This window comes from Pseudoflavonifractor phocaeensis (assembly GCF_021531375.1).
Taxonomy (GTDB): domain Bacteria; phylum Bacillota; class Clostridia; order Oscillospirales; family Oscillospiraceae; genus Lawsonibacter; species Lawsonibacter phocaeensis_B.
Genome location: NZ_JADYTU010000017.1, coordinates 1 through 43,821 on the forward strand (window position 1 = coordinate 1; position 43,821 = coordinate 43,821).

Genomic DNA, 43,821 nt, shown 5'->3' on the forward strand with positions numbered 1-43,821 from the left:
CCAAAAGGGGGAGGGATAAGCCCCCGCCCTACCAAGCCCTCGCCCTACATGAAACGATAAACTAAAATTTATCTCATAGGAAAGGAGGCGGGCCCATGGCTTTTCCGCTGACAGAGGAACAACGAAAGATCGTCGACGACCGGGGAGGAGAGCTGCTGGTGTCCGCCGCCGCCGGGTCGGGCAAGACCCGGGTGCTGGTGGAGCGTCTACTGGACCGGGTGACCAAGGAGGGGCTGGACATCGACCGTTTCCTGGTCATCACCTATACCAAGGCCGCCGCCGCCGAGCTGCGTACCCGCATCGCCCAGGAGCTGTCGGCCCGTCTGGCCCAGCGGCCCAATGACCGCCATCTGCGCCGGCAGTCCACTCTGGTCTATCAGGCCCAGATCTCTACCATCCATTCCTTCTGCTCCGCCCTCCTGCGGGAGAGCGGCCATCTGCTGGACCTGGACCCGGACTTCCGACTGTGTGACGAGGGGGATGCCCAGGTCCTCATGGCCCGCACGCTGGAGGAACTGCTGGATAAGCGGTACGAGGGCCTGGACCCGGACAGCCCCTTTGCCCAGCTGGCCGACACCCTGGCCGCAGGCCGGGACGACAGCCGGCTGGCTCAGATCGTGCTGGACGTCTTCGGCCGGGTCCAGAGCCACCCGGACCCGGAGCGCTGGCTGGAGGAGCAGAAAAGAGTCTGGGACCTGGAAGGAGTGACCGACCTGTCCCAGACCGCCTGGGGCGCTCTGCTGCTGGAAGAGGCCCGACGGACCGGGCGGAGCTGCCGGGACCGGCTGGCCCAGGCATTGGCCCTGACGGTGGGAGACGAGCTGTTGGAGATGAACTACGGTCCCTCGCTCTCTGCCTCTCTGGAGGGCGTGGAGGCCTTCTTGGAGGCGGACGGCTGGGACGAGGCGGCCGCCCGGCTGCCCATCCTCTTCCCGGCAGCGGGACGAAAGAAAAAACGCTCCCGTGAGGTCAGCCCCATGGAGGAACAGGCGGCCGCCCTGGCGGGGGAGCGGATGAAGGCCATCCGGACCCGCTGCAAAAAGGCGCTGGACAAGACGGCGGAGCAGATTGCCGGGACCAGCGCCCTGCTGCTGGAGGAACTGGCCCTGTCCCGGCCCGCCGTCCAGGCTCTGATGGACCTGGTGGTGGATTTCCAGAGGGCCTATGCCGCCGAGAAGCGCCGCCGGTCTCTGCTGGACTTCTCCGACCTGGAGCATTTCGCGGTCAAGCTCCTGGTGGACGGGGAGGGGCGGCCCACCACCCTGGCCCAGGCCTGGTCCGCCCGCTTTGAGGAGGTCCAGGTGGATGAGTACCAGGACACCAACCAGGTCCAGAACGCCATCTTTTCCGCCATCTCCGACGGAGGCAGAAAGCTGTTCCAGGTGGGGGACGTGAAGCAGTCCATCTACCGCTTCCGTCTGGCCGATCCCACCATCTTCCTGGACAAGTACCGACGCTTCGCCGACGGGGACCGGGCGGGGGAGGGGGAGCCCCGAAAGCGGGTGCTCTCCCGGAACTTCCGCTCCCGCCCACAGGTGTTGGAGGGGTGCAACGACCTGTTCCGGAACATCATGTCGGCTGAATTTGGAGAGCTGGACTATACCGAGGATCAGGCGCTGGTCCCCGGGGCTTCCTTCCCCGGGGGGGAGGACTATGCCTTGGAGCTGGACGCCCTGGACCTGTCCTTCCTGGGGGACCTGGAGGGAGAGAAGGACAGCAAAGACCTGCTGGAGGCCCGGTTTGCCGCCCGGCGGATCCGGGAGCTGCTGTCCAAGCCCCTGATGATCCGGGGGGAGGAGGGACTGCGTCCGCTGCGCCCCTCCGACGTCATGATCCTGCTCCGCAGCCCCGGCAGCGTCCTGCACCACTACCTGCGGGCCCTGGGGGAGGAAGGCATCCCATGGTCAGCCGACGGGGGCGGGGATTTCTTCGAGACCACCGAGGTCAACGTGGCCCTGGCCATGCTGCGGATCGTGGACAATCCCCGGCAGGACGTGCCCCTCATCGCCGTGCTGCGCTCCCCGGTGTTCGGGTTTTCCGGGGACAAGCTGGCCCTGCTCCGGGCGGACTGGGAGGGGGACTTCTATTCCGCACTGGTCCACGCGGGAGAACAGGGGGACCCGGAGTGCCGGGACTTCCTGGACCAGTTGGCCGAGCTGCGCTTCGGAGCCGGGGACCGGACCTGCCGCCAGCTGATCTGGCATATCTATGAAAAGACCAACCTGCTGGGCATCTTCGGAGCCATGGAGGGCGGAGGCGAGCGGCAGGACAACCTGCTGTCCCTCTATGCCCTGGCCGGGCAGCTGGAGGAGTCGGGCTGCCGGACCCTGTTCCAGTTCCTGCTGCGCCTGGACCGGATGCGGGAGACCGGGGCCAAACTGTCTACCGCCGGACCGGGCCGGGAGGGGGAGGGCGTGTCCATCCTGTCCATCCACCGCTCCAAGGGTTTGGAGAAGCCGGTGGTGCTGGTGTGCGGCCTGAGCCGGAGGCTGAACCGGGACGATCTGATGCGCCCGGTGCTGTTCCACCCCGTGCTGGGCGTGGGGCCCAAGGGCCTGGACCGGGAGCGGATGGTGGAGTACCCAACCTTGGCCCGGCAGGCGGTGGCCAGCCAGCTGGAGCGGGAGATGATGGCCGAGGAGCTGCGGCTGCTCTATGTGGCCATGACCCGGGCCCAGGAGAAGCTGATCCTGACGCTGGCCCTGCCTGAGGGAGTGCGAGCCCTGGAGCGGCTGGGGGAGGACCTGTCCGCCCCCGTGTCCCCCATGGCTCTGGAGAGCCAGCAGAACGTGGGAGCGTGGGTGCTGCTCCACGCCCTCACCCGGCCCGAGGCCGCCCCCCTGCGGGCCATGGCCGGCCTGGGGGATGTGGAATGCGGCCAGCTGGGCCCCGCCTGGGACATTCGCTGGGTGGAGGGCCTGCCGCTGAGCCAGGCGCAGGAGCGGCCCGGCCGTTTTGCCGATTTGCCGGCGGAGGAGCCGGAAGGGGAGACAGGGGACCTGGCCGCCCGGCTGTCCTGGCGCTATCCCTATCTGGCATGCGCCGACATCCCCTCCAAGCTCACCGCCACCCAGATCAAGGGCCGCCCCCTGGACCGGGAGGCGGCGGAGGAGGGCGCGCCGGTCCCGGAGCAGCGGGTGGAGCATCCACCCATCCACCGCCCGGATTTCCGGGGCGCGGAGAAGGAACTGAGTCCCTCCCAGCGGGGCACCGCCCTCCATCTGGCCATGCAGTACCTGCCGCTGACGGAGGATCACAGCCGGGAAGCCATCCGCAGGGAGCTGGAGCGCCTGGTGTCGGAAGGCTTCCTGACCCCGGCCCAGGGCAGCGCGGTGGAGCCGGAGCGGCTGGCCGCTTTCTTTGCCAGCCAGCTGGGGCGGGAGATGGCTGAGGCCAAGGAGTGCCGCCGGGAATTCAAATTTTCCCTCCTGGTGCCCGCCCGGGACTACTACCCGGAGGCGGAGGAGGGGGAGGAGGTCCTGCTCCAGGGCGTCATCGACGCCTGGTTCGAGGGGGAGGCGGGCGTCACCGTGGTGGACTTCAAAAGCGACCGGGTGCGTCCCGGCGGCGAAGGGGAGCGGGCGGAGGAATACCGCCCCCAGCTGGAAGCGTACAGCCGGGCGCTGTCCGCAATCCTGGGCCGTCCGGTCCGCAGAAAGGTGCTGTGGTTCTTCGCCACGGACCGGGCCTGGGAGCTGTGAGCCTATCCCTCGGGCAGGACCCCGGCGGGAGCTGCTTCCACCAGGATGATGTCGTCTCCGAACCGGCGCACCGAGTCCCAGGGAACGCGGCGGTCCGCCTCCCGGCCCAGCAGGCCGAAGAGTCTGCGCCGGCCGGGGATGATCAGCGTTGTGATCCGTCCGTCCGCAAGGTCCAGCTCCATATCCCCCACATAGCCCAGACGGCTGCCGTCTGAGACGCTGATGACCTCCTTGTAGCGAAGCTCCTCTACCCGTGTTTCCATACTTCACCCTCCCATGCTCAAACTGGTTTCAGCTTATGCGGGGAGGGGGACGTCCTATGCGGTCGGGAGAAAATTGAGAAAACAGAGCAGGGCCCGCCGGGTGATCCCGGCGGGTCCTGTTCGTATGTGTCAGTTGTCCAGTAGGCCCCGTTCCACCAGAAAGTCATGGGCGGTCTGTTCCACGGTCTGCCCCTCCACGTCCACGGCGTAGGTAAGGGCGACCATGGCCTCGTTGTCCACCTGGCCGGTGAGCAGCTCCAGCACGTCCTCCAGATTGGGGGCGGCCTCATAAAACCGCTCGAACAGGTCGTCCCGGATCAGGAAGGCGCCGTTGTACTCGGGGAAGAAGGAGCGGTCGTCCTCCAGAATGGTGAGGTTGGCCCGCTTGTTCAGACCGTCGGTGGCGTAGACCACCATGACCTCGAAGGCTCCCTCCTCCACGGCGTTGTACTTCAGCGCCGCGTCCAGGGGAATGCATTCCTTGAAGTTCAGTCCGTAGAAGTCCACGAAGGACTGGTACTTCATGCTGCCTTCGGCTGTGAAAAACTCATGCTCGCCGCCCAGACGCAGCTGGGGAGCGCAGGCGGCCAGATCGCTGATGGTCTTGACTGCGTATTGTTCCACAACCTCCTGGGTGACCCCCAGGGCGTAGGTGTTGTCCAGACCTACTTTGCCCATGAGGTGCAGTCCCTCCCGGGCGCTGACTTCCCGGTTCACAAAGTCGTACAGACTCTCACCCTCCGGCACGTCGGTGACATCCAGCTTCAAGAAGGTGGTCAGCACCGTGCCGTCATAGCTGAACATCAGGTCGCAGCTGGGGGAGTCCCCCCGCAGGGAATTGTAGTTGTTCACCTGGGTCATCTGGTCCCGGATCTCCACCGTCAGGTCCGTTTTGTCCTCTACCAGCTGTTTGACCATGCTGTGCATCAGCTTGACCTCGGAGTAGTCCCCGTCATAGAGGACCAGCTTGCCTTCGGTGCTTGCGGGGACCAGCATGGAGACGATGAGGGCCACCGAGGCGGCGGCCAGGGCCGCGCCACCGGTCCACTTGGCCCAGTCGGGGAGCTTTTTATGGGTCCGGCTGTTGAGCCGCCGCTCCGTCCAGCCCATAATCAGGTCCAGCACCAGGGCCATGACCATAAGGGCCAGGGTGCCCAACAGGATCAGCTCCATGTTCCGGCGGCGGATGCCGCTGTTGATGATGCTGCCGATGCCGCCCCCGCCCACTGAGGCGGCAAAGACGGCGGTGCCGATGGCGTTGACCACGGCGATTCGGATGCCGGTGAACAGCATGGGCATGGCCAGGGGCAGCTCCACATGGAGCAGGCGGTAGGCCTGGGTCATCCCCATGCCGGTGGCCGCCTCCTTTAGGTGGGGGGACACCTGAGACAGCCCCAGGCTGGTGTTACGGACGATGGGGAGAAGGGAGTAGAGGGCCAGACCAATCATGACAGTGGGCTTGCCCGGTCCCATGACTACCATGATGATGCCCAGCAGGGCCAGGGCGGGAGTGGTCTGGATCAGGTCCACCACCCGCAGGATGACCTTGCCCGCCCGGGGAAACAGGTAGGACAGCAGGCCCAGGGGAACGCCCACCCCAACGGCGATGACCAGGGAGGACAGCACCAGGAGCAGGTGCTCCCATACCATGGCAAAGGTCATCCCTCATCCCCCCTTTTCCGCAGGCCCCGGGGGACCACATGGCGCTGGAGAATATCCACCAGCGTGCCCAGAATGAAAGCCAGAAGGGCGGCGGGGATGGCCCCCTGGAGGATCAGGGCATTGTTGTTGGAGCTGACTCCTTTGTAGATAAAATCGCCCAGGCCGCCCAGACCGATCATGGCGGCCACCACGGCCCAGCTGACGGTGTAGACGGTGGCGATGCGCAGACCGCCGATGATGGTGGGCATGGCCAGGGGAAGCTCCACCAGCATCAGCCGCTGGAAGTGGTTCATGCCGCAGCCCCGGGCCGCCTCCTTATACTGGTCGTCTACCTCGTTCAGTCCAGTGAAGGTGTTTTTCAATACCGGGAACATGGCGTAGACAGACAGGGCGGTGAGTACGGTGGCGGGCTGCCGGCCCAGATAGAGAAACAGCACGCCGATAAAGACGATGCCGGGAATGGTGTTCAGCACCGACAGTACCGGCAGGATATATTTGGACAGCTTGGGCGTCCGGGTGAACAGAATGCCCAACGCCACACCCAGGACGAAGCCGATGGAGACAGAGAACAGGGTATAGCCCAGATGGATGAGTACCGCATGGAGAATGGCGGACAGGTCGATCTTCATCCCATCACCCCCACAAATGCTCCGCCATGGCGGAGGCCATGCTGGTTTTGGTGATGATGCCGGCCACCGTCTGGTCCTCGTTGAGCACCACCAGATAGGGGAAGCCGCTGGAGACCAGTTGGTCGAAGCAGTCCTTGGCGTTGTCGCTGGCCATCACGGTGGGGGTGGTGCAGCGGACCAGAGGGCCGATGGTCTTGACTACATGGCCGGTGAGGCGGATGTCGGCGATGGACACGGTGCCCTGGTACCGCTTCTGGTCGTCCACCACCAGCAGGGTGTCCACGTTGTGGTGCTGCATCCGGCTGACGCACTCGTGGATGCCCCGGTCCTGACCCACGGTGATGATGCCGGTGCGCATAAAGTCGGCGGCGGTCATGTCGGCGGGAGCGGAGGCGGGCAGATGCTTGCCCAAAAATTCCCGGACCTGCTCGGTGGCGGGGTGCTCCAGCATCTCCTCCGGGGGCGCCATCTGGACGATGCGGCCCTTGTCCATGAAGACGATGACGTCGGCCAGATCCAAAGCCTCCTCCATGTCGTGAGTGACGAAGATGATGGTCTTGTTCAGCCGCTGCTGGAGGTTTTTGACCTCCAGTTGGAGAGAACGCCGGGTCATGGGGTCCAGGGCGCTGAAGGGCTCATCCATCAGTACGATGGGCGGCGAGGCGGCCAGGGCCCGGAGGATGCCGATGCGCTGCTGCTGGCCGCCGGACAGCTCCGAGGGGTACTTGTGGGCGTACTTCTCATAGGGCATATCCACCATGGCAAGCATATCCCGTACGAGCTGTTCGTTTTTTTCCTTGGGGTACTTGAGCAGTTTGGGTACCACGCAGATGTTCTGGGCCACCGTCATGTTGGGGAACAGGCCGATCTGCTGGATCACATAGCCGATGTGGCGGCGCAGCTCATAGCGGTCCGTGGCCGCGATGTCCTGGCCGTTCAGGTAGATGTGGCCGCTGTCCGGCTGGATCAGCCGGTTGATCATCTTCAGCGTGGTGGTCTTGCCGCAGCCGGAGGGGCCGATAAAGACGGCGAACTGTCCCTCGTCAATCTCAAAATTCAGGTCGTGTAAAATGGTCTGGCTGCCGTAGGACATGGATACGTGCTCAAATCGAAGCAAAATGACCTCCTTTTCCTGTGGGCGCGGAGATATGACAGCGCCCGGGGTGAGCGGGGAACCCCGTCCGGACCGCACCCGGACGGGGGGATTTTACTCTCCGGAAAAAAGAGTAAAATATGGCCCGCGGCAAGTCCGGTCATCCAAAAAATGGATGAAGTTTCCTAACCACGGGTGTGATACATGGTATTATCTGTAAAAATAGTATACATTTTACCGGCAATAAAGTCAAATAAACAAAATGTGAATAAATGCCGAAGGGCGTCAGACGGGGAGGAACGGAGGGGGGCAAATTTAAAAATCTCTTCATGAAATCTTAATCGTTCTCCCGACTTGTCCTTAACAAAGCTCTGGTAGGATTGGGACAAGAACAGGAGGGATGACATATGGAATGGTTCTATTCCGCCGCCGCGGCGCTGTCCGCTCTGATCTGCCTGGGGATCACCCTGTGGGGCGGCTGCTATCTGGTCACGGGGGTGATGTCCTGGAAACGGCCGGAGGACTACGGCTGGCACCCCGCCCGGACCCGGTTCGCCGTCCTCATCGCCGCCCGGAACGAGGAACTGGTCATCGGGCCCCTCATCAACAGTCTGCTGACCCAGGACTACCCGGCGGAATTCTATGACATCTGGGTCATCCCCAACAACTGCACCGACAACACGGCCCTGGCCGCCGCCGGCTTCGGGGCGAAGGTGCTGGAGTGCACAGTGCCGGTAAAGACCAAGGGGGAGGTGCTGCGCTTCGCCTATCGCCGGCTCCGGGGCCGGGCCTACGACGCCTACTGTGTCTTTGACGCGGACAATCTGGCGGACCGGCGTTTTCTGGCCGAGATGAACAACGCTTTCCAGTCCGGGGCCCGGGTGGCCCAGGGCTACCGGGACAGCAAGAACCCCTACGATTCCCTGATTTCCGGCTGTTACTCCATCTATTACTGGATGATGGACCGGTTCCACAACGGCGGAAAGGCGGGGATGGGGCTGTCCGCCATGGTCAACGGCACCGGCTTCATGGTGTCCGGCGAGACTCTGGAGCGCCTGGGAGGGTGGAACACCGGGACCATCAGCGAGGATCTGGAGCTGACCGCCCAGTGCGTTCTGGCGGGGGAGCGGGTCCATTGGGTCCCTAAGGCTATAACCTATGACGAACAGCCCCTGGATTATGCCCAGTCCGTGGTCCAGCGCCGCCGCTGGTCCAGCGGTACGCTCCAGGTGGCGGAGAACTACTTGGGCCGGGTCGGCGGGGAACTGGGGACGCCCGGGCGGACCCTGGCGCTGACGGACCTGGGGACTACGCTACTCATCCCTGCTTACCAGGTGGCGGCCGCGGCGGGGCTGGCGGTCTCCCTTCTGGCGGCCTGCCTGGGCTGCCGGGCACTGGAGCAGGTCCCCGCCGCCCTCTGCGGGACGCTGCTGATGAACCTGGCGGCCACCGCCCTGGGTTCCACTCTGGCGGCGGCCCTGGTGCTGACGGCGGAGAGAAAATGGGACAGGCGGATGGTTGGCAGCCTGCTGGTGTACTGGCTGTTCCTGCTGTCCTGGCTGCCCATCACCCTGGGCAGCTTTTGGAAAAAGACCACGGTGTGGGAGGAGATCAGGCATACCCGCAACGTGGCTCCCGAGGGCTTTGCACGGGAACGGGCCGCCGCGCGGTAATTTAAGACACGAAAAAACAGGACCACCCGCTCTGCGGGTGGTCCTGTTTTTGTCATTCCTCCTGAAAGTGGCTGCGGTCCGCGCCGCACAGGGGACAGGCGTAGTCATCGGGCATGGGGCCCCGGACTTCCTCGTCATAGAGAAAGCCGCACAGGTCGCAGTAATACCGCTCCATGGCGTCCTCCTGAAACAGGCGGGATCAGGCCAGAGGCTCGAAGTCGCTGGCGGGCCGGCGGCAGATAGGGCAGACGAAGTCGTCGGGCAGGGTGTCGGACTCGTAAATAAAGCCGCAGATCTTGCAGACGAATCCCTTGGGCTTGTCCGCAACCTCCTCCTGCGGGGCGGCGGCCTCACCCCGGACGGAGGCGGCCAGAGTCTGGGCCAGGGCCTCCAGCTCCCCATCCTGGCCGGGAGCCAGGGCGGACTTCAGGGTGACGGGGGCCTCCAGTATCTCGGTGTTTTTGAGCTCGCCCAGAATCTGGGCCATAAGCTTGCCGCTGGCGGGGGCCCAGGAGCCGTTCTGGATCAGGGCGATGGTCCGGTTCTGCAGGTTATGGTGGACGACGTCGTGGAGCAGGTTTTCCATGGTGACAAAGACGCCGTTGTTGTAGGTGGTGGAGGCAAAGACAATGTGGCTGTACTTGAACGCTTCGGACAGCACATAGGAATAGTGGGTGATGGACACGTCGTACATCTCCACAGGCACGCCCAGCTCTGCCAGACGGCAGGCCAGGATGTTGGCTGCGGTCTCGGTGCCGCCGTAGACCGAGGCGAAGGGGATCAGCACGCCACGGACCTCGGGCTCGTAGGCGGCCCATTTGGCGTACTTGTCCATGATGTAGCCCAGGTCCTTCCGCCACACGGGGCCGTGGAGGGGGCAGATCATCTGAATGTCCAGGCCGGCGGCCTTGTTCAGCAGAGCGGTGACCTGGGGGCCGTACTTGCCCACGATGTTGGTGTAGTAGCGGCGGGCCTCATCCAGCCAATCCCGGTCAAAGTCCACTTCGTCGGCGAACAGGATGCCGTTCAGAGCGCCGAAGGTGCCGAAGGCGTCGGCGGAGAAGAGAATTTTGTCCGTGGAGTCGTAGCTGACCATGACCTCGGGCCAGTGGACCATGGGAGCGTTCACAAAGGTGAAGTGGTGCCGGCCCGTGTCAATGGCGTCCCCCTCCTTGACCAGAACGGCCCCCTTGGGGTCGGTGCAGTGGAACTGGCGGATCATGTTCACCGCCTTGCCGTTGCATACGATACGGGCCTCGGGATGGCGGAGCATCAGATCCCCCAGGGTGGCGGCGTGGTCGGGCTCCATGTGGTGGACAAAGATATAGTCCAGCTTCCGGCCTCCCAGGGCGTACTCCAGATTTTCAAAAAACTGGGTCTGGACCGCCCGGTCCACTGTGTCGAAGAGGACAGTCTTCTCGTCCAGCAGCAGATAGGAGTTGAAGGACATGCCCCGGGGTACGGGATGCGTGGCTTCAAACAGAGCGTGCTGACGGTCGTTGGCGCCGATCCAGATCAGATCGTCGGTCACCTTGCGTACACAATACATATTAAGACCTCGCTTTTTGCAGAATGGGATTTTTACAGCGAACAGCATATCATAGTTTCCGAGAAAAATAAAGTGGGTGGCGGCGGTTTTGCGGTGGAAAAGAACGGATTCCGGGGAACAGGCCGTTGAAAAAGCCGGGGAAATCCCGTATAATAAAGCAAATGCCGGATGGGCCGTTCTTGGGCCGGTCCGAGTGACGACAGAAAAGCAGGAGAGAACTTCCGATCATGTACCGTATTGACATTATGACCTTGTTCCCCGATGTGGTGGGCGATATGCTGTGCGAGTCCGTCCTGGGCCGCGGCCAGGAGCGGGGCTATATCCGCATCGAGTGCCACCAGATCCGGGATTATACCCTGAACAAGCAGAAGCAGGTGGACGACTACCCCTACGGCGGCGGCCGGGGCGCGGTAATGCAGGCGGATCCCCTGTACCAGTGCTGGAAGCACATCTGCGATGAGGCGGGGGAGCGGCTCCACACCATTTATATGTCTCCGGCGGGCAAGACCTTCTGCCAGGCGGACGCCCGGCGGCTGAAGGAGGACTATGACCGGCTGATCCTGGTCTGCGGACACTATGAGGGCATCGACGAGCGCTTTATTGAGGAGTGCGTGGATGAGGAGATCTCCATCGGGGACTTTGTCATGACCGGGGGCGAGATTCCCGCTATGGCGGTGGCCGATGCGGTTTGCCGGCTGGTGCCCGGGGTGCTGTCCGACCCCTCCTGCTACGAGAACGAGAGCCACTGGAACGGGATGCTGGAGGCCCCCCAGTACTCCCGGCCCGAGGTGTGGCATGACCGGGCGGTGCCTCCTATCCTTCTGTCCGGCCACCATGCCAACGTGGAGAAGTGGCGGCGGAAGCAGTCTATCCTGCGCACCCGGCAGCGCCGGCCCGACTTGTATGAGAAGCTGGACCTGTCCTCCAAGGCTGACAAGAAGCTGCTGAAAGAGCTGGAGCAGGAGACGGGGGAGAAATTTTAAGCCCATCGGACCAACAGACCGCCCGTTGCATTCCGTTTTCTCCAACATCAGGTCAAGGAGAATGGGCGGCTCCTCTTTACAGATAACAAAAAATGTGGTAAACTAATTGGCGCAATCTGATTTTCAAAACCATGTTCGGAGATGAAACATATGAGTTTTAAAATTGTCGTGGACAGCTGCTGCGACCTGACCGCGCAGATGCTGAAGGACCCCTGCTTTGTCCGGGTGCCTCTGACGATCCGATCCAATGGCAGTACCTTTGTGGATGACGAGAACTTTGACCAGGCCGATCTGCTGTGGTCCATGAAGCAGAGCGAGGACGCTCCCTCCACTTCCTGCCCCGCTCCCCAGAGCTACCTGGACGCCTACCGCTGCGGGGTGGACGACGTGTATGTGGTCACGCTGTCGGCTCTGCTCAGCGGCTCCCACAACTGCGCGGAGCAGGCCCGGCTGCTGATGGAGGAGGAAGAGCCCCACGTCAACGTCCATGTGTTCAACTCCTGCTCCGCCGCCTCTGGCGAGGTGCTCATCGCGCTGAAGATCCGGGAACTGGCCCAGACCGGGATGCCCTTCAAGCATGTGGTCCGGGAAATCGAGCAGTTCATCTATCAGATGCAGACCCTGTTTGTGTTGGAAAACCTGGAGAATCTGCGGAAAAATGGCCGGCTGACAAAGATGCAGGCTATTGTCACCGGTGCGCTGAAGATCAAACTTCTCTGCCATGCCACGCCGGAGGGGGAGATCGCCAAGCTGGGCCAAGCCCTGTCCGTCAAGCAGGCGCTGGGCAAGATGGTCGATAAGATCGCCGCCGATCCCGACCACGAGGGGCGGACCCTGGTCATCAGCCACTGCAACTGCCTGGAGCGGGCGTTCCAGGTCAAGGCCCAGGTGGAGGCCAAGTGCAGATTCGCCGAGGTCATCATTGTGGAGGCCAGAGGCATCACCACCGTCTACGCCAATGACGGCGGAATCGTAGTGTCCTATTGACAAACGGGAAAATATAGTCTAAAAAAGTAGGAGATAGCCGCTTGGCCCTGAGGGGCGGGGGACTGTCTCCTATTTTCCATGAAACGGGGAGGAAACGATGGTGTCTATGACCAGACAGCAGGCATGGGACCTGCTGACCAAGTATAATCAGGAGCCCTTCCATCTGCGCCACGCCATTACCGTGGAGCATGTGATGGGCTGGTACGCCCGGGAACTGGGCTATGGGGAAGAGGCGGATTTCTGGTCTGTGGTGGGTCTGCTCCACGACCTGGACTTTGAACGCTGGCCGGAGGAGCACTGCAAAAAGTCTCAGGAGCTGATGCGCCAGGAGGGGGTGGAGGAGTCCATCATCCGGGCCACCGCCTGCCACGGCTGGGGCATCTGCGTGGACATCAAGCCGGAGCATGAGATGGAGAAGGTCCTCTTTGCCGCCGACGAGCTCACCGGACTCATCGGCGCCGCCGCCCTTATGCGCCCGTCCAAAAGTGTGGCCGACATGGAGCTGAAGTCTCTGAAAAAGAAGTTCAAGGACAAGAAGTTCGCCGCCGGCTGCTCCCGGGAGGTCATTGCCGGCGGCGCGGAGCTGCTGGGCTGGGAGCTGGACAAGCTGCTGGACCTGACGCTGAAGGCCATGCAGGCGGAGGAGGCGGCCATCGAGACGGCGGTCGGAGCCATATGATGGGCCGATACGACGAAAAATACTCGAAAACCTTTTGATGATTCGATTGTTTTTCTAAAAGTGTTCAAATTTGGCAAAGATTGCCGCTGCCGTCTTGACAAATGTGGAACCACTGTGATAACATCCTCAATACAATGACAAAGGGGAGTAGTCAGCGCGCCTCCCCGGCGCGCGGCAGAGCCAACAAGCATGGCGGGTCTTATGAGCCTGTCCTGGTTTTGCCTTAATTGACCAGACCTGCGTTCCGGCCGGAACGCAGGTTTTTTTCGTCTGATCACGAAAAAACCTGTGTTCGGACAGATACTTAATATAGTTCAATGTAGAAGAAAGGAAGCTGGGAACAATGGAATTTTTGTGGGAAGGGCTTCTGTCCATCACCTGGCAGCAGCTGGTCATGTACGCAGTGGGCGGCCTGCTCATCTGGCTGGCCATTGAGAAGGACTTTGAGCCGGCTCTGCTCATGCCGATGGGCTTCGGCGCTATTTTGGTAAACCTGCCGCTGTCCGGCGTCATCAATCAGTTCAGCGAGGGCTTGGGCGAGACCCAGGGCATTATCCAGTGGCTCTTTGAAGTGGGGATCGAGGCCTCCGAGGCCATGCCAATCCTCCTGTTCATCGGCATCGGCGCTATGATCGACTTCGGCCCCCTGCTGGCCAACCCCAAGCTGTTCCTGTGCGGCGCGGCAGCTCAGGCGGGCATCTTCCTCACCATCCTCCTTGCCGCCGCCATGGGCTTTGACATGAGGGACGCCGCCTCCATCGGCATCATCGGCGCGGCGGACGGCCCCACCTCCATCCTGGTGTCCAAGACCCTGCACTCCCAATATGTGGGCGCCATCGCCGTGGCCGCTTACTCCTATATGGCTCTGGTGCCCATCATCCAGCCCTTCGCCATCAAGCTGGTCACCACCAAAAAGGACCGGGCCATGCGGATGCCTTACCGGGCCCGGGGCGTCTCCCGCCGGCTGCGGATCCTGTTCCCCATTATCGTCACTGTCATCGCCGGTCTGGTGGCCCCCTCCTCCGTGGCGCTGGTGGGCTTCCTCATGTTCGGCAACCTGATCCGGGAATGCGGCGTCCTCGCCACCCTGTCCCAGACCGCCCAGAACGAGCTGGCCAACCTCATCACCCTGCTGCTGGGCATCACCATCTCCTTCTCCATGAAGGCGGATCAGTTTGTCCGGAAGGAGACGCTGATGATCATGGGCCTGGGTCTGGTGGCCTTTGTGCTGGACTCCGTGGTGGGCGTTCTCTTCGTCAAGGTGCTGAACCTCTTCACCCCCAAGAACAAGATCAATCCTATGGTGGGCGCCGCCGGGATCTCCGCCTTCCCCATGTCCTCCCGGGTCATTGAGAAGCTGGGCCAGGAGGCCGACCCCCAGAACCATCTGCTGATGCACGCGGTGGCCGCCAACGTGTCTGGCCAGATCGCGTCCGTAGTTGCCGGCGGCGTGGTGCTCCAGTACTGCGCCACCCACCTGATTGGCTGATAAGGAGGATTTGTGATGAATATGGCAAATGTGGCTCAGGCTCTGGAAATGATGGCCCAGGGCATGGCCGGTATCTTCGTGGTGCTGGGCGCTATCGCGCTGATGGTGGCTTTGATGCAGAAGATCGACAACCGGAAAAAGTGATCTCAGCGGATGCTGGGAGTTCCGGGCGCCGGGCTGTTTTCAGCCCGGCGCTTTTTGCTGCTCACAGCCAGTCGGCCACCACGTCGGCCAGACCGGCGGGCCCCACCTGGTGTTCCACCAGCATGGTCATCAGCTCGTCGATCCGCATGGCGCTGGTGGTGATGGAGGGGACAGCGGCGCTCTCCCCCCGGTCCTCGGTGATCCGGACCCCGTAGTCCTCGCAGCAGAAACGGTCCGTCTCCACCAGATCCACCGTCAGATAGTAGTGGAACCGCCGGGCACGGCCCCGGGCGTCCTCACACTGTCGGGTGGCGATCTTGATCTCCATGATATTGTGCCCTCTTTCCTGTGAAAATGATTTGGGCACATTATATAGTATCCCAAAGTGAGTGGAAAGAGAAATATATCGCAGGGAAAGACGGTGTTCGACCCGGTTCGGGCGCCGGCGTGGGGGAACGGGGAGAGAGCGGTCGAAGGGAAGGGAAAGGTGGGGAACGGTTCTCCGTCTTGGAAGCATAAAACCGGCTCCGTCCTATGGACGGAGCCGGCGTCGTGTGTTCAGATCCCGCGGTTGAGAGTTTTTCTCAGACGGATCTTGCCCGCCAGAGCCTGGTCGATGAGAGAGAGGAACTTCTCCCGGTCCTCGGGCAGGCCGCCCTTAAGGGGCAGGTAATTGGAGGCGTGGTTGCTGGTGAAGTGGAGGGGGTCCACGTCCAGGTGTTCAATGAGCATCCGGCACTCCTCCAGGATGTGGTCGGGGGAGCAGACGGTAAACCGCCCGGCCAAAACGTCGTCTCCCAGGGGGGTGCCCTTGGCGGGGGCGAAGGTCATGGCGGAGAGGTGCCGGGGCTTCATCTCGTTGATGATCCGAGCGGTGGACAGAATGTGCTCCTGCCAGTCGCCGCCCTCGCCGTTGGCGCCGGTGATGCCCAGAATGATGGTGACCCAGAGGTCGATGCCCGCCTCCACCAGCCGCTGGCCCGCCAGCAGCATCTGGTCCGCGTCCACGCCCTTGTGGATGAACCGCAGCACCTGGTCGCTGCCGCTCTCCACCCCCAAATAGGCCCGGGAGAGGCCAGCTTCATGGAGGATCTTCAGCTCCTCCGGGGACTTGCTCAGGGTGCTGCGGGGGCCGGCGTAGAGCGTTACCTTCTCCAGATGGGGGAAGGTGTCGTACAGCTTTCGGAGGATCTTCAGCAGGTCCTCGGTCTTGATGATGATGGCGTCCCCGTCCATGAGAAAGACCCGCTGAAGGCCGGGGCCGTAATAGGCCCGGGCCATGTCGATGTCCTCCAGGATCTCCTCGGTGGGCCGGATGCGGAAGGTCTTTTCCTTGTACATGCCGCAGAAGGTACATTTGTTGTTGGAGCACCCGATGGTGCACTGGAGCAGATAGCTCTTCCACTCGCCTGGGGGACGGTACAAAAGATCGCTGTCGTATCGCATAGCAGGATTCCTTTCTTCCAAACAGTTCCGTGTGTTATACCTCTACGGCCGCTCCGTCCCGGAACACCTTGCGGATGTTCTTCTCCGCCTTGCTCCGGGGCAGCATGACCTCGTGGCCGCAGCCTTGGCAGCGCAGCTTGAAATCCATCCCTACCCGGAGGACCAGCCACTCCTGGCTGCCGCAGGGGTGGGCTTTTTTCATCTTTAAAACGTCATTCAAATGGATGTCCATAGCGGGCCTCCTTCTTTACAGCCGGTTCCAGTTTATGATTTGCAATCGGTTTCATTATAGATTTTCGGCGGAGGATTGTCAACTTCGCGGCCCGGGACCGGAACAGAACGTCAAAGCGGCGGATTGCGGCCAAACCGGCGCGCTGGGGAAAAGGGGATTTCAACCTTGTGTTTTACCCCTCGAACTGATATAATATCTTGAACGAATGCGGGAAAAATCGGGGAGGTGAGCCCTTGGAGGCACCCATTTACCACCTGGAAGGGGTGGTGAAGGCGAAAGAGGAGAACATGGAGGACTTCGTGGGACCCCTGGACCTGATCCTCCATCTGCTGAGCAAGAACAAAATGGAGATCAAGGACATCCAGATCTCCCTGATCCTGGACCAGTACCTGGAGTGGATGAACAAGCGGAAGGAACTGGATCTGGAGGTGGCCAGTGAATTCATCACCATGGCCTCCCACCTCATTTATATCAAGACCAGGATGCTGCTGTCCATCCACGACGAGGAGGCCCTCAGCGAGATGGAGCAGCTTATCGCCACCCTGGAGGCCCACCAGCGCAACGAAAACTATCTGAAGATCAAGGCGGTGGTCCCCGCCCTGGACGACCGGTACCGCTACGGCCGGGACTATCTGACCAAGGTACCCGAGGCCATCCAGCCCGACAGGACCTACCGCTATGTCCACCAAAAGGAGGACCTGCTCAAGGCCATGACCGCGGTGCTCAGCCGGACGGACAACAAGCTGCCGCCCCCGGTGGCCGCCTTCCAGGGCATCGTGGGCCGGGAGCCCTATCCCGTGGCCGACAAGGCGGGGGAGATCCTCCACCGTCTGGTCCAATTTGGCGTCACCCGGTTCCGGTCCCTGTTCCGGGGCAACCGCAGCCGGTCGGAGGTGGTGGCCACCTTCCTGGCGGTGCTGGAGCTGTGTAAGGCGCGCCGGGTCCGTCTGGCGGGCACCGAGGAGGACTGTACCGTTACCTGCACCCGGGAGGAGGGCGCGGATGCGGTGGAATTTACCGCTGACAGCTACTGAGAGGAGGGGGACACAATCGAGATCAAGGAATTGGAATCGGCGCTGGAGGGGGTGCTCTTCGCCTCCGGGGAGCCGGTGCCCGTGGAGCGGCTGTGCCTGGGTCTGGAGGTGGACCGGCCCACTCTGGACGCGGTGGCCCAGCGGCTGATGGACAAGTACAGCTATGAGCGCCGGGGCATCCGTCTGGTGCGGCTGGACACCAGCTATCAGCTGTGCTCCGCCCCGGAGTTCGCCCCCTATATCCGAAAGACCCTGGAGAGCCGGAAGCCCGCCCGCCTGTCCCAGCCCGCCCTGGAGGTACTGGCCATCATCGCCTACTACCAGCCGGTGACCCGGGCCTATGTGGACCAGGTCCGGGGGGTGGACAGCGCCTACACCGTGGGTCTGCTGCTGGAGCGGGAGCTTATTGAGGAGGCGGGCCGTCTGGCGGTGCCCGGCCGTCCCACCCTGTTCCGCACCACCAAGAATTTCCTGCGCTCCTTCGGTCTGACCAATCTGGAGGAGCTGCCTGAGCTGCCCGACGCCTCCAAAGAGGGGGAACAGCTGACTCTGGAGCTGGAGGCGGCGGTGGAAAAGCTGAAGACCCGGGAGGAGGAACAGCGGGCCGACAGTCCCGAGGAGCCCTCCCAGCCCCAGCCGGAGCCCCCGGCGGGTGAGGAATGAAAGTCTTTTTGATCGTACTGGTCGTGCTGTTTTTCATCGGCCAGATCCGGGTGGGAGGCCTGGCGGAATACAGCGCCCAGGGCTTTCGGGCCTGGGTCCGGGCGGGGGCGTTGAAGATCCGGGTGTTCCCCCTGAACAAGAAGGACAAGCCCGCCCGAAAGAAGGAGAAAAAGGCCAAGCCCCCCAAGAAGAAGGAAGAGGCGCCTCCGTCCCCCAAGCCCTTGGCGGAGAAAGCGGGGGGGGCGCTGGACTATGCCCGTGCCCTGCTGCCCGTGGCTCTGGACGCGGTGGGGACCATGTACGGCAAGCTCCGGATGGACACCCTGGAGCTGGAGCTGACGGTGGGAGCCGCCGACCCGGCGGACGCGGCCATGCGCTACGGGCAGGCCTCGGCGGCCCTGGGCGCCCTGTGGGAGCCGCTGACCCGGGCCTTCCATGTGAAGGACGGCCGCGCCAGGGTGCGGGTGGACTTCGAGGCCGGGGAGATGACCGTGTACGGTCTGGCCTCCCTGTCCATCAAGATCGGCCAGATCCTCTGGCTGGGCGTTTATTTCGGATGTAAGGCCCTGCGGGGCTTCCTGGCCGTCCGTGGGCGGCAAAAACAAAAACAACAGCAGAGAAAGGCGGCCTGACATTATGGAAAAGAACAATTCCCTCAGTGAGCTGATCAGCACCACCATGGAGCACGTCCGCACCATGGCCGACGCCAATACCATCATCGGCACCCCCATCCAGGCGGAGGGCGTAACGCTGATCCCGGTGTCCCGGATGTCCTTCGGCGTGGCCGGGGGCGGCACCGAGTTCTCCACCAAGAAGCAGACCGGACCGGACGGAAGCTTCGGCGGCGGCAGCGGCGCCAGCGCCAAGCTGGAGCCAGTGGCCTTCCTGGTGGTCCGGGAGGGCAGTGTCAAGCTGCTGCCCGTGGCTCCGCCGCCCGCCACCACCGTGGACCGGGTCATCGACACCGTACCCGAGGTGGTGGACAAGGTCACCAGCTTCATCGAGAGCCAGCAGGCCAAGAAGGAGCAGAAGGCTGCCCAGGCCGCCGAGAGCGATTTTGCCGAATAATGGCATAACTGCAAAAAGTTCCCCGCCATAACGGGGAAAATTCCGCTTCATACTAAGGCCACGTTCCATCTTCAAGGAAGGTGACAGATATGAAGCGCCTATTTGGGGCGTTCCTCGCCCTGACCATCTGGATGATCTCTCTGCCCGCCGCCTGTGCGGTGGGCACCTCCGCGTCCGCCGCCGTTTTGATGGACGCCGGCAGCGGCCGGGTGCTGTACGAGCAAAACGCCCGCCAGCCCCGGCTTATCGCAAGCACGACCAAGCTGATGACGGCCCTGGTGGCCCTGGAATCGGGCCATGACCTCAATGAGGAGGTGACGGTCCGGCGGGAGTGGGCGGGAGCGGAGGGTTCCTCCATCTACCTCCAGCCCGGAGAGAAGGTGACGCTGGAGGCCCTGCTCTACGGGATGCTGCTGCGCTCGGGCAACGACGCGGCCCTGGCGGTGGCCGGCCACTGCGGCGGCACGGTGGAAGAGTTTGTGGTCCGAATGAATGACAAGGCACGGGAACTGGGCATGGAGAACAGCTCCTTTGCCAACCCCAACGGCCTGGACGCCGAGGGCCACTACTCCAGCGCCTATGATATGGCCCTGCTGGCCCGGGCCTGTCTGGGGAACGAGACCCTGGCCCAGATGGTATCCACCAGGACCATCACCCTGGGCACCCGCACCTTCACCAACCACAATAAGCTGCTGTGGCGGTACGCGGGCTGTATCGGCCTAAAAACCGGCTTTACCGAGAAGGCGGGCCGCACCCTGGTGTCGGCGGCGGAGCGGGAGGGGCTGACCCTGATCTGCGTCACGCTGAACGATCCCAATGATTGGGCGGACCACGCCGCCCTGTTTGACTACGGGTTTTCCGCCTACCGGGCGGAGCCCGCGGCAGAGGAGGGGGAGGTGCTGTGCCGGGTGCCCACGGCGGGCAGTCTGACTCCGTTCTGCCCCGTGGCGGCAGGGGAGGGTCTCTCCCTGTGTCTGGCCTCCGGGGAGGAGGCCGAAAGGGAACTGCGCCTGGACCGGGAGACCCTGGAAGGCCCCCTGCCCGCGGGGACGCAGATCGGGGAAGCGGTGTATTATTTGCAGGACAAGGAGCTGGGCCGGGTCCCTCTGGTGACCGCACGGCCGGTCTCCGGGGACCGGACAGAGAGCCGGGACCTGCTCAGCCGGCTGCGGGACCGGCTGGACGAGCTGTCAGGCTGACAGAACAAGAGAGAAAGGGGGACGACCCCACGGAAGAACGGCTGCAAAAACTAATCTCATCCTGCGGTCTGGCCTCCCGCCGGACGGCGGAGGAGTGGATCGCCGCCGGACGGGTGACGGTGAACGGTCAAAGGGCCCGCCTGGGTGACCGGGCCGACCCGGACCGGGACCGGGTGCTGGTGGACGGGAAGCCCCTGGACCCCGGCGGAGGAAGGACCTATCTGATGCTGAACAAGCCCCGGGGCTATGTGACCACCCTATCAGACGAGAAGGGCCGCCGGACGGTGGCCGATCTGGTGTCCGGCTGCGGGAGCCGGGTGTGGCCCGTGGGGCGGCTGGACATGGACTCGGAGGGGCTGCTGATCCTCACGGACGACGGAGAGCTGACCCACAGGCTCCTTCACCCCAGCCACGAGATCGAGAAGGAGTACCTGGTCTGGGTCACCGGGGACGTGAAGCGCGCCCTGCCTATCCTGTCCGCACCCATGGAACTGGATGGGGACCGGCTGGCTCCGGCCGGGGTGCGCCGGGGGAAGACCAGCGGCGGCGTGTCTCAGCTGTCTATCGTCATCCACCAGGGAAAGAACCGCCAGGTCCGCCGGATGTGCGCCCAGGCGGGACTGACGGTGCTACGGCTGAAGCGGGTCCGGGAGGGCCACCTCTCTCTGGACCGGACCCTGAAGCCGGGGAGCTGGCGGGAACTGACCGGACAGGAGATCCTGCTGCTGACAAACGAGGGGAACGGAGAACCGCTCTGAGCGCTTTTTGCAAGAGAAAATGAATTTCTTGCAAAAAGCGCTTGCATTTTTTGGGAGAACAGAGTAAGATATACCCGTGTTGGACCAGATAAGCGCTGAAAAAAGCGGGAGATGAGTGAACGATGAATCATGATATTCTTACATTGATTCAAGAAAATATCCATACCTTTTCCAAGGGGCAAAAGCGGATCGCCAACTTTATTTTGGATTCTTACGACAAGGCCGCTTTCATGACGGCCAGCCGTCTGGGCAAGAGGGTGGGAGTCAGCGAATCCACCGTGGTCCGTTTTGCCGCCGAGTTGGGCTATGACGGATACCCCGATATGCAAAAGTCCTTGCAGAAGATGATCCGGAACCGGCTGACCTCGGTCCAGCGCATCGAGGTGACCAACGACCGGATCGGGGACCAGGACCTGCTGTCCATGGTCCTCCAGTCGGATATCGAAAAGATTCGGATGACGCTGGAGGAGCTGGACCGGGACAGCTTTGAACACGCGGTGGACGCCATCGTGTCCGCCCGGAAGATCTATATCATCGGCGTGCGGTCCTCCGCTTCCATCGCTACCTTCCTTACTTTCTATTTCAATCTGATCTTCGACAACGTGGTGGAGGTGTCCGCCAACACCGCCAGCGAGGTCTTCGAGCGCCTGCTGCGGGTGGGCGAGGAGGACGTGGTCATCGGCGTCAGCTTCCCCCGGTACTCCAGCCGCACCGTTCAGGCCATGAGCTTCGCCCGGGACCGGGGCGCCACCACCGTCGCCATTACCGACAGCGAGGCCTCCCCGCTGGCGCCCATCTGTACCTATACGCTGAAAGCCCGCAGCGACATGGCCTCCTTCGTGGACTCCCTGGTAGCCCCCCTGTCTCTGGTCAACGCCCTGCTGGTGGCGGTGAGCCGGAAGAAGAACGACGACCTGGCCCATACCTTCCAGACCCTGGAGGGCATTTGGGACGAGTACGGCGTGTACGAGAAGGTGCAGGAGTGAGCGGGGCCGTCTATGATCTGGTGGTGGTAGGCGGCGGAGCCGCCGGCATGATGGCTGCCATCACCGCGGCCCGTCTGGGCGTCCAGGTCTGTCTGGTGGAGCGCAACCCCAAGGTGGGCCGGAAGCTGTATATCACCGGGAAGGGCCGGTGCAACGTGACCAACCACTGCTCTCCGGAGGAGGTGCTGGCCGCTGTTCCCCGGAACGGCCGCTTTTTGTACAGCGCCATGAGCCGCACCACTCCCGCCGATGTGGAGCAGTTCTTCACGGATCTTGGGGTGGAGCTGAAGGTGGAGCGCGGCAACCGGGTGTTTCCCAAATCGGACAAATCCGCCGACATTATCGACGCCCTTTTCCTGGAGCTGAAGCGGCTGCGGGTGCCCGTACTTCAGGAACGGGTCTCAGAGATCTGCGTCCGGGACGGGGCGGTACAGGCCGTGGAGATGGGAGAAGGCAAAGCAAGGACCGGGCTGAACTGTAAAGCGGTGATCCTTGCCACCGGAGGAGCTTCCTATCCCGCCACCGGGTCCACCGGAGACGGCTACCGTCTGGCGGAGGAGCTGGGCCATACCATCGTGGAGCCCAGGCCGTCCCTGGTGCCGCTGGAGTCTCCGGACGCCTTCTGCGGGGAGATGCAGGGGCTGGCCCTGAAAAACGTAGTCTTGACGGTGCGGAACCGGAAGGGTAAAATCCTATATCGGGAACAGGGTGAGCTGTTGTTCACCCACTTTGGCCTGTCCGGGCCGTTGGTCCTGTCGGCCAGCGCCCATATGCGCAATTACGACAAGGAGCAGTACACCTGCTCCATCGACTTAAAGCCCGCTCTGGACGAGCAGACGCTGGACGCCCGCCTGGTGCGGGAGCTTGGGGAGAACGCCAACAAGGACATGGCCAATCTGATGGGGGCTCTGGTCCCCCGGCTGATGATCCCGGTGCTGCTGGCGCGGGCGGAGATCCCCGGAGAGAAGAAGGCCCACGACGTGACCAAGGGGGAGCGCCGCCGCCTGCTGGAGCTGCTGAAAGCGTTCACCGTGGCGGTGTCCGGTCCCCGGCCCATCAGCGAGGCAATTATCACCTCCGGCGGCGTGAAGGTCTCGGAGGTGGACCCCAAGACCATGGCCTCCAAAAAGGTGGAGGGGCTGTACTTTGCCGGGGAGCTGCTGGACGTGGACGCCTACACCGGCGGCTTCAACCTCCAGATTGCCTGGGCCACCGGCCGGGCGGCGGGGGAGAGTTCCACGGAGTATATACGCGATGCAGAATAACGGGCCGGCCCCGTTCATTAATATCACCATTGGAGCGATTATTTCATGAGAAGTGTTGCCATCGACGGCCCCGCCGGGGCCGGAAAAAGCACTCTGGCCCGGCAGGCGGCCAGGGAGCTGGGATTTTTATATGTGGACACCGGGGCCATCTACCGCACGGTGGCCCTGAAGACGGTTCGGGCGGGGGCGGACCCCTCCGACCCGGCCCAGGTGGTCCCCCTGCTGGAGGGGCTGGACATTCGGATGGACTACGGCCCCGACGGAGCGCAGCGGATGTTCCTGGAGGGGGAGGACGTGTCCTCCGCCATTCGGGAGCACCAAATTTCCGGCCTGGCCTCCAAGGTGTCGGCCATCCCGGAGGTGCGAGCCTTTCTGCTGGACTTCCAGCGGAAGCTGGCCCGGGAGCACGACGTGCTCATGGACGGCCGGGACATCGGCACCGTGGTGCTGCCCGACGCCGACGTGAAAATTTTCCTTACCGCCGCGCCTGAGTCCCGGGCCCGCCGCCGTCTGCTGGAATTGGAGCAGAAGGGGCAGAAAACCGACTTTGAGACCATCCTCCGGGACATCATCCTTCGGGATGAGGAGGACCGGAACCGGCCCATCGCCCCCCTGCGCCAGGCGGAGGACGCGGTACTGCTGGATACCACCCAGCTGAATCTGGAACAGAGCCTCCAGGCTCTGCTGTCCATCATAAAGGAGAAGATCAATCTGTGAGCACCGAACTTGCTGCCCAGGAGGAGAGCCGCCGGGAGGACCGGCGGCGGGACGCCTGGTTCCATTTCCTCTACGCCGTCATCTGGCCCTTTTTTAACCTGTTCCGCCCCCTGCGGGTGGTGGGACGGGAGAACATTCCCGACGGAGCGGCGGTCCTCTGCCCCAACCACACCACCTTGGGCGACCCCTTCTATGTGGTTTTCGCCTTCGGCCGGAAGTACCCCATGCGGGCCATGGCCAAGATCCAGATCATGCGGGTGCCTGTGATCGGCTGGATTTTGGGCAAGGCCGGGGTCTTTGGAGTGGACCGGGGCCGCGCGGATATGAAGGCGGTAAAGACCGCTCTGAAATTCCTGAAAGACGGCAACAAGCTGCTCATGTTCCCCGAGGGCACCCGGGTCCATGAGGGGGAGGACGTGGCGGCCAAGACCGGCGCGGCCATGTTCGCCACCCGGACGGGAGCCCCCCTGCTGCCCATCTACATCCAGCGGAAGAAGAAGCTCTTTGCCCGGAACGTGGTGGTCATCGGCCAGCCCTATCACCCCGAGTACGCCGGCAGAAAACCCACCCCGGACGAGCTGGACGCCATCGCCGGCGATCTGATGGACCGGGTCCGGAAGCTGGGGGAGGGACAGGAATGAAGCTGATCCTGGCCCAATCCGCCGGCTTCTGCTACGGCGTGCGCCGGGCGGTGGAGCTGGCGGAGGAGACCGCCGCCCAGGGTACGCCCTGCGTGATGCTGGGCTCCATCATCCACAACCGGGATGTGATCGACCACCTGGCAAGCCAGGGCCTGGTGTCGGTGGACCGGCCGGAGCAGGTGCCCGACGGCTCGGCGGTCATCATCCGCTCCCACGGGGAGAGCCGGGCGGTCCATGAGGGGCTGAAGGCCCGGGGCGTCCGCATCCTGGACGCCACCTGCCCCAACGTCACCCGCATCCATCAAATTGTAGCCCAGGCCGAGGAGCGGGGGAGACAGCCCGTCATCATCGGCACCCCCGACCACCCGGAGGTGACGGCTATCGCCGGTTGGTGCCGCCATCCGGTGGTGCTGGCGGGGGAGGAAGAACTGGATATTTGGCTGTCCCAGGCCCCGGAACGCCGGGAATTTCCCCTCACATTTGTGTCCCAAACCACCTCCACCAGGAAAATTTGGGATGGCTGCGTGAAAAAAGCAAAAAAAGAGTGTACAAACGCAGAATTTTTTGATACAATATGTGGAGCGACGTCCAAACGTCAAGGGGAGGCCCGTCAGCTGGCTGAAAAATGCGGCATGATGGTGGTCATCGGAGACCGGAAAAGCTCCAATACCAAGCGGCTTGCGGAGCTGTGCAGGGAGGTCTGTCCCGACGTCCGGCTCATCGAGCGGGCGGAGGATCTTGACCTGACCCATATCCCCCAGACGGAAACGATCGGCATCACGGCGGGCGCGTCCACGCCCGCGTGGATAATAAAGGAGGTCTATAACAAAATGAGCGATGAAATCATGGAGATCGAAAAATCCTTCGCGGAGCTGCTGGAGGAGTCGATCAAGCCTATCAATAATGGAGATAAGGTCACCGGCACCGTAGTGGCAATCACGCCCACCGAGATCCAGGTTGAGCTGGGCATCAAGTATCCCGGCTACATCCCCCTGTCCGAGCTGAGCGACGATCCCAACGTCAAGCCCGAGGACGTGGTCAAGGTCGGCGACGAGATCGAGAGCTATGTCATGCTGGTCAGCGACCGCGACTGCCTGGTCAAGCTGTCCAAGAAGCGTCTGGACATGGTCAAGGGCTGGGAGGAGATCGAGGCCGCCAAGGAGAACGAGACCGTGGTGGAAGGCTTCGTCACCGAGGACAACAAGGGCGGCGTGGTCGTGTCCGTCAAGGGCATCCGCGTCTTCGTTCCCGCTTCCCAGACCGGCCTGCCCCGCGAGACTCCCATGAGCGAGCTGCTGAAGAAGAAGGTCCGCCTGGTCATCACCGAGGTCAACCGTGCCCGCCGCCGCGTGGTGGGCTCCATCAGCAAGGTCACCCGTGCCGAGCGGGCCGCCGCCGCTGAGAAGGTCTGGGCCGAGATCGAGGAAGGCAAGCGCTACACCGGCACCGTGAAGTCCCTGACTTCCTACGGCGCTTTCGTGGACATCGGCGGCGTGGACGGCATGGTCCACATCTCCGAGCTGTCCTGGAGCCGCATCAAGCACCCCTCTGAGGTGGTCAAGGTGGGCGACACCGTTGAGGTGTACGTCATCTCCGCCGACAAGGAGAAGAAGAAGATCTCCCTGGGCATGAAGGACCACAGCCAGGAGCCCTGGACTGTGTTCACCAGCACCTACCAGGTGGGCGACGTGGCCAACGTCCGCATCGTCAAGCTGATGACCTTCGGCGCCTTTGCCGAGGTGGTTCCCGGTGTGGACGGCCTGATCCACATCTCCCAGATCGCCGACCACCGCATCGAGAAGCCCGGCGACGTGCTGGCCGAGGGCGATAAGGTGGACGTGAAGATCACCGACATCGACATGGAGAACAAGAAGATCTCCCTGTCCATCCGCGCTCTGCTGGAGGCCCCCGCCGCTGAGGAGGAGCCCGAGTCCGAGCCCCAGGAGTAAGTTCATACCCCATCACGGTCCGGCTGTTCCAACAGCCGGACCGTTTTATGTAGGCCACGCTGAGCAGCCAAGGCCATTGCGCCGGTCCAGGGGCGGACCCCGGCCTGTACCGCCCCAAAGGCTGGAAAATTTCATCAAATTTTCATTTTGCGTTCCCTCTTTCGTGTTGCCAATCCAGTCGGAATATCGTATAATATTATCTAATGGATAAAGCGCCAAAGGGGCGATCCCTGCGGCCTTCTGCCGCGCAGCGCGGTCAAAGCGGCTGTCCCGGCCCGGAACTGCCGGACCGGACGCCGGCTGAAGCTTCCGATGAAAGAGGTGGCCTCCATGATGGAAACGGTCCAGATGTTTATGCAATACAATCTGCCCATGGTCCGACTGCGCCTGTGGGACGTCCTGGATATCGCCATCCTCTCCTTTGTGATCTATAAGCTGCTGTGGATGCTGCGTAAAACAAGCTCCGGCCGGGTCCTGCGTGGTATCCTGATGCTCATGCTGGCCATGGGATTCTCCTCGGCTACCAAGCTGACCGCCACCAGCTTTTTGCTGAACAAGGTGGTGGAGTGGGGGATCCTGGTGCTGGTGATCCTGTTCCAGCCGGAGCTGCGCCGCTTCCTGGAGCGGGTGGGCAGCAGCCGCCTGGGTCTGGTGTTCACCTCCAGCAAGGCCTCTCCCAGGGATCTGGAGGCCGCCATTACCGAGACCACCGCCGCCTACACCGATATGTCCCGGGACAAGGTGGGGGCTCTGATGGTCTTTGAGCGGCAGAACCTGCTGGACGATGTGATCAAGACCGGGACCGCCCTGGACTGCGCCGTGTCCAGCGAGCTTTTGAAAAACATTTTCTGGAACAAGGCTCCCCTCCACGACGGCGCCGTGATCGTCCGGGACGGCCGGATCGTGGGCGCGGGCTGTATGCTGCCCCTGTCCGGCAACGTGAATCTGAGCCGGGACCTGGGGATGCGCCACCGGGCGGGCATCGGCATGAGCGAGCATTCTGACGCCGTGGTGGTCATCGTCTCGGAGGAGACGGGCTCCATCTCCGCCGCCGTGGGCGGCATGCTCAAGCGGCATCTGGCCCCCGAGACCCTGGAGCGGCTGCTTCGCAACGAACTGCTCAGCGACAGCCAGGAGGAGAAGAAGCCGGGGCAGAACCAGCTGGTCAATCTGATCCTGGGCTGGAACAGGAAGGACGGTGACCGGACATGATGGAACGGCTGAAAGAGAGCAAATGGGTCTATGTGCTGATTTCCGTAGTGCTGGCCCTGACCTTCTGGCTGTACGTCAGAACGGTGCAGGATCCCCAGGACTCCAGCTGGATTTACAATGTTCCCGTCCAGGTGACGGGGAGCACGGTGCTGACCCGCCAGGGCCTGACGGTGGCCGAACTGTCCGCCGAGACGGTGAACCTCCGGGTGGAGGGACCCACCAGCACGCTGGACGATCTGCTGAAGTACCGGAAGGAAATTTATGTGTCGGTGGACGTGTCCAAGTGCGCCGAGGGGGAGAACCGGCTGGCCTATGTGCCGGTCTACCCCGCCAATGTAAACAAAGATAAACTGATCACCACCGAGCGGAATCCGGATGCGATTGCTGTCACGGTGGAGAAGCTGTATACCAAGACCTTTGAGGTGGAGTTCCAGCTTAAGGGCAAGGTAGCCAAGGGGTACCAGGCCGGTACCCCCGCCGTCAATCCCGAGACCGTGGTGGTCAGCGGAGCGGTGGAGCAGGTGAGCCGCGTGGCCAAGGTGGCGGCTATCCTGGAGAACGAAAATCTGAACGAGCGGTTTGCCGGCGACCTGCCTCTGACCCTGCTGGACGCCTCCGGTGAGGTGTTGGAGGATTTGGAGGTCACTCTGGACACCGAGTCGGTCTATGTGGTCCTGCCGGTGGTGGTTGTTAAGGAGATCCCCTTAACGGTGAATTTCCTGGCCGGCGGCGGCGCCACAGAGGATGATATCCGGTATAAGATCGAGCCCAAGACCATCACCGTCTCCGGAGCGGAAGAGGATCTGCGGGATCTGACCGAGCTGTCTCTGGGCAGCGTGGATCTGGCCAAGGTGGTGGGGACCAACAGTATAACCCGGCCCATCGACCTGGACCCCCGGCTGGAAAATGTCAGCGGCATTACCCAGGCCACTGTCGAAGTGACAGTCAGCGGGCTGTCCACCCGCAGCTTTGATGTGGACAACATCGTCCTGTCCAACACACCGGAGGGGTATACGGTGACCTCCGCCACCCAGGTGCGGACCGTGGTGGTCCGGGGCCGGGAGGAGGATCTGGACGCCATCGACGCCAGCCAGCTGCGCATTGTGGCTGATATGTCGGAGATCTCCACCGTGGGCACCTACTCGATCCCCGTGAAGGTCTATCTGGACGCCAGCAGCAAGGTGGGCGTCATCGGAGAATATTCCATCGTGGTCAATATCAGCAGGTAGTCCGGCTGCCCGGCGCCTGGATGGAGGAAAACGTTTACTATGGTTCAAAACGCGATCGTAAAGAAGCTGGTGGGGGAAGGGGTGGCCCAGGTCTCCCTTCTGCGCCAGATGGAATGCGGGCTCCACTGCGACGGGGCCTGCGCCGGCTGCGGCCAGAAGCCCAAGGAGGAGATCCTGGCGCTGGCCAGCAACGACGTGGGCGCCGTTCCCGGCAGCGTGGTGGAGGTGGAGCCGGTGGACGGCCACAATATCAGCACCTCCGTGGTCGTCTTTCTGCTGCCCTGTATCGGTCTGGGCCTGGGCTATGTCCTTGGGCAGAGCCTGCTGGGCCTGGGGGAGCTGGCGGCCATGGGTACGGCGGCGGTGGGACTGGCGGTGGGCTTTATCCCCGCCTTCCTGGTCAACCGGGCCATCACCCGGAGCAAGGCCCCGGAGTTCCGCATTTTGAAGCTGCTGGGCTGAGGACGGCTCTGTGTTCGGTTATGTACGCCCCCTGCGGCAGGAGCTGAAGTGCCGGGACTTTGACCTGTACCGGGCCACCTACTGCGGCCTGTGCCGGTGCCTGCGCCGGCGGTACGGAGCCCTTGCCCCCATGTTTCTGAACTTTGATTTTACCTTTCTGGCCCTGCTGCTGTGGCAGCCGGAGCCGGATTTCTCCCTCTGCCGCGGCCGGTGCCACGCCAACCCCCTGGTGAAAAAGCCTATGTGCCCCGACAGCCCCGCCCTGGAGCTGGCGGCGGACGAGAGCATCATCCTGGCCTGGTGGAAGCTGAAGGACTCGGTCCAGGACGAGTCGTTGCTGGAGGGGATGCCTGCCCGTTCCCTGTCGGTCCTGCTCTACCCCGCCTACCGGAAGGCGGCGGGCCTGAGGCCGGAGTTTGACCGGGCTGTGCGGAGCAGTCTGGAGGAGCTGGCGGCGCTGGAGGAAGAGCGGTGCCCTTCTCTGGACCGGACGGCGGACACCTTTGCCCGTCTGCTCCGGTCTGCGGCCCCGGAGGAGGAATCCCGGAGCCGGGTGCTGGCCCAGCTGCTCTACCACTTGGGCCGGTGGATCTACCTCATCGACGCCAGGGACGACCTGGCGGAGGACCGGGAGGCGGGTCGGTACAACCCGGTGGCCGCCCGGTACGGACCGGAGGGGGACGACGAAGCCCTGAAGCTGACCCTGGACCACTCCCTGGGACTGATGGGGGCGGCGTTTCAACTGGGGGATTTCGGCTGCCGGGCGCCTATTTTGGAGAATATCCTGTACCTGGGTCTCCCGCTGGTGCAGCGGGCTGTCTTTGACGGCAGCTGGTCCCAGATCAAAAAACAAAAGATATGGAGTAACCGCCAATGAAAGATCCTTACAGCGTCCTGGGCGTAAGCCCGAGCGCCAGCGACGAGGAAGTGAAGAAGGCCTATCGTGAGCTGGCCCGGAAGTACCATCCGGACAACTACCAGAACAATCCCCTGGCCGATCTGGCCGAGGAGAAGATGAAGGAGATCAACGAGGCCTACGACACCGTCACCAAGCAGCGGGCCGGGGGCGGCGGCTATAGCCAGCAGCCCTCCGGGAGCTACGGCGGCTACAGCCAGCAGCGAAGCTATGCCTCATCCAACCCCACCTACGCCCGGGTGCGGAACCTTATCAACGCCGGGGACCTGGGAACGGCGGAGCGGCTGCTTTACGAGGTGGGACAGAAGGATGGGGAGTGGTACTTCCTGTCCGGCAGCATCGCCTACCGGAAGGGCTGGCTGGACGAGGCCATGCAGAACTACACCATGGCCGTCCGAATGGAGCCGAACAACATGGAGTACCGTCAGGCCCTGGCCATGATGCAGCAGCGGGGCGGCTACCGGCCCGCGGGCAGCTATGACAGTTCCGCCCAGTGCGACCCCTGTTCGGCCTATCTTTGCTGCAGCTGTCTGACCCCCTGGGGCGGGATGTGCTGCTAAGCCCACAGGTTCTATGATTGATGACAAAGGAGAGTGACCGCATTGGTCAAGAGTATGACAGGCTACGGTCGGGCGGAGGAGACCGTCAATGGCTGTACCATCACCGTGGAGCTGCGCTCCGTCAACAACCGCTATCTGGACTGTAACGTCCGTATCCCCAGATTGTACCTCTTTGCTGAGGACGCCATCAAGGCCCGGGTCCAGAACACCATTTCCCGGGGAAAGGTGGACGTGTTCGTTACCCTGGACAACGCCGGGGCGGACAAGGTCCAGGTCTCGGTGAACAAGCCGGTGGCCGACGGCTATTACGCCGCCCTGAAGAGTCTGGCGGAGGAGTACCGCCTGTCTGACGACATTTCCGTCTCCCTGCTGTCCCGGTTCCCCGAGGTGCTGCTGGCCGAGAAGGCAGAGGAGGACGTGGAGCAGATGGCCAAGGACATCTGCTCCGTTCTGGACCGGGCCCTGTCCGACTTCGACCAGATGCGGACCCGGGAGGGAGAGCGGCTGAGGGACGACATCCTGTCCCGGGCTGAAACCATCGCGGCCAAGGTGGCCCTGGTGGAGGAGCGGTCCCCCCAGACCGTGTCCGAGTACCGGGCCCGTCTGGAGGCCAAGATGAACGAGGTGCTGGCCAATACCCAGCTGGACCCCGCCCGCATCCTCACCGAGGCGGCCATCTTTGCCGACAAGATCGCCGTGGACGAGGAGACCGTCCGCCTCCGCAGCCACATCGGCCAGCTCCGGGAGATGCTGGCCAAGGGGGGCGCCATCGGCCGGAAGCTGGATTTCCTGATCCAGGAATTCAACCGGGAGGCCAACACCATCGGCTCCAAGTGCAGCGACATTGAGATCGCCCGCCATGTGGTGGACGTGAAGGCTGAGATCGAGAAGATCCGGGAACAGGTCCAGAACATTGAGTAAGGGGGCGCGCCCATGAAGCTCATTAACATTGGGTTTGGAAATCTGGTCTCTCCCCAGCGGCTGATCGCCGTGGTCAGCCCGGATTCCGCCCCCATCAAGCGTATGGTCCAGGAGGCCCGGGACCGGGGCACCCTCATCGACGCCACTTACGGGCGGCGCACCCGCGCCGTGCTGGTCATGGACAACGACCATCTGGTGCTGTCCGCCCTGCAGCCGGAGACGGTGTCCAACCGTCTGTCCGGGGAGCCGGCGGATGGAGAGGAGGAAGAAGAATGGCAGTAAAAAAAGAAAAAGGTCAGCTGATCGTCCTCTCCGGGCCCTCCGGCGTGGGGAAGAGCACCGTTATCGCCGAGCTCATGAGCCAGCGGCGCAACCTGTATTTCTCCGTCTCCTACACCACACGGAAGCCCCGGGTGGGGGAGCAGGACGGAGTCAACTACAACTTTGTGGACCGGCAGGAATTTGAGCGGATGATCGCCGACAACGAGCTACTGGAGTACGCAGAGTATGTGGAAAACTATTACGGCACCTCCCTGAAGGCCATCCAGGACCGTCTGGACGCGGGCTGCGACGTGCTGCTGGACATCGAGGTTCAGGGGGCGGCCAAGGTGAAGGCCCGGTGTCCCGAGGCCCTGTTCATCTTTATCATCCCGCCCTCTTTCGAGGAACTGTCCCGCCGCCTCCACGGCCGGAATACAGACAGCGAGGACGTGATCACAGGCCGTCTGGAGAAGGCCAGGGTGGAGTTCCGACAGATCCCCAACTACGACTATCTGGTCATCAACGACAAGGTGTCCAACGCCGTCCAGGAGATCGAGGCCATCCTCACCGCCGCGGAGTGCAGGGTGGAGAACCGGCGGCATATTCTGTCCCAGTTCACCTGAACCGGGGACGTTCCATAGATCTATCCCATATTTCGTATCAAAAAAGGAGTTTTGCGTTATGATGCTCTATCCCGCCATGAAAGATCTGCTGAAGAAGGTGCCCAGCCGCTATGAGCTGGTAAACGTGGTGGCCTGCCGGGCCCGCCAGATCGCCACTGAGGCCGAGGCCGCCGGCGAGCCCCTGGATGACAAGCCCGTCAGCATCGCCATCCGCGAGGTGGCCGAAGGCAAGCTGGACGAAGAGGCGTAATAAAGTACAAGGCAAGCGAAGGGAGCACCCGGGAGCAAAGGGAAGTCCCTGCGCTTGTTTTGGTTTTCGGAACATGAGGGGTGATTGGAAAATTGGGGCGGAAGGTGGCGAAAGTCGCGGTATCCAAGGCAATCTACGCCATTGACAAACCATATGATTACCAGATCCCCCGGGAGCTGGAGGACAGCCTCCAGCCCGGGATGCGGGTGCTGGTCCCCTTCGGCTCGGGCAACCGGGGCTCCGACGGCATCGTCCTCTCCGTTCGGGAGGAACCCAGCGCCGGCACGGCGCTGAAGGAGATCCGGGCCCAGCTGGACCAGACCCCGGTGCTGGACCACAGAGCCATCCAGCTGGCCCTTTGGATGCGGGAGCGCTATTTCTGCACCCTCTACGACTGCGTGAAGGCCATGCTGCCTGCCGGGCTGTATTTCTCCCTGCGGGACTGCGTCTGTCTGGTCCGCCCCCAGGATCGGGAGGGAAACTACGCCGCCGCCGACGGGGTCTCCGGCGGGAGCGGGCTTCTGGACCTGCTGTACAGCTGGGGCGGCCGGGGGGATATGGAGCAGATCCGTCTGGCCTTCGGCACCCGGGACCCCAACCCCATGATCCGCAAGCTGACGGACCGGGGCGTTCTGACGCTGGAGACCAGCACCCAGCGGGGGGTGGGGGACAAGACGGAGAAGGTGGCTGTGCTGGCCATCCCTGCGGAGGATGCCATGGCAATGGTGACGCCCCGGCGGAAGTCCGCCCCCCTGCGCTACGCCGTGACCGAGCTGCTGTGTACCCTGGGGGCCGCCTCCGTCAAGGAGCTGTGCTACTTTACCGGGGCATCCATGCCTACTGTCAAGTCGCTGGAGAAAAGCGGGATTCTGACGCTGGAAAAGCAGGAGGTTTTTCGCCGCCTTTCCGAAGAGACAGTGGAGACCGCCCCTCCGCCGGTGCTGAACCGGGAGCAGCAGGAGGCCTTTGAGGGGCTTGCGGCCCTGACCCGGACCGGGAAGCCCGCCGCCGCCCTGCTCTACGGCGTCACCGGAAGCGGCAAGACCCAGGTCTACATCCGTCTGATCCAGGAGGTGCTGGCTCAGGGGCGAAAGACCCTGGTGCTGGTACCGGAGATCGTTCTGACGCCGCAGCTGTTAAGGATATTTACTTCCCACTTTGGAGACCGGATCGCCGTCCTCCACAGCTCCCTCCGGGCGGGGGAGCGGTACGACGAGTGGAAGCGGGCCCGGAGCGGCGCCGCCCCGGTGGTCATCGGCACCCGGTCGGCGGTTTTTGCCCCCCTGGACGATCTGGGACTCATCATTCTGGACGAGGAGCAGGAGAGCAGCTACAAGTCGGAGAACGTCCCCCGCTACCACGCCCGGGACGTGGCCAAGTACCGCTGCGTGCAGCACAACGCCCTGCTGGTGTTGGGGTCGGCCACCCCCTCGGTGGAGACCATGTACCAGGCCGGGCAGGGGACGTTCCACCTGTTCCAGCTGAAGCACCGGTACAACCAGAAGGCGTTGCCCCAGGTCTTGATCGCCGACATGAAGGAGGAACTGCGCCGGGGGAACGACACCTCCATCAGTTCCTGCCTTCGGGAGGAACTGGAGGCCAACCTGGACCGGGGGGAGCAGTCCATCCTGTTCCTCAACCGCCGGGGAGCCAGCCGCATGGTGTCCTGCGGGGAGTGCGGCTCTGTGCCCGAGTGCCCCCGGTGCTCCGTCAAGCTGACCTATCACTCGGCCAACGGGCGGCTCATGTGCCACCACTGCGGCCACTCCCAGCCCCTGCCCCGCGCCTGTCCCGTCTGCGGAGGGCTGCTGAACTTCATCGGCGTGGGCACCCAGCGGGTCCAGGAGGAGCTGGAGGCGCTCTTTCCCGGGGTGGAGGTGCTGCGGATGGACACGGACACCGTCTCCGCCGCCCATCCCCATGAGCAGCTGCTGGACCACTTCCGGAAGGACCGGGTGCCCATTCTGGTGGGGACCCAGATGGTGGCCAAGGGGCTGGACTTTGAAAATGTGACGCTGGTGGGGGTCATCGCCCCCGACCTGTCTTTGTATGTGGACGACTTCCGGGCCGGAGAGCGGACGTTCTCCCTGCTCACCCAGGTGGTGGGACGGGCGGGCCGGGGAGAGAAGCAGGGGAGGGCGGTCATCCAGACCTACACCCCGGATAACGACGTCATCCGGTTTGCCGCCCGCCAGGATTACGGCCGGTTTTACGAGACGGAGATCCAGCTCCGGCGGCTGCGGGGCTATCCGCCCTTTGCCGACGTGGTGGTGGTCACCGCCTCGGGCCCGGAGGAGGGGGCGGTGCTCCGGTGCTGCGTCCGCCTGCGGCAGGCCCTGGACGCCGGTTTGGGCCGGCGGGGGGACTGGAGCATCCTGGGTCCCGCCCCGGCGGCGGTGGCCCGGGTGAACAACCGCTACCGCTACCGGCTGACCCTCAGCGGGAAAAACGACCGGGAGGCCCGGGCCGTGATCGCCCATCTGCTCCGGGCGGCCCATCAGGATAAGGAAAATCGGGGCGTGTCCGTCTACGCGGACCTGGACCCCTATCAAAGCTGAATTTTACCACATGAAGGAGAATGATTATGGCGATTCGTACGATTATTACCGGGGACGACCCGGTGCTGAGTAAGGTGTGTCACCCGGTCACCAAGTTTGACGGCAAGCTGTCCGACCTGCTGGACGACATGCGGGAAACTCTGACCCAGGCCAACGGCGTGGGTCTGGCTGCCCCCCAGGTGGGCATTCTCCGCCGGGTCGTGCTGGTGGTCAACGACGCGGGGGAAATGCTGGAGCTGGTCAACCCCGAGATCCTGGCCCAGAGTGGAGAGCAGGAGGGCCTGGAGGGCTGCCTCTCCGTCCCCGGCATGTGGGGCTATGTGAAGCGTCCCGACTGGGTGCGGGTGAAGGCCCAGGACCGGAACGGGAACTGGTTTGAGACGGAAGGCACCGGCCTCACCGCCCGCTGCTTCTGCCATGAGCTGGCCCATCTGGACGGCCACCTGTACACCGAGCTGTGCGAAAAGCTCTACACCAGCGACGAGTTGGACCAGATGCTGGAGGAGCAGGAGGACGGCCAATGAGGATCGTCTTCATGGGGACGCCCGACTTTGCCGTCCCCTCTCTGGAGGCGCTGATCGCCGCCGGGCATGAGGTCTGCGGGGTGTTCAGCCAGCCGGACAAGCCCGTGGGCCGGCACCAGAACAAGCTGAAGCCCACTCCGGTGAAGGAGTGCGCCCTGGCCCATGACATTCCCGTGTTCCAGCCCGCCGGCCTGCGGGACGGGGAGGCCCTGGCTCAGCTGAAGGAACTGGCGCCCGAGCTGATCGTGGTGGCGGCCTACGGCCGCCTTCTTCCCGACGAAATTTTGGCTCTGCCCCCCAAGGGCTGCATCAACGTCCACTCGTCCCTGCTGCCCAAGTACCGGGGCTCCGCCCCCATCCACTGGGCGGTGGTCAACGGGGACAAGGAGACGGGCGTGACCATCATGGATGTGGTGGCTGAACTGGACGGCGGCGACATCTTGGCTCAGGTCAGCACCCCCATCGACCCCGACGAGACGGTGGAGACCGTCCATGACCGTCTGGCCGCCCTGGGCGGAGAGCTGCTGGTAAAGACCGTGGCCCAGATCGGAGACGGGACCGTCAAGCGCGTTCCCCAGGACCCGGTCCAGGTCACTTACGCTCCCATGCTGTCCCGGGCCTTGTCTCCCATCGACTGGACCCAGAGCGCCCGGGCCATCCATAACAAGGTCCGGGGACTGAACCCCTGGCCCGCCACCTCCACCGACGTGATCTCCGGGGACACGGTGAAGATCTACCGCTCCGCCGTGTTGGACAAGACCGTCTCCGCCCAGCCCGGGACCATCGTGGCCGCCGGCAAGGAGGGCATCGACATCGCCTGCGGAGACGGACAGGTCCTTCGGGTTCTGGAGCTCCAGGCCCCTGGCAGCCGCCGCATGGCCGCCGCCGACTACCTCCGTGGCCACCCGCTTTCTTGAACGAACGCGGGGCAAAGAACTTTGTGCGAAGCTGCGTTTCGCCTCTGGTCGTGGATGGAGGGAGGATTCTTTCTGCAGGGCATAGGAACACGACTTGTTGTGTTGGGGTTCCCAGTGCAAGTCGGGCTTTTCAGCAGGTAGGGCGGGGGCTTGCCCCCGCCGCATAGGGCAGTACTTTTTGATTCCCCGGTTAGCGGCCCGGTAAGGGCGTCGTGCCCTGCGTGTGTATAGATTTGGAAGTGGGGCGCAGGGGCGCATCACGATGTGCCCAAAGGACGGCCTTCTCCACAGGACACGGTTCGTTGTGTCCGCAGGTCGATCCAACGGTGGAGCAAAACGAAGTTTTGCGCCCAATTCTTTTTGATTCTTTTTCTTTTTAAGAAAAAGAATCCACAACAATCACAAGGAGGCAGAAGGTATGGACGCGCGGGAAGTGGCGATGCTGACGCTGAACGCCTGCCAGCGGCAGGGAGGATGGTCCGACGGGGTGCTGAAAAAGCAGCTGGCCGCCGCGGGACTGGACAGCCGGGACGCGGCCCTGGCCACCCAGCTGTGCTTCGGCGTGCTCCAAAACCAGCTGCTGCTGGACTTCTACCTGTCCAAATTCTCCAATATCCCCTTGAAGCGCATGGAGGGAAAGGTGATCCAGGTCCTGCGCCTGGGGGCTTACCAGATGCTGTTTCTGGATAAAATTCCTCACAGCGCCGCGGTAAACAGCGCTGTGGCCATGACAAAGGCCAACTGCAAGAATCCGCGGGCGGCGGGGATGGTCAACGGCATCCTCCGCAGTTTGGAGCGGAGTCTGAAGGACCTGCCCGTAATCCCTCAGAAGGACCCCATCTCCTACCTGTCCACCCTGTACTCCCATCCGGAGTGGCTTGTAAAGGAATTTTCCCTTGCGATCGGGACGGGGGAGACGGCCTCCCTGCTGGCCGCGGACAACAGCCAGCCCCCCACCGCCGTTATGGTGAACACCACCCGGACCACCGGGGCGGAGCTGACGGCCCGGCTGGCGGAGGAAAAGGTGGAAGTCACGCCCCACCCCTGGTTGGAGGACTGTCTCTATCTGGGCCGCACCGGAGACCTGGAGCGGCTGGCCGCCTTCCAGGAGGGCCTGTTCTACGTCCAGGACCCGGCCTCCCGCCTGGCTATCCGGGCGGCGGACCCCAAACCGGGGATGCGGGTGCTGGACTGCTGCGCCGCCCCCGGGGGCAAATCCTTTGCCGCCGCCATCGCCATGGAAAACAGGGGAGAGGTAATCTCCTGTGACCTCCACCCCCATAAGAAAAAACTCATCCGGGCCGGGGCCGACCGGCTGGGTCTGGATATCATTACTCCCATGACCGCCGACGGAAAGGTGTTCCGCCCGGAGTGGGAGAATTCCTTCGACCTGGTGCTGGTGGACGCTCCCTGCTCCGGTCTGGGGGTCATCCGGAAGAAGCCGGACATCCGCTATAAGGACCCGGAACCCCTGGCAGAGCTGCCCGCCATCCAGTCGGCCATCCTGGCCAACGCCGCCCGGTACGTCCGGCCCGGCGGAGCGCTGCTCTACTCCACCTGCACCCTCCTGCGCCGGGAGAACGAGGCGGTGGTCCAGGACTTCCTACGGGAACATAATGATTACAAGCCAGAAGCCTTTACACTTCCTGGGGACATAGGCGCTGTGCCCTCTGGAATGGTGACCCTGTGGCCCCACCGCCACGGGACGGACGGCTTCTTTATCTGCAAAATGAGAAAAGGGGAGGGAACCCTTTGACCGATATCAAATCCATGACTCTGGAGGAGTTGACCGCCTGGTTCAAGGACCAGGGCGAGCCCGCCTTCCGTGCCAAACAGGTCTTCCGCTGGCTGTACCGCGGCGTTACCTCCTTCGAGGAGATGAGCGACCTGTCCAAGGCCCTGCGCCAAAAGCTGAGCGAGAACTGCTTCATCACCGCCCCCCAGGTGGCCCGGAAGCAGGTGTCCCGGCTGGACGGGACCATCAAGTACCTGTGGCAGCTGGCCGACGGCAACTGCATCGAGACGGTGCTCATGCGCTATAAGCACGGGAACACGGTGTGCATCTCCAGCCAGGTGGGCTGCCGCATGGGCTGCGCTTTCTGTGCCTCTACCCTGGCGGGAAAGGTCCGGAACCTGACCCCGGCCGAGATGATCGACCAGGTTCTCTTTACCCAGGCGGACAGCGGAGAGACCGTCTCCAACATTGTCCTTATGGGCATCGGGGAGCCGCTGGACAACTTCGACACGGTGATGAAGTTTCTCACGCTGGTGAACCACCCCGACGGCTTGAACATCGGGATGCGTCATATTTCCCTGTCCACCTGCGGTCTGGTGGACCAAATTGACAAACTGGCCCAGCGTGGGTTACAATTAACGTTGTCCGTCTCCCTCCATGCCCCCGATGACGAGACTCGGTCCAAGATCATGCCGGTGAACCGCGCGGTGGGAGTGGAGAAGCTGATGGATACCTGCCGCCGGTATTTCCAGACCACCGGCCGGCGGATCTCTTATGAGTACGCCATGATCGACGGGGTCAATGACTCGGATTGGCAGGCGGACCTGCTGGCCGGCCTGCTGAAGGGGACTCCCGGTCATGTGAATTTGATCCCCCTGAACGATGTGGAGGAGAGCCCGTTGAAGCCCAGCCGCCGGGTGGCGGCCTTCCAGAAGCGGCTGGAGGGCCATGGGGTCACTGTTACCGTCCGGCGGAAGCTGGGGGGCGACATCGACGCCTCCTGCGGCCAGCTGCGCCGAAAGGCCATGCAGAGCCGGCAGGAGGAGCGCTGAATCTCAAATTCCAGTCTCGCCGGTATTCCGGCAGAAAAGAGGAAGATGTTTCATGGAGATATGGGGTGTCACCCATCGCGGTGCGGTCCGACAGCAAAATCAGGATTCCTTCGCTTCCCAGCGTCTGGAGGATGGGCGGATCATCGCCCTGGTCTGCGACGGCATGGGGGGTGCCCGGGCGGGCAACGTAGCCAGCACCATGGCAGTGGACCTGTTCATGCGCCGGTTCCTGGAGCAGGACGGCGAGTCCAACGACCAGGAGCGGATGCAGGTCTCGGCGGCCATGGCCAACCAGGAGGTATTCCAGCGGGCGGCCACCGATCCCGACTGCGCCGGCATGGGGACCACGCTGGTGGCGGCTCTGGCCGGACCGGGGGAGGCGGTCATCCTTAACGAGGGGGACAGCCGCGCCTATCATGTCAATCAGGAGGGGATCGTCCTGGTCACCCGGGACCACTCCCTGGTGGAGGACATGGTGGAGCGGGGAGAGCTGACCCGGGAACAGGCCCGCACCCACCCGCACAAGAACCTCATCACCCGGGCCCTTGGGGCGGAGCCGGTGCTGTTGGCCGACTGCTTCCGCCAGTCCATGGCCCCCGGGGACTATCTGCTGCTGTGCAGTGACGGACTGAGCAACGTGGTCACCGAACAGGAGATGCTCTATGAGGTCATCCACGGCGGCGAGGACGAGAGCTGCTGCCAGCGGCTGTTGGACATTGCCCTGCACCGGGGCGCGCCCGACAACGTGACGGCGGTGCTCATCCGCCGCTGAGGGCGGAACGACCCTGAGAAAGAAGGAGGATATTTACCATGGATCAATACATCGGTAAATTACTCGACAACCGATATGAGATTTTGGAGGTCATCGGCACCGGCGGCATGGCCCGGGTCTATAAGGCCCGCTGCCACCGGCTGAACCGGCTGGTGGCCGTCAAGATCCTGCGGGAGGACCTGGCCCAGGACGCCGAGTTCCGCCGCCGCTTCCACGACGAGTCCCAGGCCGTTGCCATGCTGTCCCACCCCAATATCGTGGCGGTGTACGACGTGAGCCGGTCCTCGGAGCTGGAGTATATCGTCATGGAGCTGATTGACGGCATCACCCTGAAGCAGTACATGCAGAAGAAGGGGAACAAGCTCAACTGGCGGGAGGCCCTCCATTTTATCACCCAGATCGTCAAGGCCCTGGGCCACGCCCACAGCCGGGGCATTATCCACCGGGACATCAAACCCCACAATGTGATGGTCCTCCGGGACGGCAGCGTGAAGGTGGCCGACTTCGGCATTGCCCGGGTGGCCTCCGGCGGCCACAGTACCCTGACCCAGGAGGCCCTGGGCTCCGTCCACTATATTTCCCCGGAGCAGGCCCGGGGCAGCCATATCGACGCCCGGTCCGACCTGTACTCCGCCGGTGTGGTCCTCTATGAGATGATCACCGGCCGCCTGCCCTTTGAGGGGGACACCCCTGTGTCCGTGGCCATCCAGCACATCAACTCCATTCCCCTGTCTCCCCGGGAAATCGACCCATCCATTCCCGAGGCGCTGGAGGAGATCACCATGCGGGCCATGGCCCCCAACCCGGACAACCGGTACTCCTCCGCCGACGAGATGCTGGCTGATCTGGAGGAGTTCCGCAAGAACCCCAACATCAACTTTGACTATGACCTCAACGAGTTCCTGCCCGAGGAGGAGCCCGATGAGGATAAGACCCGCATCCGCCCGGCGGCGCATATCCACGCTGCCGGCGAGACCCCGGACCGGTCCCGGGGCGCCCGTCCCAGCGCCGGCAGACATGTCCAGCGCTATGAGCCGGAGGAAGAGGAGGAGCGACGGGGCGGTTCTCCCTGGGTCATCGTGGCCTGTGTGGCGGCGGTGCTGCTCTTTGTGGTCGGGGTGTTCTATTTCCTGTTCCACACCTTCTTCTCCGGTATCTTCGCTCCGATGGAGACCTATCCCGTGCCGGACCTGTTGGGCAAGAGCTATGAGCAGGTCCAACAGGATACAGACCTGCTGGGCCGGTTTACCTTGGTGTTGGGAGAGACGGTGGAGGACGACGCTGAGGCGGGCACCATCCTGAAGCAGGACCCGGCCGGAGGCAGCAATGTGGGCGGCTCCGTCACCAAGATCACCGTCACCGTCAGCGGCGGACCCAATGTGGTCCATATGCCTGACCTGTACAACAAGGAATACCGCGACGCCTTCATCACCCTGGACAAGCTGAAGCTGAAATATTCCACATCCTATGAGAACCATGAGGAGATCGCCGCCAACCACGTCATCTCCTTCACCCCCCTGGCGGACACCCCCGTGGCCCCGGGCACCGAGGTGCAGCTGGTCATCAGCCTGGGTCCGGAGAAGAAGACCTTCCCCATGCCCAGTCTGTTGAATCAGACCTTGGAGAAGGCCTTGAGCGACATTCGGACTCTGAACCTGGAGCAGGGCGCTGTGGACGAGGTCTATGACGACACGGTGGAGGCCGGCAAGGTGGTGGGCCAGTATCCCGTTCCCACCACCGAGGTGGAGGAGGGCACCAAGGTCAACCTCCAGGTCAGCAAGGGGCCCGATCCCTCCAGCCAGCAGCCCCAGAATGTCACCAAGATCGTGGATATCGCCTTGCCCGACTCGGGCGGCCCGGTCAATGTCCAGGTCATGATGGACGGCCAGGTCGTCTACGCCAAGGACGTGGACACCGCCATGGAGCTGTACGTCTCCGTCACGGTCACCGCTCCGGCGGGGGAGACCAAGACTCTGTCCGTCTATTTTGACGGCGTCCTGGCCAGCAGCCCCACCGTGGAGTTTACGCCATGAGCAGGGAAGGGACCATCATGAAAGCCCTCAGCGGCTTCTACTATGTGGACGACGGCCAGAGCATGACGGCCTGCCGGGGCCGGGGCAAGCTGCGCCATGAGAAGGTCACCCCTCTGGTGGGCGACCGGGTGCGCTTCACCCCCCAAGGGGACGGCAGCGGCAGCCTGGACGAGATCCTGCCCCGGAAGAACCAGTTTTTCCGGCCGGCGGTGGCCAACATCGACCAGCTGGTCATCATCGCCTCTGAGGCCATCCCTGTCACCGACCCGTTCCTCATTGACCGGGTGGCGGCCATCGCTGAGAGCCGCGGCTGTGACTGCATCATCTGCGTCAACAAGTGCGACCTGGCCGACGGGGAGTCTCTGGCCGCCATCTACCGGGCGGCGGGCTTTCGCACCCTGCGGGTCAGCGCCGAGACCGGGGAGGGTATCGACAGCCTGCGGGAACTGATATCCGAAAAGGTATCCGCCTTTACGGGGAACTCCGGCGTAGGGAAATCCAGCATTTTGAATGCCCTGGACCCCCGGTTTTCCCTGGCTACCGGAGACGTGAGCCAGAAGCTGGGCCGGGGCCGGCACACCACCCGCCATGTGGAGCTGCTTCGGCTGTCCTGCGGGGCCCTGGTGGCCGACACCCCCGGTTTTTCCTCCTTCGATGTGGACCGGATGGAGCTGGCCCGGGCAGAGGAACTGCAGCATGCCTTCCGGGAGTTTGGACCCTATCTGGATCAATGCCGTTTTCAGGACTGCGCCCATGTGAAGGAGAAGGGCTGCGCCGTGCTGGAGGCTCTGGCCCAGGGAAAAATCCAGCCCACCCGGCACCAGAGCTATGTCCGCCTGTATGAGCAGGCCAAGGCCATTCCCGACTGGGAGCGGCGGAAAGGTCAATAAAAGCACCCCAAATTCCCGAACCGTGAACAGCCCCAGATTGTGCGGACAGCACAAAAAGATCCCCTGGTAGGAAAAGATTAAGTTTTAAGCGGAGAG

At 63.2% G+C, this 43,821-nt stretch carries 44 protein-coding genes; 35 read left to right on the plus strand and 9 right to left on the minus strand.

The window, feature by feature from the left end:
* Window positions 1-95 precede the first annotated feature (95 nt).
* Window positions 96-3,701 (plus strand): helicase-exonuclease AddAB subunit AddA, encoded by a 3,606-nt coding sequence (gene addA / locus I6E39_RS07040; RefSeq protein WP_235380900.1) that lies wholly within the window; start codon window positions 96-98, stop codon window positions 3,699-3,701.
* A gap of 2 nt (window positions 3,702-3,703) precedes the next feature.
* Here the strand turns inward: addA and I6E39_RS07045 are convergent, their stop codons facing one another.
* From I6E39_RS07045 to I6E39_RS07060, 4 genes are all read right to left on the minus strand, one after another.
* Window positions 3,704-3,964 carry a YlmC/YmxH family sporulation protein gene (locus tag I6E39_RS07045; RefSeq protein WP_235380901.1) on the minus strand — a complete coding sequence of 87 codons (261 nt, stop codon included), beginning with the start codon at window positions 3,962-3,964 and terminating at the stop codon, window positions 3,704-3,706.
* Between the two features lie 129 nt (window positions 3,965-4,093).
* Window positions 4,094-5,626: a glycine betaine ABC transporter substrate-binding protein gene (locus I6E39_RS07050; RefSeq protein ID WP_235380902.1), complete on the minus strand. Its 1,533-nt coding sequence runs from the start codon at window positions 5,624-5,626 to the stop codon at window positions 4,094-4,096.
* Window positions 5,623-6,255 (minus strand): ABC transporter permease, encoded by a 633-nt coding sequence (locus tag I6E39_RS07055; protein ID WP_235380903.1) that lies wholly within the window; start codon window positions 6,253-6,255, stop codon window positions 5,623-5,625. The genes I6E39_RS07050 and I6E39_RS07055 overlap by 4 nt, the downstream gene beginning before the upstream one ends.
* 4 nt (window positions 6,256-6,259) lie before the next feature.
* Window positions 6,260-7,372: a betaine/proline/choline family ABC transporter ATP-binding protein gene (locus I6E39_RS07060; protein WP_235380904.1), complete on the minus strand. Its 1,113-nt coding sequence runs from the start codon at window positions 7,370-7,372 to the stop codon at window positions 6,260-6,262.
* A 383-nt stretch (window positions 7,373-7,755) separates the two neighbouring features.
* On the opposite strand from I6E39_RS07060, the gene I6E39_RS07065 reads away from it, so the two are divergent.
* Complete coding sequence (locus tag I6E39_RS07065; RefSeq protein WP_235380905.1) at window positions 7,756-9,021, plus strand: glycosyltransferase family 2 protein; 1,266 nt, start codon at window positions 7,756-7,758, stop codon at window positions 9,019-9,021.
* Between the two features lie 52 nt (window positions 9,022-9,073).
* Here I6E39_RS07065 and I6E39_RS07070 read toward each other — a convergent pair whose 3' ends face one another.
* Both I6E39_RS07070 and I6E39_RS07075 read right to left on the minus strand, forming a co-directional pair.
* On the minus strand, window positions 9,074-9,196 hold the full coding sequence (locus tag I6E39_RS07070; RefSeq protein ID WP_235380906.1) for a rubredoxin: 123 nt from the start codon (window positions 9,194-9,196) through the stop codon (window positions 9,074-9,076).
* 24 nt (window positions 9,197-9,220) lie between these two features.
* Window positions 9,221-10,570 (minus strand): oxygen-binding di-iron domain-containing protein, encoded by a 1,350-nt coding sequence (locus I6E39_RS07075; protein WP_235380907.1) that lies wholly within the window; start codon window positions 10,568-10,570, stop codon window positions 9,221-9,223.
* Window positions 10,571-10,797: 227 nt separating this feature from the next.
* On the opposite strand from I6E39_RS07075, the gene trmD reads away from it, so the two are divergent.
* From trmD to I6E39_RS11095, 5 genes are all read left to right on the plus strand, one after another.
* The gene (gene trmD / locus I6E39_RS07080) at window positions 10,798-11,553 is read left to right on the plus strand and encodes a tRNA (guanosine(37)-N1)-methyltransferase TrmD (protein ID WP_235380908.1); all 756 of its coding nucleotides are present in this window, start codon (window positions 10,798-10,800) and stop codon (window positions 11,551-11,553) included.
* Between the two features lie 150 nt (window positions 11,554-11,703).
* On the plus strand, window positions 11,704-12,540 hold the full coding sequence (locus I6E39_RS07085; RefSeq protein WP_235380909.1) for a DegV family protein: 837 nt from the start codon (window positions 11,704-11,706) through the stop codon (window positions 12,538-12,540).
* Between the two features lie 106 nt (window positions 12,541-12,646).
* Entirely contained in the window at window positions 12,647-13,219 is a 573-nt protein-coding gene (locus tag I6E39_RS07090) for a hydrolase (RefSeq protein WP_235380938.1), read from the plus strand.
* A gap of 343 nt (window positions 13,220-13,562) precedes the next feature.
* On the plus strand, window positions 13,563-14,708 hold the full coding sequence (locus tag I6E39_RS07095; RefSeq protein ID WP_235380910.1) for a sodium ion-translocating decarboxylase subunit beta: 1,146 nt from the start codon (window positions 13,563-13,565) through the stop codon (window positions 14,706-14,708).
* A gap of 15 nt (window positions 14,709-14,723) precedes the next feature.
* The gene (locus tag I6E39_RS11095; protein ID WP_268842229.1) at window positions 14,724-14,852 is read left to right on the plus strand and encodes an OadG-related small transporter subunit; all 129 of its coding nucleotides are present in this window, start codon (window positions 14,724-14,726) and stop codon (window positions 14,850-14,852) included.
* Between the two features lie 61 nt (window positions 14,853-14,913).
* On the opposite strand, the gene I6E39_RS07100 is transcribed toward I6E39_RS11095, so the two are convergent.
* The 3 genes from I6E39_RS07100 to I6E39_RS07110 form a co-directional block, all read right to left on the minus strand.
* Window positions 14,914-15,180, minus strand: coding sequence for a DUF6514 family protein (locus tag I6E39_RS07100; RefSeq protein ID WP_235380911.1), 267 nt, complete (start codon window positions 15,178-15,180; stop codon window positions 14,914-14,916).
* Between the two features lie 230 nt (window positions 15,181-15,410).
* A complete protein-coding gene (locus I6E39_RS07105; RefSeq protein WP_235380912.1) occupies window positions 15,411-16,298 on the minus strand; it encodes a B12-binding domain-containing radical SAM protein in 888 nt (295 codons plus the stop codon).
* Window positions 16,299-16,332: 34 nt separating this feature from the next.
* A complete protein-coding gene (locus tag I6E39_RS07110; RefSeq protein ID WP_235380913.1) occupies window positions 16,333-16,530 on the minus strand; it encodes a DUF951 domain-containing protein in 198 nt (65 codons plus the stop codon).
* A 233-nt stretch (window positions 16,531-16,763) separates the two neighbouring features.
* Between I6E39_RS07110 and I6E39_RS07115 the strand changes: the two genes are divergently transcribed.
* The 28 genes from I6E39_RS07115 to rsgA all read left to right on the plus strand — a co-directional run bounded on the left by I6E39_RS07115 (window position 16,764) and on the right by rsgA (window position 43,725).
* Window positions 16,764-17,564 (plus strand): segregation and condensation protein A, encoded by an 801-nt coding sequence (locus I6E39_RS07115; RefSeq protein WP_235380914.1) that lies wholly within the window; start codon window positions 16,764-16,766, stop codon window positions 17,562-17,564.
* 30 nt (window positions 17,565-17,594) lie between these two features.
* On the plus strand, window positions 17,595-18,227 hold the full coding sequence (scpB, locus tag I6E39_RS07120) for an SMC-Scp complex subunit ScpB (RefSeq protein ID WP_268842231.1): 633 nt from the start codon (window positions 17,595-17,597) through the stop codon (window positions 18,225-18,227).
* Window positions 18,224-18,859, plus strand: a complete 636-nt coding sequence (locus I6E39_RS07125) for a DUF2953 domain-containing protein (RefSeq protein ID WP_235380915.1) — start codon at window positions 18,224-18,226, stop codon at window positions 18,857-18,859. Before scpB ends, I6E39_RS07125 begins: the two co-directional genes overlap by 4 nt.
* A 4-nt stretch (window positions 18,860-18,863) precedes the next feature.
* The gene (locus I6E39_RS07130; protein ID WP_235380916.1) at window positions 18,864-19,295 is read left to right on the plus strand and encodes a GerW family sporulation protein; all 432 of its coding nucleotides are present in this window, start codon (window positions 18,864-18,866) and stop codon (window positions 19,293-19,295) included.
* Window positions 19,296-19,384: 89 nt separating this feature from the next.
* On the plus strand, window positions 19,385-20,494 hold the full coding sequence (locus I6E39_RS07135; protein ID WP_235380917.1) for a D-alanyl-D-alanine carboxypeptidase family protein: 1,110 nt from the start codon (window positions 19,385-19,387) through the stop codon (window positions 20,492-20,494).
* Entirely contained in the window at window positions 20,491-21,252 is a 762-nt protein-coding gene (locus I6E39_RS07140; RefSeq protein WP_235380940.1) for a pseudouridine synthase, read from the plus strand. Before I6E39_RS07135 ends, I6E39_RS07140 begins: the two co-directional genes overlap by 4 nt.
* A 122-nt stretch (window positions 21,253-21,374) precedes the next feature.
* Entirely contained in the window at window positions 21,375-22,238 is an 864-nt protein-coding gene (locus tag I6E39_RS07145) for a MurR/RpiR family transcriptional regulator (RefSeq protein ID WP_235380918.1), read from the plus strand.
* A complete protein-coding gene (locus tag I6E39_RS07150; protein ID WP_338127121.1) occupies window positions 22,235-23,503 on the plus strand; it encodes a BaiN/RdsA family NAD(P)/FAD-dependent oxidoreductase in 1,269 nt (422 codons plus the stop codon). The genes I6E39_RS07145 and I6E39_RS07150 overlap by 4 nt, the downstream gene beginning before the upstream one ends.
* A gap of 45 nt (window positions 23,504-23,548) precedes the next feature.
* Window positions 23,549-24,220 (plus strand): (d)CMP kinase, encoded by a 672-nt coding sequence (cmk, locus tag I6E39_RS07155; RefSeq protein ID WP_235380919.1) that lies wholly within the window; start codon window positions 23,549-23,551, stop codon window positions 24,218-24,220.
* Window positions 24,217-24,861, plus strand: a complete 645-nt coding sequence (locus I6E39_RS07160; RefSeq protein WP_235380920.1) for a lysophospholipid acyltransferase family protein — start codon at window positions 24,217-24,219, stop codon at window positions 24,859-24,861. Before cmk ends, I6E39_RS07160 begins: the two co-directional genes overlap by 4 nt.
* Window positions 24,858-26,810, plus strand: coding sequence for a bifunctional 4-hydroxy-3-methylbut-2-enyl diphosphate reductase/30S ribosomal protein S1 (locus I6E39_RS07165; RefSeq protein WP_235380921.1), 1,953 nt, complete (start codon window positions 24,858-24,860; stop codon window positions 26,808-26,810). Before I6E39_RS07160 ends, I6E39_RS07165 begins: the two co-directional genes overlap by 4 nt.
* A 330-nt stretch (window positions 26,811-27,140) precedes the next feature.
* On the plus strand, window positions 27,141-28,022 hold the full coding sequence (gene cdaA, locus I6E39_RS07170; protein ID WP_235380922.1) for a diadenylate cyclase CdaA: 882 nt from the start codon (window positions 27,141-27,143) through the stop codon (window positions 28,020-28,022).
* Window positions 28,019-29,251: a CdaR family protein gene (locus I6E39_RS07175; RefSeq protein WP_235380923.1), complete on the plus strand. Its 1,233-nt coding sequence runs from the start codon at window positions 28,019-28,021 to the stop codon at window positions 29,249-29,251. The genes cdaA and I6E39_RS07175 overlap by 4 nt, the downstream gene beginning before the upstream one ends.
* A gap of 39 nt (window positions 29,252-29,290) precedes the next feature.
* Window positions 29,291-29,713 carry a SoxR reducing system RseC family protein gene (locus I6E39_RS07180; protein ID WP_235380924.1) on the plus strand — a complete coding sequence of 141 codons (423 nt, stop codon included), beginning with the start codon at window positions 29,291-29,293 and terminating at the stop codon, window positions 29,711-29,713.
* A 10-nt stretch (window positions 29,714-29,723) separates the two neighbouring features.
* On the plus strand, window positions 29,724-30,590 hold the full coding sequence (locus tag I6E39_RS07185) for a DUF5685 family protein (RefSeq protein ID WP_235380925.1): 867 nt from the start codon (window positions 29,724-29,726) through the stop codon (window positions 30,588-30,590).
* Window positions 30,587-31,189, plus strand: a complete 603-nt coding sequence (locus I6E39_RS07190) for a J domain-containing protein (protein WP_235380926.1) — start codon at window positions 30,587-30,589, stop codon at window positions 31,187-31,189. The genes I6E39_RS07185 and I6E39_RS07190 overlap by 4 nt, the downstream gene beginning before the upstream one ends.
* A 54-nt stretch (window positions 31,190-31,243) precedes the next feature.
* Window positions 31,244-32,110 (plus strand): YicC/YloC family endoribonuclease, encoded by an 867-nt coding sequence (locus tag I6E39_RS07195; RefSeq protein WP_235380942.1) that lies wholly within the window; start codon window positions 31,244-31,246, stop codon window positions 32,108-32,110.
* Between the two features lie 12 nt (window positions 32,111-32,122).
* Window positions 32,123-32,392, plus strand: coding sequence for an extracellular matrix/biofilm regulator RemA (gene remA / locus I6E39_RS07200; RefSeq protein WP_235380927.1), 270 nt, complete (start codon window positions 32,123-32,125; stop codon window positions 32,390-32,392).
* On the plus strand, window positions 32,383-32,994 hold the full coding sequence (gene gmk / locus I6E39_RS07205; protein ID WP_235380928.1) for a guanylate kinase: 612 nt from the start codon (window positions 32,383-32,385) through the stop codon (window positions 32,992-32,994). The genes remA and gmk overlap by 10 nt, the downstream gene beginning before the upstream one ends.
* A 58-nt stretch (window positions 32,995-33,052) precedes the next feature.
* Window positions 33,053-33,244, plus strand: coding sequence for a DNA-directed RNA polymerase subunit omega (gene rpoZ, locus I6E39_RS07210; RefSeq protein ID WP_235380929.1), 192 nt, complete (start codon window positions 33,053-33,055; stop codon window positions 33,242-33,244).
* A gap of 104 nt (window positions 33,245-33,348) precedes the next feature.
* Window positions 33,349-35,802 carry a primosomal protein N' gene (priA, locus tag I6E39_RS07215; protein WP_235380930.1) on the plus strand — a complete coding sequence of 818 codons (2,454 nt, stop codon included), beginning with the start codon at window positions 33,349-33,351 and terminating at the stop codon, window positions 35,800-35,802.
* 26 nt (window positions 35,803-35,828) lie between these two features.
* Window positions 35,829-36,326: a peptide deformylase gene (gene def, locus I6E39_RS07220; protein ID WP_235380931.1), complete on the plus strand. Its 498-nt coding sequence runs from the start codon at window positions 35,829-35,831 to the stop codon at window positions 36,324-36,326.
* Complete coding sequence (fmt, locus tag I6E39_RS07225; protein WP_235380932.1) at window positions 36,323-37,243, plus strand: methionyl-tRNA formyltransferase; 921 nt, start codon at window positions 36,323-36,325, stop codon at window positions 37,241-37,243. The genes def and fmt overlap by 4 nt, the downstream gene beginning before the upstream one ends.
* Before the next feature lie 418 nt (window positions 37,244-37,661).
* The gene (gene rsmB / locus I6E39_RS07230) at window positions 37,662-38,999 is read left to right on the plus strand and encodes a 16S rRNA (cytosine(967)-C(5))-methyltransferase RsmB (protein ID WP_235380933.1); all 1,338 of its coding nucleotides are present in this window, start codon (window positions 37,662-37,664) and stop codon (window positions 38,997-38,999) included.
* Window positions 38,996-40,030: a dual-specificity RNA methyltransferase RlmN gene (gene rlmN, locus I6E39_RS07235; RefSeq protein WP_235380934.1), complete on the plus strand. Its 1,035-nt coding sequence runs from the start codon at window positions 38,996-38,998 to the stop codon at window positions 40,028-40,030. The genes rsmB and rlmN overlap by 4 nt, the downstream gene beginning before the upstream one ends.
* A gap of 52 nt (window positions 40,031-40,082) precedes the next feature.
* Window positions 40,083-40,802, plus strand: a complete 720-nt coding sequence (locus I6E39_RS07240) for a Stp1/IreP family PP2C-type Ser/Thr phosphatase (protein ID WP_235380935.1) — start codon at window positions 40,083-40,085, stop codon at window positions 40,800-40,802.
* Between the two features lie 38 nt (window positions 40,803-40,840).
* The gene (gene pknB, locus I6E39_RS07245; RefSeq protein WP_235380936.1) at window positions 40,841-42,835 is read left to right on the plus strand and encodes a Stk1 family PASTA domain-containing Ser/Thr kinase; all 1,995 of its coding nucleotides are present in this window, start codon (window positions 40,841-40,843) and stop codon (window positions 42,833-42,835) included.
* Window positions 42,832-43,725 carry a ribosome small subunit-dependent GTPase A gene (gene rsgA, locus I6E39_RS07250; RefSeq protein WP_235380937.1) on the plus strand — a complete coding sequence of 298 codons (894 nt, stop codon included), beginning with the start codon at window positions 42,832-42,834 and terminating at the stop codon, window positions 43,723-43,725. Before pknB ends, rsgA begins: the two co-directional genes overlap by 4 nt.
* The last annotated feature ends 96 nt before the right edge of the window (window positions 43,726-43,821 follow it).

Coding starts and splice junctions, on each gene's coding strand:
- gmk (WP_235380928.1), top strand. CDS start 32,383: ATGGCAGTAAAAAAAGAAAAAGGTCAGCTGATCGTCCTCTCCGGGCCC.
- I6E39_RS07145 (WP_235380918.1), top strand. CDS start 21,375: ATGAATCATGATATTCTTACATTGATTCAAGAAAATATCCATACCTTT.
- I6E39_RS07075 (WP_235380907.1), bottom strand. CDS start 10,570: ATGTATTGTGTACGCAAGGTGACCGACGATCTGATCTGGATCGGCGCC.
- rsmB (WP_235380933.1), top strand. CDS start 37,662: ATGGACGCGCGGGAAGTGGCGATGCTGACGCTGAACGCCTGCCAGCGG.
- I6E39_RS07050 (WP_235380902.1), bottom strand. CDS start 5,626: ATGACCTTTGCCATGGTATGGGAGCACCTGCTCCTGGTGCTGTCCTCC.
- I6E39_RS07090 (WP_235380938.1), top strand. CDS start 12,647: ATGACCAGACAGCAGGCATGGGACCTGCTGACCAAGTATAATCAGGAG.
- cmk (WP_235380919.1), top strand. CDS start 23,549: ATGAGAAGTGTTGCCATCGACGGCCCCGCCGGGGCCGGAAAAAGCACT.
- I6E39_RS07085 (WP_235380909.1), top strand. CDS start 11,704: ATGAGTTTTAAAATTGTCGTGGACAGCTGCTGCGACCTGACCGCGCAG.
- I6E39_RS07125 (WP_235380915.1), top strand. CDS start 18,224: ATGAAAGTCTTTTTGATCGTACTGGTCGTGCTGTTTTTCATCGGCCAG.
- I6E39_RS11095 (WP_268842229.1), top strand. CDS start 14,724: ATGAATATGGCAAATGTGGCTCAGGCTCTGGAAATGATGGCCCAGGGC.
- I6E39_RS07045 (WP_235380901.1), bottom strand. CDS start 3,964: ATGGAAACACGGGTAGAGGAGCTTCGCTACAAGGAGGTCATCAGCGTC.
- I6E39_RS07105 (WP_235380912.1), bottom strand. CDS start 16,298: ATGCGATACGACAGCGATCTTTTGTACCGTCCCCCAGGCGAGTGGAAG.
- I6E39_RS07195 (WP_235380942.1), top strand. CDS start 31,244: ATGACAGGCTACGGTCGGGCGGAGGAGACCGTCAATGGCTGTACCATC.
- def (WP_235380931.1), top strand. CDS start 35,829: ATGGCGATTCGTACGATTATTACCGGGGACGACCCGGTGCTGAGTAAG.
- trmD (WP_235380908.1), top strand. CDS start 10,798: ATGTACCGTATTGACATTATGACCTTGTTCCCCGATGTGGTGGGCGAT.
- I6E39_RS07165 (WP_235380921.1), top strand. CDS start 24,858: ATGAAGCTGATCCTGGCCCAATCCGCCGGCTTCTGCTACGGCGTGCGC.
- I6E39_RS07240 (WP_235380935.1), top strand. CDS start 40,083: ATGGAGATATGGGGTGTCACCCATCGCGGTGCGGTCCGACAGCAAAAT.
- I6E39_RS07135 (WP_235380917.1), top strand. CDS start 19,385: ATGAAGCGCCTATTTGGGGCGTTCCTCGCCCTGACCATCTGGATGATC.
- rsgA (WP_235380937.1), top strand. CDS start 42,832: ATGAGCAGGGAAGGGACCATCATGAAAGCCCTCAGCGGCTTCTACTAT.
- I6E39_RS07175 (WP_235380923.1), top strand. CDS start 28,019: ATGATGGAACGGCTGAAAGAGAGCAAATGGGTCTATGTGCTGATTTCC.
- cdaA (WP_235380922.1), top strand. CDS start 27,141: ATGATGGAAACGGTCCAGATGTTTATGCAATACAATCTGCCCATGGTC.
- I6E39_RS07095 (WP_235380910.1), top strand. CDS start 13,563: ATGGAATTTTTGTGGGAAGGGCTTCTGTCCATCACCTGGCAGCAGCTG.
- I6E39_RS07180 (WP_235380924.1), top strand. CDS start 29,291: ATGGTTCAAAACGCGATCGTAAAGAAGCTGGTGGGGGAAGGGGTGGCC.
- I6E39_RS07190 (WP_235380926.1), top strand. CDS start 30,587: ATGAAAGATCCTTACAGCGTCCTGGGCGTAAGCCCGAGCGCCAGCGAC.
- fmt (WP_235380932.1), top strand. CDS start 36,323: ATGAGGATCGTCTTCATGGGGACGCCCGACTTTGCCGTCCCCTCTCTG.
- I6E39_RS07130 (WP_235380916.1), top strand. CDS start 18,864: ATGGAAAAGAACAATTCCCTCAGTGAGCTGATCAGCACCACCATGGAG.
- I6E39_RS07065 (WP_235380905.1), top strand. CDS start 7,756: ATGGAATGGTTCTATTCCGCCGCCGCGGCGCTGTCCGCTCTGATCTGC.
- pknB (WP_235380936.1), top strand. CDS start 40,841: ATGGATCAATACATCGGTAAATTACTCGACAACCGATATGAGATTTTG.
- I6E39_RS07110 (WP_235380913.1), bottom strand. CDS start 16,530: ATGGACATCCATTTGAATGACGTTTTAAAGATGAAAAAAGCCCACCCC.
- I6E39_RS07070 (WP_235380906.1), bottom strand. CDS start 9,196: ATGGAGCGGTATTACTGCGACCTGTGCGGCTTTCTCTATGACGAGGAA.
- I6E39_RS07055 (WP_235380903.1), bottom strand. CDS start 6,255: ATGAAGATCGACCTGTCCGCCATTCTCCATGCGGTACTCATCCATCTG.
- rpoZ (WP_235380929.1), top strand. CDS start 33,053: ATGATGCTCTATCCCGCCATGAAAGATCTGCTGAAGAAGGTGCCCAGC.
- remA (WP_235380927.1), top strand. CDS start 32,123: ATGAAGCTCATTAACATTGGGTTTGGAAATCTGGTCTCTCCCCAGCGG.
- I6E39_RS07100 (WP_235380911.1), bottom strand. CDS start 15,180: ATGGAGATCAAGATCGCCACCCGACAGTGTGAGGACGCCCGGGGCCGT.
- addA (WP_235380900.1), top strand. CDS start 96: ATGGCTTTTCCGCTGACAGAGGAACAACGAAAGATCGTCGACGACCGG.